Raw genomic sequence first — 57671 nt, forward strand, 5'->3', positions numbered from 1 at the left:
CCCTTCAATCTATCCAGAAGGCTTTCTGCCTGTCATCGGCGGTGATGTGCTCGACACCAGTCTTGGCGGCGGCGTCCGCGGCACCGTCAGCGGCTGGGACTATGATGTCAGCGGCGTCTACGGCTCGAACGAACTCGAATATTCGGTGAACAACTCGCTCAACGTGTCGCTTGGCCCGACGAGCCAGACCAGCTTCGACGCTGGCACGCTGTCGTTTGACCAGTTCACGTTGAACGCAGACATCGTCCGCACCTTCGACACCCTCCTGCCGGGCACCACGACGCTCGCCTTTGGGGCCGAATACCGCGACGAGAGCTATGAAATCGAAGCAGGCGAAGAAGCTTCCTACATCGCTGGGCCCTTCCCCGGTGCTGCAGGCAGCCAGGTCTTCCCCGGCTTCACACCCCAGTCCGAAGTCGATGAGAGCCGCGACGCGTCCAGCCTCTACGGTGAAATCGAATGGGAGCCGAATGACCGCACACTTCTCTCCGCTGCGATGCGCTACGAGAACTTCTCTGACTTTGGCGATACGGTAACAGGCAAAATAGCTGGCCGGTATGATTTCACCGACATGATCGCCGTTCGCGGCGCCATTTCAACCGGCTTCCGGGCGCCAAGCCTGCAGCAGCAATTCTTCACTACGACATCGACGAACTTCATTGATGGTGTTCCGTTTGAAGTCGGCACGTTCCCGGCAACCTCGGATGCCGCCATTGCCCTCGGCGGCGGACAACTCGATGCCGAAGAATCGATCAGCTATTCCCTGGGTACGGTGATCACACCGACGCCTGACTGGTTCGTAACGATCGACGCCTACCGCATCGATATCGACGACCAGATCTTCCTGTCGGAAAACCTCTCCGGGCCTGAAGTGGACGCTGTTCTGGCCGATGCAGGCGTCACCGGCGTTCAGCTGATCCGCTTCTTCCAGAACGGTATCGAGACTGAGACCACCGGTGTCGACATCGTCACCAAATATGACTTCGATCTCAATGAGATGGGTGATCTCAGCGTGTCCGCTGCGTTCAACTACTCCAAGACGGAAGTCACCAGTGTGCCGGAAAACAAGGTCATTCCGGGTCTGCTTCTCTTCGGTCGTGATCGGACCCTTACGCTTGAGGAAAGCGCGCCTGAGACCAAGCTGATCCTGGCGGCTGACTATGATTACAAGCTGGCCAATTTCAACGTCCGCGCCACGCGGTATGGTGACGTTCTGGTGCCGTCCAGCAATCCGGCTAATGACTACACGCTGGATGCAGAATGGATTCTTGATGCGTCTGTCGATGTGGACCTGACCGAGCGGGTCTCCGTGGGTATCGGGGCAGACAATTTGCTCGACCAGTATCCGACACAGACCCCGGATGCACTCAGCTTCAACGGGATCTTCCCTTATTCCAGCCGTAGCCCGTTTGGGTTTGCAGGACGGTTCCTGTACGCCCGCGCAAGCTACAACTGGTAGGCTGTAAAATAACGAACCGGGCATGCCGCTCCCTGCAAGGGGGGCGGCATGTTCATGTCCGGGCAGCCGTTTTGCGCCAGACATTCACTTTCGTGAGGAAGGCATTGGTGGATCGCTCCAGCCCAAAGCCGGCATCAATCATCGGCGGCTCAAAATCATAGCCGAGATATTCCTTGTAATAGGGCTCGTGAAAGCCTTCCGGGAAATATTCCAGAATGCCATCGAGGCCCGACTCATCGCCAAACTGAAGACTGTCGGCCACGATAAAAGCTCCACCCGGTTTCAACACGCGCGCAGCCTCTTTCATGACGGCCCGGCGGGTCTGTAGCGGCAATTCATGGAAGAGGTAGATCGACACGATGATGTCGCAGCTCTCATCCTCCAGCGGCATGACTTCGGCCTGCCCCTCTATGATCTCTACCTGCGGCCATGGCGCGACCTGTTTGCGGGCACGCTCAGCATAGTTCGGTGAAAGGTCCAGACCGCTCGCCTTGAGACGCGGGAAGGCCCGCATCGTCTCGCGCAGGAACCGCCCGGTGCCGCAGGCCAAGTCCAGCAGCTGGACCTCACGCTGGTCGCGGCCCTTCATCTCATGCGCGATCTCAGCTAGCGCGGCGCGCCGCATCGCATCGGCCGATCCGGTAAACAGAGCCTCGACCTGATGATCATAGAGCTTGGCACTTTCATCAGAGAGCCAGCCATCGGTCTGATAGTGGAAGTTCTGGCGGTAATAATCGGGATATCGGTTACTGCCCTCCAGCCTTTCGGCCACCTCGTCGCCGTCGCGCGCCACACGGCGGCGGTCCACTTCGGCAACATCTTTCAGAAAGTGCCGCGCGCGTTTGACCGCCTTCGGCAAATCCGACAGCCGCACATCCTCAGGCTTGGGGTAGAGACCCGCCTCGATATTCGCCCGGTCTTGCGCAAACAGCCGGAAGAAGGACGCTCGTAGCTGCTTGGTATCGACCGGATTGGACGGCACGAATTTCGGCTCGCCTGGCCGGTTGAACCCGGCAGACCGGCGCTTCGCAATCGCATATTGCGCACCATACCAGGCGGACCGAAGCCCTTGCGCTGCTGTGTACCGCGCCCGCGCGGCGGTTTTGCCCGTCTCATCAAGAATGCTCATGCCCAAAAGATGGTGCACAGCGGCTGTTCCGTCCAGTGGCACAATTAATGCACTGAAAACTATGAAAATTTCCCTTCAGCCTGCATTCAGGCTCGTTTGGTATAGTTGGAAGTGTAGAAACAGGGCGCTTATGTCCTGCGACCAAAGGAGATCACGCATGCCCAATATGAAGATGGCAATTATCGGCAGTACAGCAGCTCTCGCGCTCTGCCTGCCTGCGGGTGCCCAGTCATATGGGTATTCGACCTACAATAATGGTTACCAGTCCAGCTATGGTCACCAACAGCCTGCCTATAACCGCAATTGCGAGACGACCCGTCGCTCGAACCAGACCGCAGGCGGCCTTCTTGGCGCCGTGGCGGGTGGCCTGATTGGTGCGGCCATCGCAGACGACGATGACGACGATTACCGTCGCCGCGGCCACTCGCGTTACAATCGCGGCTATAACCGGGGTTACAATTACGGCTATCGCGGACGCGGTCACCGCAGCAATGGCAATGGCGACCAGGTTGCCGGTGCCGTCATCGGCGCGGTTGTCGGCGGCCTTGCCGGCAGTGCGATCGGCGGCAGCGCAACCAATTGCGACCGCACGGCCTACAACACCACGCACAACCCACGCTATGGCAACCAGACGGTCTACGCCCCTACCCGCCAGCCATACGACAATAATGGCTACAATCGCGGCTATAACAGCTATGATAGCTATGGCGGCACCACGACGACCTATGGCGGTCAGCCAACCTATAGCAGCAACTCCTACGAGTATCCGCAGGACAGCTATTACGGCAATGATCCGTACAATAGCGGCGACGAGCTCTACGGCAGCTCAAGCTATGGCAGCACCACCTATGACACGTCATATGGCGCCACCACCGGCGCGACGACGACTGGCTACAATGCCGGCTACTCCGCCCCGCGCGACACCGGCGAATGCCGCACCGTCTATCGCGGCAACCAGCCCGCCACCGCCTGTAACGTCGGCGGCGACCGCTGGGAATTCGTGAACTAGACGAAACCTCGCATCAAAATCAGACGGCCTCGCCCTTCGACAAGCTCAGGGTGAGGCCGTTTTGCATTGCGGCACGCACAGCTCATCGATAACCCGTCCTGAGCCCGCCCCAACCTCATCCTGATCCCGCCCAAACCTCATCCTGAGCCTGTCGAAGGATGAAGCCACCAAGCGCTAAAGTCTGGCCGCCTCCACAATCATCCGCGCACAGACCTCCGCAGTCTCCTCGTCCGTCCAGACCTCAAGATCATAGTCATGGCCCGCATGCACCCGCGAATACTGCCAGCGCGCCATACCAATGTCGCGGTCCCCCCGCGCGCGCTCGCGCTGTTCGGCTGTCTCGAGCGAACAGCGCACTGCAACGAAAGTCACTGAATGTTTGGCCAGCACTTCGCGATAGTGCGCCTGATCATCAGCCCCCAGCATGACATCATCAACCACCAGATCGAGCCCCTGATCGGCGAGCGCAGCAACTGAGGTTCGCATGCCCCGCATCAGGGCGGCGCCGTAGGACCCCGTCCCGATCTCGACTTCCGCAGGCTCAGCGCCCGGAACCAGCTGAAAACTGAATGCCTCGTCGTCATTGGCAAAACGCGGCGGCATCATCTCCAGAAAGTCATCCATGCTGACGCGCAGCACAGGGCCGCTCGCAAAGCGCTGGATCGCTCCGGCCAGTGTCGACTTGCCCGCACTGCTCGTCCCGTTGAGAATGACGATTTTCGCCATACCCGCCCTCTATCAGCCCGGCACAAGCGCCGCGATCAGCCTTGGCCCCGGCGTCTTCATCGCCTCTTCAAAGGCGGCATCGAACTCTTCAGCCGTCGTTGCTGCCGTCGATGGAACGCCAACCGATTCAGCAAGGCTCACCCAGTCGATATCCGGCTCACCAATGGCCAGCATATCCTTCGCCGTTGGCCCCGGATTGCCCGCACCGGTACGGTGAAGCTCAATGTTCAGGATGCGATAGGTGTGATTGACGAAGACGATGACCGTCACATCGCACCCTTCGCGCACCATGCTCCAGAGCGCCTGATTGGTGTACATGCCCGCGCCATCTCCGGTCAGCGCAATCACCTTCCGGTCCGGCGCCGCAACCGCTGCGCCGAGTGCCAGTGGCAGGCCCTGCCCGATGGCCCCGCCGGTCAGCATCATCCAGTCATGCGGCTCTGCGCCCTGCGTCCCCGCAAAGACCGGCAAGCTGTTGGACACGCCATCATCTGAAACAATTGCGTTCTCGGGCATGTGGCGCGCCACGCTTTTGCCAACTGCGGCAGCATTCAGCTCTCCGGTCGGCATATCCGGCTTGCGAAGCGATACCGGATCAGCTGGCGCGTTTGCGTCCAGCGCGTCGGCGAGCATCTTCAACGTCGCCGCGCTATCGGTATCATGCCCGCCAAGGCTCAATGTCTCGCAGCCTTCCGGCACGAGCAGGCTCGGCTTGCCCGGATAGGCAAAGAAGGCCGCTGGCAGCGAGGTGCCCGCAACCAGCATCAAATCCGTGCCCTCAAGATCGGCCATCGCGCCTTCTGCGAAATACTGCATGCGGTCGGGCGCAAAATGGCCCGCGCCGCGGCGTATCTTCCAGTAGAACGTGTCCGTCATCACGCGCAGACCCGCGCCCTTCAGACGGGCCGCCTGCTGAAGGCCCTCTTCGGTCAGCGCCGTGCCATTGATCAGGATCAGCGGCGATTTCGCCCGTGCGATCGCGCCCTTGGCCGCCTCGATCTTCGCCGCAGGCGTCTGGCGTAGCGGTGGCACTTTGGCCTCTCCGCCTTTTTCCCCGCCCTCTTCCCAGGCCGAATCCGCTGGTAGGATCAGCGATACCGGCCCGGGCTCTGGTCCAAAGCTTGCGGCATAGGCTTCAGAGGCGAGCTTCCCGGTCACCTTCACGCTGTCGGCCGACTTGATCCAGATCGAGTTTGGCCCCGCGAGCCCCATAATGTCAGAATTGAGCGGCGCATCATATTTGCGATGCGGCACAGCATGATCGCCGATCACATTGATCATCGGCGTGTAGGCCCGCTTGGCGTTATGGATATTCGCCCCGCCATTCAGATACCCGGCACCGAGATGCAGCAGCGTCATCGCCGGCTTGCCCGCGATCCGCGCATAGCCATCCGCAGCGCCTGTCGCGACGCCTTCAAACAGGCAAAGCACAGACTTGATCCGCGTCTCCCGGTCGAGCGCCGTCACAAGGTGCATCTCCGATGTCCCCGGATTGGCAAAACAGGCACCCACGCCATTATCTGCGAGGGTCGCAACCAGCGCATCTGCGCCCGTCATCGTCGTCGTCACTGTGTCAGCCATCTCAACTCCTCTGCATTAGGCATTTACCGCTCTTGTGGCGGATCATGTCCAGCTTGGAAAGGGCAGAGACCGCGCGAGGGCTGCCGCGCAGCCTTGTCAGTCTGACGCGATCAGCGTGGAAGCTTGTCTGGATTACGCATCGAATAGACCCAGGCAATGCGTCCTTGCGCATCTGGCGCGATGGTCAGCACCATATCGATAATATCGCCCACGCGCCGGACAATCGTCGGTGAGCCATTCGCCCGGCCTGCCTCCAGCGACCAGCTGATCTTCTGGCGCGTCTGCTTGTCCATGACGGCCCACATCACATGCATGATCTCATCAGGTCCGCAAAGCGGCCGCAGGGCGGCGCGCGCTTTCTTCCCGCCATCGGTGTAGGCGATGGCCGAGGGCGAAAAGAGCGACAGGACCGTTTCATGATCGCGCGCCATCGATGCGGCCAGAAAACGCTGCAACAGCGCGCTGACCTCCTCCGGGTCAGCATCGAAGCGCGGACCGGTCTCCTGCAAACGTTTATGGGCGCGGCTCACCAGTTGTCGGCAGGCCGCTTCGCTCTTGCCGGTCGCAGCCGATATCTCGTCATAGCCTGCATCGAACGCCTCGCGCAGGATGAAAGCGGCCCGCTCGGTCTCAGACAGACGTTCCATCGCCCAGAGCAGGGCAAGCTCGCACTCCTCAGCCAGTGCAAAGCTTTCCTCGACCGTGAGCCCCTCGGCGCTCACCAGCGGCTCTGGCAGCCAGGGTCCGGGATAAGTCTCTCGGCGCATGCGCGCTGAACGCAATGCATCGATTGCAATCCGCGTTGCCGTTCTGCGTAGCCAGGCGCCCGGATTCTCGATCTCGCTCCGGTCGGCCCTTTCCCAGCGTAGCCATGTATCCTGCACCGCATCCTCGGCCTCAGCCTTCTCACCCAGCATGCGATAGCAGAGCGCAATCAGCTGAGGTCGCTCAGCTTCAAACAGGGCGAGGTCCGCGGTCATGCGGCGAGCTTGGCAATATGGCCGGAAATGTCCAGCTTCTGGCACGCCTTGCCATGCCCGAGACCGCGCTTCATCACCGGATATACCCGGCCGGCAGCCGCCGCGAACGCGCAGGAAATGGCGGCCTTGCGCCCAAACGCCGTCTGGATTTCGCAGCGCAGCGTGTCGGTTTCCAGATCGTCGGCAATCGCCATTCCGGCAAACCTGAAGCCGAGACCGACAGGACCGGCTTCATGCGGCCGCCCTTCGACGCAAGCCAGGATGGGAGCGGGCTCGATGCCCTGCTCGAGCGCCATGTCGATCACAAGCTGTACGCAGGGCCCGCAATCGCCCTCCAGCGTCGAGGCCAGCAGGGCTCCGAACCAGACGGGCAGCCCTGCCTTCGACCCACGATACTTGTAAAAGCCCCGCAGTCGCTGGATCCCCATCGCCGCGCCCGGCGACACATCGATCACCTCATGCAGATAGGTCGTATCATAGGAATAACGCCGCGCTAAAGAGCGCGCGGCCCGGTGCAAGATTGAGCGGATCATGGCCGACCTTTCTCTGTTTGGAGTTTGATAGCTGCCGCGAGAGCCAGCCAGGCTGGCAGCTGGATGCCAAAGAGGTTCACCATCGCAATGTCATCCAGCGGCACGCCGCGGCCGATCCAGATGCTGATGTGAAACAGCCCATGCATACAAGGCCAGGCGGCGCCGGTAATGGCCACGCCGCTATTAAGTTTCCAGGCGCCATATATCAGCGCGCCCGCGCTCATCAGGAACGCCAGAGCAATGTCCCGGATGAAGTGCAGGTTGAACGGCCCCATCATCGCGACACCGGGCACGGTTTCGTACCAGGTGTGCGGCGTGAACCACATCGACGCCGCTATCGCCAGAAACAGTCCGGAAATTAAAAAAAGAGTTGTTCGCCACATCGCATGTCTCCTGCTTTCAGGGACATGACGAGGCAGCTCCGGGTTTTGTGACAGCCGGGCGAAAAAAAATGGTCAGACGTCTTCGCCGAGCAAAGATCAGACGCGGATGACATCCTCGTCCGGCTCGGCCGCATAAAGCCGCTCAACCTCACCGGTCCGCAGCGCCTGGACCTTACCCTGATTGATATAGCCCTTCTCGGTGATCTCACCGGCATCGGCCTTTGGGACGTCCGGTTGCAGCAGGATCCGCGATATCCGCGCGGCCGCATTGGGGTGCTTCTGGTTGTAACGCTTAAGCCCCTCGAGTACTGCCGTGCGCACGCCCTCATCAGCGGCAAGCTCTTCCAGCGGCACATTGCGTCCGGTCTCCCGGCGGCACCAGCTTTCATTGAGGAAGCCAAGAAGCGCAATGGCCTCCTGATTAAGGCCGCACACCACGACATCTGACAGCGGCCCGTCGACGGCTTCCACCACTTTCACGCGAACCGTCCCGGCCGACACCCAGGTGCCATTGGCGAGCTTGAACTCTTCTGCAATCCGGCCATCGAAGGCGAGGCCTTCATTCGGGTTATCCGGGTTCTTGAATTTCACCGCGTCGCCGAGGCAGTAGAAGCCTTCCTCATCAAACGCGTCTGCGCTTTTCTCAGGATTGCGATAATAGCCTTGCGTGATGCTTGGGCCGCGCACGCGAAGCTCCATCTTCTCGCCAACCGGCACCATCTTCATCTCGCAGCCCGGCAGCGGCAGGCCAAGAAGGCCCATCGTATCGCTCGGCCAATGCACATTCGAGATGGTCGGAGAAGTCTCGGTCGCGCCATATCCGGCCGACAGGCTGATCCGCTCACCGGTCACCTCAACGGCGACCTTCTGGATCCGCTCATAGATATCCTGCCCCATCGAAGCGCCGCCATAGGCCATCACCATGATGCGTGAGAAGAAGGTTTCCGCGAGATCCCGGTCCTGCTCCAGCTCGGTCGCAATCGCGCTCCAGGCTGCCGGCACTGTGGTATGCTGGGTCGGCGCAATTTCTTTCAGATTGCGCAGCATTTCCGGCAGGCGCGCAGGTGTCGGTGCGCCCCAGTCGATATACAGCGTGCCACCCCAGTCGGTCATCGAATGCAGGATGGAGTTGGCACCATAGGTGTGGCTCCACGGCAGGAAGCTGATCATGACCTGTGGGCCATCGGATATCGCTTCCAGGCGCTCCACATCCCAGATAGAGCGGATCATCTTCACCATGCAGGCAATGTTGCCATGCGTGTTGATGACAGCTTTCGGCTCTCCGGTGGACCCGGATGTCAGCATGTATTTGGCCACTGTGTCCTCAGACAGGCGGTCATAGGCAAGGTCCACTGCACTCGTCGGCGCTGTCGCAAACTCTTCCAGCGAAGACGTAGTGACACCCTCAGGCCGGTTCTTGCGATAGATGACCAGTCGCTCGCCCACATCCATGCCATCAAGACCGCGCTGATATTCCGCGCCGTCCTCGACATAGACCATCGCCGGACTGGTCAGACCATCGATATAGTTCAGACGCGCGAAATCCTGGCTGAGCGTCGCATAGGCGGGTGTCACCGGCACAACGGGGCTACCAGCCCACATCGCGGCATACATGACGAGTGCATTCTCAATCGCATTGCGCGACAGGATCATCACCGGGCTGTCCGGGCCAGCCCCAGCATCGAGGAAGCCTTGCGCCAGCGCGCGGATGTCTTTCAGCGCCTCGCCATAGGTGATGGTCTTCCAGCCGGGCCGCGAGGGATCGTCCGGGTCGCGCTGAGCGAGCCAGGTCCGCTCTGGCGCATTCGCCGCCCAGTAGACAATCGGCGCCAGCATATGCGGCGGATAGGGACGCATGGGCTGTCCGTTGCGCAGCACGATGCTGCCATCGCTGCGTCGCTCAACGTCAAGCTTTTGGGGCAAGTACGGGATGTCCCGAAACGGAATATCTGACGTCATCCAATACCTCTTGTTTCAATTCTCATGATGGACCCGCAATGCTTGCAGTGAACCGCGTCGCGGTCATGGCGCATCAGGCCGCACGTTTCGCATTCACAATCGACCTTGCTTTCCGGCTCCACGATGGCCTGCAGGAGCTGCAGAAAGAAAGACAATCCCAGCACCATCACAAGAATGGAGATAAACCGGCCAAGCTGCCCCTGAAGCAATACATCGCCATAGCCGGTTGTCGTCAGGCTGGTCACCGTGAAGTAAAGGGCGTCGATATAGGTGTGAATGTCCTCATTTCGGCCGACCTGGGTCGCATAGACAACAGCCGCCATGATGAACACGAAGACGACCAGATTCGTCACCTTGTCGATGACGCGCTCATGGCGATCGAAAAACGGGGTCAGCACTTTGACGCGGCGAATAAAGGTAAATGCCCGGACAGCACGAACCGCGCGGAGAATTCGCATGAACGCGAAATTGGAAACAAATAGCGGCGCGAACATCGTCAGCACGACAATCATGTCGGCCCAGTTGATCCACTTGGTGAAGAACCGGTGCTTGTGCTTGGTGATATAGAACCGCGCCAGCAGATCGAGAAGGATCAGCGCGCCGATCACATAATCGATGACATAATGGCCGCGCTCACGGGAATCGAATGGCGCCCAGAGAAAATAGCCGATCGTGACGAGGTCAAATACGAGGAGGCACCAGCGGAACACATAGGATGTGCCCCCTGTGCCTTCATACAGCCAGAAGAGCTGGCGATTGAGTCCGGTGCGATCACTCATTCGCGTTCATGTCACACGCGCTCGCGCCAAGATCAATATGCGCACGCCCAACGTTTCTGGCCCGGCGATGCGCGAAGCAGTTGGAAGCCTTGATTGTCAACTCCACCGGTTAATATCAAGCCGGCAACTAACCACGGCTTTCAAATATTAAAATTCTGTACTATTCCTTTGACTGACGATCTGGTCGGGGGACGTCAGGAAAAACAATACTTTCAAGGGGCGAATAGAATGTTTGACTTTGGGCTACCGGCCTTTTTCGAAATACTGGGCAAACCTCAACAGGACGTCCTCAAATCAATGGCTAGTCCGAAGTCCTATCGCGATGGCCAGTCGCTCCACGCCCATGGCGACCCTGTGCGCACGATGGGCTGGATTGAAACCGGCGGCGTCTTCTTTGGCAAATTCCTCAGAAATGACGGATTCCACAGCCTCGCACGGCTCGGCCCCGGCCACCATTTTGGTGAGTTTGCGGCGCTGCCCAATCCAACGGGTCACACCATCACACGACGTCTCGCGGCGATAGCCGACGGACCAACCGTCATCAATGAAATCCCTGTCGATGAGGTTATTCCGATCTTCAAGGAAGATCCGGAATATCTGCGCGCCTTTCATTTTGTCACGACCTCACGCCTGGCGCTGCTCCTTGAGATATATGATGACGCCCGCCGGCTTCCGGCGCGCCAGCGCATTATCAACTTCCTGGCCATCATCCAGCGTATGCAACCAGCCGGCAAAAACACGATCGATTGTACGCAGGCAGATATTTCCCGTCAGCTTGGCCTCTCCAAGGTCACCGTCAACCAGACGCTGCGAAAGCTGATGGAAATGGATATCCTGTCGCTTGGCTATGGGACGATCTCCTTCAAGGATCCGGAACGGCTGGAAGAACAGACAGATCGGGGCTGATCCGTTCAGTCCTCGGACGGCCCTCGCCGCCACAGCGGATTTGAAAAGCGCCGCGACGACGAAACATCGGCGCGGGCATCTCAATGATCAGGAGTGAAACCATCCGCCGTTCACGCCGCAAGGCTGAAAGCGACACCTGCCAAAACGTGTTGACCCAAAGGCTCCGCCGGGCCGTACTTCAGGTAGATCATACCCTTTGCTGAGGACTGGCCATGACTGCTCCCCAAACCCGACCGCTCGTTAAGACCTTGCTTGCATCAGCCGCGCTTGGCCTGGTGTCCGCTTGCGGCGGCGGCGGTGGTGGTGGCGGATCGCCAGCTGTGCCGCCCCCGCCTCCCCCACCTCCCGGCACGGGCGGGCCGACCTACACGCCGGGCGTCTACCCTGCAGCCAGCCAGTTCAAGGACCAGTGCGCAAACCCTCGCTCCGGCGTCGATATCGAGGGCAATCCGTTTCCGGACGATCGGGGCACGCTTGTCGAAGAGCTGTTCTGGCTTCGCTCCTGGACCAATGAGACCTATCTCTGGCCCGGTGAAGTACCGGACCTGAACCCCTATAATTATGACAATCGGGAGACCTATTTCGGCCTACTGAAAACCGACGAAACCACGGCCTCTGGTGAGGACAAGGACGATTTCCACTTCAGTCAGCCAACTGAGGATTATCTCGAACAGCGCAATTCGGCTGCAACGCCGGGATATGGTGCGAACCTCATCGCTTATTCGACAACCGTCCCTCGCGATTTCAGAGTCAGCTATGTCGAGCCGAACTCGCCCGCCGCAGCCATCGTCAATGGTCAGCAAAAACTCATTCGCGGCTCACGCATTCTCGAGATCGACGGCGTCGACCTGATCAATGCGAGCGGTCAAAGCGCGGTCGATACGCTGAATGATGGTCTTTATCCTGACACCGCCGGGGAATCCCACACCTTCAAGGTCCGCGACCCTGACGGCACCGAACGCACGGTGACCCTGTCGGCCGAGAACATCGTGCGCCAGCCGGTCAATCAGACAAACATACTGGACACCGCGAGCGGCAAGGTTGGCTATATCCACTTTACGACGTTCAGCCCGTTCTCCTCGGAGAAGCAGATAGCCGATGCCATGCGCGACATGCAGAACGCCGGCGTCAGCGATCTCGTCCTCGATCTTCGCTATAATGGCGGCGGGCTTCTCGCCGTGGCCAGCCAGCTGTCTTACATGGTCGCCGGCACCAGCCGCACCAATGGCAGGACGTTCGAGAAACTCCGGTTCAACGACAAGGCCGGAAACATAAATCCGGTCACCGGCAGCCCGAACAACCCGATCCCCTTCTATCGTACCGGTCAGGGTTTCTCGCTCGCAAACGGCGCTTCGCTGCCAGCCCTAAATCTTGACCGGGTCTATATCCTGTCGACCGAGCGCACCTGCAGTGCCAGCGAGGCGGTCATCAACGGCCTTCGCGGCGTGAATGTCGAAGTGGTGCTGATCGGCGATACAACCTGCGGCAAACCATTTGGCTTCTACCCGACCGATAATTGCGGCGAGACCTATTACACGATCCAGTTTCAGGGCGTGAACGATAAGGGCTTCGGCGATTATGCCGACGGCTTCGTGCCCCAGAACTCATCCTTCCAGTTCGGCGTTCGCGCGCCCGGCTGTACCGTCACCGATGAGCTGTCAGCCCCGCTTGGCAGCACATCCGATCCACTGCTGGCGGCCGCTTTGCAATACCGGGCCGATGGAAGCTGCCCGACCCCGCCATCCGCAAGCGCCAGCGCAGATAGCGATCCGTCATCGGCACCGCAATCGGCACCCGCAAGCGTCGGCCCTGCGGTTAAAGCTCCACCGCGCGACATCTTTGAGAACAACCGCGACCTCTCCATGCCCGGCGAGTATCGCGGCCGGACAAAGTAGATTAATTGAGCGGAGGGGGCGCACAGCCCCCCTAACGCTAGTCCGCCGTCTTGTCGCCCGCGAGCTCTTTCAGGATGATCGACCAGTGGTCGAGCCCGTCATAAAAGCTCTTGACCGGCAGGCGCTCATTCAGGCCGTGCGCGAACGTATCATTCTGCTTGGCAGCAGCCGCCGAGATCGCGACCGTGTCATAGCCGAGATTTCGGTAATGCATCCCGTCCGTACCGCCGGAAGACATGTGCGGCAGGATCGGCACATCGAGGCCGCGGTCCGCCAGCGAGACCTTGATCGCTTCGGTCACGTCTTCGCGCAGGATCGATTCCGGGCTCTCCACCAAGTCTGAGATCAGTTCGAACTTCACGTCCTCATTGCCGATCACCTCTTTGAGGGTCTCTTCGGTGGCATCGATGCCGACACCAGGGAAAATCCGGCAATTGACCGTCGCGGTGGCCGATTGCGGCAGCGCGTTCTCGGCATGGCCGCCGCGTAGCATGGTCGCCACGCAGGTTGTGCCGATGGTGCCGACCGTGGATGGATTTGCGCGCAGCACCTCGATCGCTTCCTCATTGGTCGGGTCGTCTGCAAAGTCCCGCATCGCCTTGCCAAGCCCGTCGAGACGCTGGCGCCCGCCGACCCGCATTGAGGCCCGCGTCAGCTCGCTCGACATCACCGGGAATTTATGGTCGCGGATCTTCAGCAGCGCTTCGGACAGCTCATAAATGGCATTGTCCTCGCGCGGCGTGGACGAGTGTCCGCCCGGATTGGTCACCGTCAGCTCGAAGGTCGCATAGGTCTTCTCGGCCCCCTGCACACCATAATAGAGCGGCTCACCGGCAGGGCCGAGCGAAAGACCGCCCGCATCCGCATTGAGGATGAAAGCCGGCTTGATATTCTCATCGACATATTCGGCCTGCCCACGCGTTGAGACCATGCCGGTCTCCTCGTCCCCCGACAGCACCATCACGATGTCGCGGTTCGGCTGCCAGCCTTCCTTTTTCAGGCGAATGAAAGTCTGCACCAGATTGGTGACGCCATATTTGTTGTCGGCCGTGCCGCGCCCGAAGAAATAGCCTTCTTCCTCGGTCAGCGTGAACGGGTCGCGCACCCAGTCCTCGGCCAGCGCATCGACGACATCCATATGCGCCAGCAGGACAATCGGCTCATGCTCGGGGTTTTCAGACCGGTACCAGACCATCAGGCCCTGCGTCGGCTCGCCCTTATTGTCGTAATCGGTGACTTCCATGTCGGCATCTGCAAAGCCGGCGTCCTTCAGCTCGCCCTTCAAATAGTCGACCACCTCATGCACCCTGCCCTGCCCGCGGGCGGACCGGATGGCGATCACATTGGAATAGATCTCTCGCGCCTTCAGCTCGTCAGGCGTGCGCTCCTGGGCCGCAGCGAATGGGGTGGCTGCCAGAAAGGCCGCGCCAGCCAGAAGGGAAAATCTGTAAGCCATGAAATGTCTCCGATTGTTTCGCGCGCAGTCGCAGCGCATCTGCCAACCATAGCCACTATGACGGTCGAGTCATCGAAGAAATTTAACGGCGCCGGTTGCGCTTTCCCCAAGGCCCGCGTCGGTCATTCACTTGGCTTGGGGCACGCTTGGGGATCATCGACGGCGCTCCAGCTCAGCTTCAATCACCTCCAGAGCCCGCTCAGCCGCCTCATTCTGGCTAACAAGGTCGGCAGGGGTCGCGGAGTGGAGGCCGGCCCATTCGGTGAGGAGGAGGGCAATATCGGGCGTATCGGCGATATTCTGGACGGCGCGCGCGGCAGCCGCGTCGCTGACACCTTTCGGGCAGTCGAGGTCATAGGTTTCCGCGCCATCGTCCAGAAAATAGCAATTATTCCAGTAGAATTCCTGCGCATCCAGCGGAATGAGCTGGCGCACGCGCGATCGATAGGCGGGCAGGATATTGGTGATCGCCAGGGTGGCGTTCTGGGCGAGATAGCGCTCAACGGAATTGATGACGTCCCGCGATCTCGGAAAACCCTGCCGTCTCATCTCGTCATAAGTTGACCGGTCGACCTCAATCGATTGCCACTGGGAGGCATGAAAGAAGTCGACCAGAACAGGCCAGCACTCGTCGCCGCAGCTTTCGCCCGCCTCAAGAAACGCAAGTGAGCGCTTGCCGGCGTTCACCACCTGCCTGATCGCATCGGTTTTCTGTTCCGTGAGGCGAATGGAGGTCTCGATTTCCTGATGAAGCGCCTGCAGAAGCTCCGTTTCCTGCGCTCTTTCAGATCGCGCATTGTTCCAGTTCCCAAGCTGGATACCGAGAAACACGCCAAGCACCACGATCAGCGTTTCGATGAGGACGGTGAACCAGTCCTGCTTGCGGATAGAGGTGGCGAGGCGCTGGAGGATCATCTGGCGTCGAGCCTCGCCTGTTCGTCCTGCAGGGCGTCCAGATAATCTCGTGTCCGGGTCTGGAAGCGCTTGAGGCGGAGTTTAGTGGACTCGACAAAGCCGGCGGTGACCGCGAACTCCCGTTGAAATTCAGCGTCCAGGCAAAGTACGGCGAGCGGCACCCGTAGCTTCAGCTCTGTAGACGTCTCCGGATCGTCGGGCGTAAACTCAGCCCCAATTGCGGGGTGCTTGATCACATGCTGATCCCAAAGCAGGACATTGTTCGAGGCGAGCGCTGATTTCTCCTCCGCCAGATGGCCCTGATATGTGTTCATCGCCTCGCGGAACTCATCTGACAGCCTGTCGAGATACTCATCCCGGCGGCCAAGCTCCGTCAGACTGAAATCGACAAGCTCGGGCGAGAGATCAGACATCATTTCCTCCATGGCGCTTTCGACACGTTGCTGCGCCTCCTCGCTGGCATCGCAGGATGAAATTGCGCGCATTGCGGCGATCCGGCCGTCTTCGAAATCATCGATAAGCTCGATAACGCCATCCGCGATTTTCAGATTGAGCTCGGCCTCTCCCTTCAGGCGCTCGACAGTGCTGAGCAGGCCCGACTGATCCTGTCGAGCCTCATTCCAGTTGCCGAGCTGAATACCCACGAAGACACCAAAAACCACAATCAGCGTTTCGATGAGGACCGTGAACCAGTCCTGCTTGCGGATGGAGGTGGCGAGGCGCTGGAGGATCATTCTGTCCCCTCATCAGCCGCATCTTCCAGAAAACTGCGGTCAATCTCCTCGCCCAAAAGGCGTTCGTAAAGCTTGATCATTGGCTCGTATTCGCCGGCCCGAAGACATTCTCCGTATATTTCACGCCCGGTGCTGATCATCTCCTGCACACCCAGGCTGGCCGCGTTGGCGTCAAATTCGAATTCAGACACCATTGCGTCTGTCTGAAAGTCTGCGAAGGACACGATCGCCTCGCGTGCTTCGCGAACCATGGTCGCCATAAGTGCTTCCTGCGAGGAGATATCCGCAAGCAAGGAGATGGCATCCCGGCGTTGAGCAGCGGTGATCTCACCACCAATCGCAAGATGAGACAGCTCCGCTCGCTTCTGCCGAAGGTCTTCAATTGAAAGATTCACAACTTCCGCAGACTCGAACACGAAATTCAAAAGTGAGTATTGTGCTCGATCCAGGGCAAATGATCCTTCGCTCGACGTCGCAGCTTGCCAGCTCGTAACCGGCCAAAATCTCAACGGCATTCGTAAGACGGACGGCACAGCCTGATCATCGAAACCGGTGTTCAGTGATGCTGACACCTCAGGTTCCCAGTATGGGTCGTCCCGCTGCAAGAGTGTGAGCAGGCTTTTTTCCTGCTCAAGCCTGCAGGGCTCCACAGCAAGGCGCTCGCTGGCGACTTGCACAATTGAAAGAAGGTCAGCCTCCACCCCTTTCATGATTTCCAGCATTTGTGCCTGGCGATTTAGTTGCGTGACATAGTGATTGGCCAGAAGCGCGATCACCACACCAAACACAACAATCATGACTTCAAAAATGAAGGTTTTCCATCCCGAGCGCGTGCCCGTCAAACGTCTTACAAACCGCATTTGCCCCCTCCATCGAGCCCCCGGGACAACGCTTAAAGCATCGTTACAGGATTGACCACGAGACCCTGGTCCTGATTGCGAAACGCATCAGCAGGGCGGCGAAGGATCATCGCCGTTGCCTTTCCAGTTCCTCGACAATCGTTTCGGTCGTTCTTTCTACATCCCCAATGTATTCCAGCAGGTGGATCTGAGTGGTCAACTGCGCCTGATAGAGCTCGCGCGCAGATTTCAGCGCTTCGAAGTCATATTCGGCAATCCGGTAGAGGCCGGTTTCATCATCAATCACGATGCGCAGGCCCCTCTGAGCGCCATTCGACAGGTCAGCCAGCATTCTCATCTGGTTGACGCTCAGTGTTCGCACCCCATCGATCTGGAAATGGTAATCGGTCAGAGCATTTCTCAGTGTTGGCGAGGAAAGCTCAGCCAGGTCACCGGTCGACATGATCACCGACACAATCGGCACCTCAAAAACCGGGCCAATCGACTGCAGCGCAAACAACAGCTCCTCGGCGAACGCTTCGGTGTCAGCTGGCGGTTCATCGCCATCGAGCACCTCCAGCACATGGCTCGTCGCATCCCTCAGCGAGACCGTGTAGGCATGGCCGTCCTTCACATTCTCCAGTTCGACCACAAACGCGGCGTGAAGCTGCGAGATAAGATTGGCTTCCCGGCTCGCGGCGTTCAGTCGTTCATTCCAGTTGTTCATCTGCAGACCGATGAACACCCCGAACACAACGATCAGCGTTTCCACCACCACCGTGAACCAGTCCTGCTTGCGGAATGAGGTGGCAAGGCGCTGGAGGATCATGGCGCGACTTCACTTTCGCGCGGCGAACCTGACGTGCCCAGTTCCTTCGTCAGTTCAGCATCCAGTACGGTCAGGACCGCGATCCGGTCTTCGTAGCGCTGGAGGTATGATTCCAACCTAGCAATGTTGTCGCTATACTCGCTGAGGAGCCCCTTATTCCCGCGTATCTGGTCGATGTCACAATTATATCGCCACACCAGGCCTTCGTCGTCAGGGGACACATTTGGACGAACGTAGTCTGCATCTTCTGCCCCCCCCACTTCGAGCCAGATGGCGTCCGGATACCGGGTGTGAAGCCGGAAAAGTTCGTTGACCGCTTCTGCCCGCGCAACCCGGGAACGTTCCTGCACAACAGCATAGTCGCGCAGGGCCGACTTCACGGAAGGGTTGGAAATCAGGTCAAACCGGCCGGATGAAATGAGGTCATCAAGGCTCGATAATTCTTCGGTGGGCGAGGGAATCCAGTGTGAAACGAGCAGAGCCCAGCACTCATCATCGGTGAGGGGCCGTGACGGCACGAGCGAAAACATGACGGAATTAGCGTCTGTGGCCAACCCCAGGCGAGGGCTATGTACGGCCAGCTCTTCTTTCTGTGTGTCCAGAAGGGAGCGGGTCTCCTCCTGCAGGCGCAAGAGCAGAACCTGCTCGCTGTTTCGCTCAACCCGCGCCTGATTCAGATTGCCGAGCTGGATACCGAGGAACACGCCGAGCACCACGATGAGCGTCTCGATCAGGACGGTGAACCAGTCCTGCTTGCGGATCGAGGTGGCGAGGCGCTGCAGGATCATTCGGCGGCCTCGCCTGTCTCATGCGTCGTTCCGGCCTCGGCCGCCAGCAGGGCGGCATAGGCTTCGAGCGTTGCCGACACTTCATCCATGTACCGCGTATAGATATGCTGCGTCGTCGCGGCATTTGAGGCAAAGGCAACCATTTCCGACTTGCCGCAGATGCCCTCCGGGGTCTGCAGGCGGTACTGGTCCACGCCTTCCCAGGTATCGCCTCCCGGTGTGAGCTGAAGCTTTTCATCGCGCACGAGACTGAGCCCGGCGGCGGTGTAGATCGCCAGTTCGCTATCCTGCTTGACCCGGATATAGCGCTGCCATTGCCGCTCGAGGAAGGTCATCTCATCGATGATCCGGCGCACCTCCTCACGGATGTCGCCCGAGCCGATGACCGCCAGATGGCCTGAGCCGATGGCCTCACTGGCCGTTGCCAGCGAAAAGCGCGGCGGCGGGAAGTCACCCACACCCAGCACTAGCTCCTTCGTGTCATCGTCCATGGCGAGGCAGCGTTCAACCTCGGTCAGGCGGATGGACAGTTGGATCGCCCGGTCCAGAATGCCTGCATGGATGGCTTGATAATCAGCCAGGTCTGTCTGCGTCTCTTGCGCCTCGATCAGCATGCGCGCCAGCAGGTCACCGGCTTCGGCCCGAGCGACCCGCGACGCGTTCCAGTTATTGACCTGCAGACCGATGAACACACCAAACACCACGATCAGCGTCTCGATCAGGACGGTGAACCAGTCCTGTTTGCGGATGGATTGGGAGAGGCGCTGGAGGATCATTCGTTGCGCCCAGCAATCGCTCGCAGCTTCGCCACCATAGGCGCATTGACCGTTTCAAGATCGGTGATCGCCGTCTCGACATCGGCGAAGCGGATCTGCAGCGCCTCAATGAGGTCCGGATCGGCCCGCAGCAGATCAGCGGCGCGCTTGATCTCGCCGAGCGGCAGCTCCAGCGAACAGGGATAGGAAAGCGACCCGACAATCGCCTCATAGTCGCCGTTTGGCACGAACCGGTCTCCGCATTGTCGCAACGCCGCCGCCTGGACAGCCGCCGGCACCTTGCGTCGAAAGATCGTCCGCACCGGCGCTGCGCGCCCCTCTTGTGCAATCACGTCAAACAGGTCTGTCGCAAACAGCGACACGGCTGTCGTGCGAAGCGTCTCATCTTCGATCAGCCCGATTTCACCCATGGAGATCAGCTCGTCATAGGTCGCCCGGCCGCGGTCATTATATTTGTACTGGGTCGCGCGGTAGGCATTGACCAGGAACTGCTCATCGGAAAGCGGCGCCTCCCCCGACAGGGCGTCCAGCGCTGCCCGCGCGCTCAGGCGAACATCGTTGTTATAGTCAATGAGGTACTCATAGGCCCACGCCTCATAGAAGAGGTCCTCGGTCAGCCGCTCACTGAACACCGCCGCCCGCTCCCGCGTCTCACGGTCCGCATTCCAGTTGCCGAGCTGAATACCAAGAAACACACCAAGCACAACAATCAGCGTCTCGATCACAACGGTGAACCAGTCCTGCTTGCGGATCGAGGTAGCAAGGCGCTGGAGGATCATCGAGCAAGCACCTCATCAATGGCCGCTTGAGCAGAGTCAGAGTTCCCAAGCGCGTCCGGCAACAGGACTTGCGCGACGACATTCTGGCCGATCCAGTATCGCAACTGATTTGCAAGGTCAGGCGAAGCGCGCATGTCTTCCAGCATTGCAGAAGTATCCATCGCCCTCAGGTCGTCGACGCAATCGCGCACCAGCTCTTCTAACACGTCATCGGGATACCTTATGCAATCGCGCCACAGCGCCTCGCTCACTTCGGGCGAGAAGTACCCGCGCACGGATTCCCGGTAGGCCGGCGGCGACAGGTTGACGAAATCCCAGCCGTCGAGAGAGCGGTACAGGTCCATCAGCGTCTGGCGCTTCTCCGCATCGCGCGGCAGGCCGAGCCGTTCCATTTCCTCGAAAATCGTCAGGGTGCGCGGCGCGCCCCAAACCTGGCTGGCATGGAAGAAATCGACCAGCAGGTCGGCGCAATCCGCTTCGCATTGCCGGTCGCTTTCAAGATAGACGAGCGCGCGCTTCCCGGATTCGACCACGGTATCGACATAGGCGATCTGGTACTCGGTTATCCGCCGGTTGAGTTCGACCTCGTCCTTCAGCTGGACGAGATAATTGCGCTCCAGCTGATCGAAGGCGCGGGCATCATTCCAGTTTGAAATCTGAAGACCGATGAAGACACCGAGCACGACGATAATGAAGTCGAGTGCGACGGCGAACCAGTTCTGGTCTTTGACGTGTTTGGAGAGGCGGCGGAGGATCATGGCTCGCGCGCCCAGTTTGGACCCGCCCCGGCGGCGTCTAGCCAGTCCTGCCTGCGCGGGGCGAAAAACTCGATCACGACGCTGTCTTCAGTGAACGTGTAACCGTGGGGCACGTTCGGCGGCAGGACGAGCATGTCGCCCGCCGTGAGTGCGATACGCTGGTCGCCGGATGTAACGTCAGCGGCTCCTGAGAGGAGGAGCGTGACCTGCTCGTTATAGTGGCCGTGCATCGGCACCACGCCGCCCGCGGCAACTTCCCATCGCGAGAACGTGCTTTCATCGCCGGTCACGTATTGGCGGACTATCCCTGGGGCTACCGCCTCTCGCGGCAGGTCGAGAAGGGTGAATTTCGATGCCGGTTTGTCGCCCGGATCAGATGTCTGCGGGGCTGCAGCGGTGGTCTTCAGGCTTTCATAATACTGCTGGAGAAAGGTCTCATCGACATTCCTGACAATCGGATCGGCGATCGGATAGAGATCAGATCCCTGCCAGCCGATTGCATTTTCCTTCCACCAGTTCTTGCCGAAGGCGAAACCGAAATAAAAGGGCGCATTGAGTTCGACATGCCAGGCGACACGTTGATCATCGACCAGGCCGCCGTCTCGCATAGTCATCAGATGTTCCAGGGTCATCATCGCGACGACCATGTTGGCATCCATCACGCGCAGCTCTGTCGGGGTCAGCGCCTCCGGCGTGTAAACAGCCTTCATCCACACTTCCGAGTTGGCCGGATCGGCCATGTGCATCTCATAGCGCGCCTGGGCCGCAGCGCGTTCGGCCTCAAGGCTGACCCGGGTAAGCGCCGCGTTCTGGCGCACCTCGATGATGAGGACGATCAGCCCCAGCAGCACGCCCAGATTAGCCGCAAGCGTCAGCCAGCGGTTGATCCGTTCCAGCCGCCGCCCATCCGCTTCGGCGGGCACATCTTCCAATGGTTTTTGTTCCCCGCCTGCGACTTCGCTCATCCCGTTCCCCCACCCTAGAGGAACCTTACCGCCAAATGCCACGATGCAAAGCTAAATCGCGCTTTCCCGTTCTTCAATCCGCCAAAGTCGAAAGTGACCGCTCGAGATTGCGGCGCGCTTGCGCGTCCCAGCGCATCCGGCCTTCTTCGGTGAAGTAGATGTCCGCCCGCTCGGCAAAGCCCTTCAGAATACGCGCACGCCCGGCCCGGAATGCCTCGTCCGGCACAAAAGCATATTCCTTGCGGACATTGGCCTCATACTCGTCGAAGACGGCCTCCGGGGCGCCAAGGATCGACAGGTCGATATCGAGGAACAGCGCCAGGTCGGCGCGGTCTTGTTCGCTCAACCCGTCCGGCACATCATGCTTCGCCGTCGCCCGGATGATCTCAGCCGCGAAAGCGAGATCGTCCTCGCTCAAGTGCCCACGCGCCTCCTCTTCCAGAAGCTGCGCGCTCAGCTCTTCATTGTCGGGGCGCGTCGGGTCATAGATCGCATCATGCCAGTAGAGCGCCCAGAGCACCGGTTCAGGCCGGCGCCAGCTCTCGGACAAGCTATCGAAGTGGCGCTTCAACGCCTCGATATGGTCCCAAGTATGATAGTGCCGCTGCGCCTCGCCATAGCGGACCTTGAGCCCTTCAGTCAGCTCGGCTGAAACGCTCAAATCTCCACAGGCTCCAGCGTCTCGTTGAACTTGACCGGCTTGCCGCCCCCCTTTTGCGTGATGTCGCCATCGCGCATCACGAATTGGCCGCGGATGATGGTCGCGACGGGCCAGCCGGTCGCCTCGAAACCATCATAGGGCGTCCAGCCGCATTTGGCCTTGGTCCAGTCCTCGGTGATCGTTTCCTTGCGCTTCAGGTCCACCACCGTGAAGTCGGCATCATAGCCTTCCACGATCCGGCCTTTATTGGCGATGCCGAAGACGCGCTGCGGACCGGCCGAGGTCAGCTCGACAAAGCGGCGCAGCGTCAGCTTCCCATTGTTCACATGGGTCAGCATGATCGGCACGAAGGTCTGCACCCCCGGCGTGCCCGATGGCGAGGCCGGATAGGGCCGCAGCTTTTCTTCGCGCGCATGCGGGGCGTGATCGGTCGCGACCACATCGACGATCCCGGCATTGAGCGCACGCCACAACGCATCCTGATGGCGCTGTTCACGGATCGGCGGGTTCTGCTGGGCAAAGCCTTTCAGGCGCTCATAGCAATCGGGGGCCGCTAGCGTCAGGTGGTTTGGAAGCACCTCTACGGACGCCACATCCTTGGCATCGCGCAGCAGCTCCATCTCTTCGGCGGTAGAGATATGCAGCACATGAATACGCTTGCCCGTCTTGCGCGCAAGCCGCAGCAGCCGCCGGGTGGAGCTGACAGCCGCCTCGACATCGCGCACGACGATATGGCTCTGCCAGTCGCCCTGCACGGCGAGGTCCCGGCGCGCTTCGAGCCGGTATTCATCCTCTGAGTGGAAGGCCGCTCGCCGCTTGATCGCGCGGAGCACCGCTTCGACACCTTCATCATCCTTGACCAGAAGGTCGCCGGTCGAGGCGCCCATGAAGACCTTCACCCCGCAGCAGCCCTGCATCTGCTCCATTTCAGCCAGAAGATGCGGATTGTCATTCGTCGCGCCGGCATAGAAAGCGTGGTCGACATCCATCCGGCCTTTGGCGCGGGCGAGTTTGTCGGTCATCATTTCCGGCGTCGTCGTCGATGGATTTGTGTTCGGCATCTCGAACACCGCCGTCACCCCGCCAAGCGCGGCAGAGCGCGCCTCGGTCTCAAGGTCGGCCTTGTATTCGAGGCCCGGTTCCCGGAAGTGAACCTGGCTGTCGATCACGCCGGGCAGAATGTGAAGGCCCGTCGCGTCATAGGTTTCGCCGGCCTGCGACGCGTCGAACTTGCCAATCGCGACAATCTTCTCGCCGCGCACAGCCACATCAACACGCTCTTCGCCGCCGGGCGAAACCACGGTGCCGTTCTTCAGGATCAAATCATAGGTCTGGGTCATGAGCGTGTTTATGCGCTTTCAAAGGGGTGGAGTCACTCGCCGGTTTCAGCCTGCAAAATGCGCGAGCGCCGCGATAAGCTGGTCGATCTGCATGCCCGTTTCCGACAAGCGCGAATAATAGGCACTATAGGTCTGCGGTGGCAGCGGGTTCAGCGAATAGGCCTGCACATAGGGCACGCAGGCATCCGGCTGATACACTTCAACCGCGCGTCTGAACGCGCCCTCAACGGCTTCATGCTCGGCGCGAAGGGCCAGTGTTCGCGCGAGCCACACGTCTGCCGCGCAGGTTTGCGTCAAATCCTTGCAGGCCTCCAGCGCCGCATTTGCCGCCTGCAGCTCAATATTGGCGGCATCAAGATGCGCTGACGAGGCAAGCGTTGTCGCCTTGATCCGCTCGACATCCTGCTGACAGGAGGCGCGGGACTTCTGCGTCTGGCAGCCCGCCGCCAGACAAAGAACAGCGCAGGCTGCTGCAAGGCTCAATCCTGATCGCATCGCTCGCGCACTCCTCATCCATGGGCTGTTCCGGCGAATCGGCCCGGCCACTGAGACGACCATAGACGCTATCCGCCGGAGGAGGAAAATTCGGGCCGGTCTTGACGCCGCTGCTGCGCCGCAGCACAGAGCGCGCAGAAAATATCAAGCGACAAAGAGCCTCCCGCCATGCAAACCGATACGATGACTGACCGCACCGCCCTTCTGCGCAACGCCGCCCTGTTTATTGCAGGGATCGGCGTGCTGACTGCGTCCTCATATGTTGCCGTTCCGATGTTTCCGGTGCCGGTCACGATGCAGACGCTGGCCATTCTGGTCGTCGGCGCAATTGCCGGGCCACGCGCAGGTCTCGCCATGATTGTGTCCTGGCTGGCGCTCGCCGCGCTTGGTGCCCCGGTCCTCGCTGGTGGCAAGTCCGGCATCGCCGCCTTTGTTGGCCCAACCGCTGGCTTCCTGCTTGCCTTCCCGGTCGCGGGCTACCTCGCAGGCGTCGCCGCCCGCACGTTTGCAAAAGGCCACGTTTCGCGCTTTGGCGCCTTCCTCGGCCTGCACGGCGTGATCCTCCTGGCTGGCTGGTCATGGCTTGCGACAATTGTCGGTGCAGAGGCCGCGTTCACCGCCGGGGTCGCCCCCTTCCTGATCGGCGCGGTTATCAAATCGGCGCTTGGGGCGGCAATCCTCGCCGCCTATGAGCAAGTCCGTAAATAGGCCGCCCACGACACTAAAAGCCGCCAAAAAAAACACCGCTACGACACCGTCTGAATGAGGGAAAAGCTGGCGCTTTGCGACGGACTACCTAAATCCGTCCTCATGACGCCAGCAATTCTCCCCAACCGCTCAGTCCTCGTCCTCGATGGCCCCGATACGCTCGCCCTGCTTGAGCGTCTGGTAACCAATAACACGCAGAACTGGAGCGTTGGAGAAGCCCGCTACGGCGCCCTCCTCGCCCCGCAGGGCAAGGTGATCGCCGATTTCATCGCCCTCCGCACCGAAACCGGCGCCCTCCTCGACGTCGCCACCAATGCCGTTGGCGATCTCTCGAAGCGCCTTCAGATGTTCCGTCTGCGCTCCAAGGTCGAGATCGCTGTCGATGGCAAACAGGCTGTCGCCATTACAGAAGACGGCACGCCGGACCCGCGCTCTGCCTCGCTGCCACCCCGCGCTTTTGTCGCCGATGGCAGCCTGCCGGTGATGCCTGAAGCAGACTGGGACGCCCTCGCCATCGCGGCCTGCGTGCCTGAATGGGGACGCGACTTTACCGGCGCCGAGGCCTTCCCATGGGAGATCAATATGGACCGGATGAACGGCGTTGATCTCAAAAAAGGGTGCTTTGTCGGCCAGGAAGTCGTCTCCCGCATCCATCGGCGCGGCAAGATCCGCAAGCGCACTGTGTTGATTGAAGGCGAAGATCTAGCTGCAGGACAAGACGTTAGCGGCGAAACACCCGTCGGCACGATCACTAGCGCGGCCGGCGGCAAGGCGCTCGCCCAGCTTCGTATTGATCGGCTCGCAAAGGCAGGCAGCACGCTCAGCGTTGGTGGAAACCCCGTCTCCATACTCGGCCCTGACTGGTTGCAAGGCGAACTCGACGCAATCGCATCATCAGAAGACGCCGACTAGTTATTTGCAGCCTTGGCAAGCGTGCGAGCGCCTGCCATCAATCGCGAATGGGTATGTACATCTCACCAGACGAAACGCTCCACTGCCGCTGGGCCCCGGCCGACGACGCGCTGTACCGCGCCTATCATGACGAAGAATGGGGCGTGCCGGAATATGACCCGCGTGCCTTGTGGGAAAAGCTGCAACTCGACGGCATGCAGGCCGGTCTTTCCTGGATCACCATCCTCAGGAAACGCGAGGCGATCCGTGAGGAATTTGACGGTTTCGTGCCCGAACGCATTGCGCGCTGGGATTATGAGCGCATCGAGAAAGCCCTTCAAAATCCGGGTATTATCCGCAGCCCAACCAAGATCAAGGCGACGATCGGGAATGCGCAGGCCTATCTCGACATGATGGAAGCCGGCGAAAACTTCTCCGACTGGCTCTGGGCGTTCACTGGCGGAAAACCCATCGTGAACCAGCTCTCCGATGTCAGTGACGTGGCCGCCAAAACGCCGCTTTCCGAAGAGCTCTCGAAGGCGCTGAAGAAAAAGGGCTTCAAGTTTTGCGGGCCGGTCATCGTCTACGCCTTCATGCAGGCGGTTGGCATGGTCAATGATCACGAAACCCGCTGCCCCCGGCACAAAGAAGTCCAGGCGCTCGCAAGATGAAGAAAAGGCTGACGACGCGGCAACCGCTTCCAAGGCTCGACGCCGCGCTTTCGCAGGTTTAACTTGTCGACAAAACAGGATTCTAGCGCCGCAAAACGTGCGCGGGAGGACAGACACGTGACACCAGTAATTTCCGCCACCGGGCTGTGGACACCGCCCCATTCGGTTTCGAATGCTGAGCTTGTTGAAAGCTATAATGCATGGGCCGAACAGTGGAACGAGGCCCATAAAACCGACATCGCCTCAGGCGCCGTCGAGGCCAAAACGCCGAGCTCTGTCGAGTTCATCGAAAAGGCTTCCGGCATCAAATCGCGCTATGTCGTCAACAAGACCGGCGTTGTTGATCCTAACATCATGCGCCCGATCATTGCTGAGCGGCCAAACGAAGACCTCTCCATCCTTGCGGAAATCGCCGTGACAGCAGCCCGCCACGCGCTCGAGACGGCGGGACGGGACCCGAAAGATATTGGCGCGGTGATCTGCGCCGCGTCCAACATGCAGCGCGCCTATCCGGCCATGGCGATTGAAGTCCAGGATGCGCTCGGCATTGACGGCTTTTCCTTCGACATGAATGTCGCCTGCTCTTCAGCCACATTCGGCATCCAGACCGCGGCAGACTTCGTGCGCGCGGGCAATGCCAAATCCGTCCTCATGGTGAACCCTGAAATCACCTCAGGTCACCTCAACTGGACCGATCGCGACAGCCACTTCATCTTTGGCGATGTCGCCACCGCCGTTCTGGTCGAGGCCGAAGACATCGCTCCGAAAGAGCACTGGAAGATCCTCGGCACCCAGCTGAAGACGAAGTTCTCCAACAATATCCGCAACAATTTCGGTTTCCTGAACCGCGCCGACCCAGACGGCATCGGAAAAGCCGACAAACTGTTCGTTCAGGAGGGCCGCAAGGTGTTCAAAGAAGTCGTGCCGATGGTGTCGGACATGATCCAGTCAGAGCTGGAACGGCTCTCAATTGCGCCAACGGACCTCCGCCGCATGTGGCTGCATCAGGCGAATGCCAACATGAACCGCCTGATCGCGGCAAAAGTGCTCGGCCATGAAGCCAGCGACGATGAAAGCCCGACCGTTCTGGACGAATACGCCAACACCTCATCGGCCGGCTCGATCATCGCCTTCCACAAACATTCGGCTGACTTCAAGCCGGGCGAAAAAGGCCTGATCTGTTCCTTCGGCGCAGGCTATTCGGCTGGCACCGTCTTTGTGGAAAAAGCTGGCTGACCTCCTATCTATGAAGGTATGACATCACGCACCTTCAAAGCCCGCCACGCGGCCTATCGCGACGATATCGCAGACCTTGTGACCCGCCGCCCCGTGCCCGGGCCGGGTCTACAGCAGGTCGACCCGTTCCTTTTCCTCAATCATCACGGACCGCAGACCTACAAGCCCGGCAATCATGGCCTGCCCTTTGGCCCGCACCCGCATCGCGGTTTCGAGACGGTGACGTTCATCCTCGAGGGCAGCCTCGCCCACAAGGATACGGGCGGACATGAGAGCATCATCCATGCCGGCGGCGTCCAGTGGATGACGGCCGGCTCAGGCTTGATCCATGCCGAGCTATCACCAGACGAGTTCAAGCGCGATGGCGGGCCGCTGGAGATCCTGCAGCTCTGGGTCAATCTGCCCGCGCGCCTGAAGATGACAGAGCCGCGCTATACCGGCCTGCAGGCGGACGACATTCCCACTCTGCCACTTGGTGAGACCGGCGCGACCATGCATCTGGTCTCAGGCGAGTATGAGGGCAGCACAGGTCCGTTTGATTCGCTGACAGGCATCTTCATGTCGACGGTGACCCTGCCCGCGGGCACCGAAATCACGCTTCCGGCACCGCGCGACCGCAGCGTCTTCTTCTATGTCGTGCGCGGCGAGGTCACCGCCTCAGGCGAACCCGCCAAGAGCTTTGACCTCGTCGAGTTCGCGCATGATGGCGATGAGATCACCGTGAAAGCCGAAACAGACAGCGTCCTCCTCTACGGCCATGGCGAGGTCATAAATGAACCGACCGTCGCGCATGGCCCCTTCGTGATGAACACGGCAGAAGAGATCAATCAGGCGATCAGGGATTATCAGGCCGGCAAGTTCAACCGCCAGCCGATCAATGCCTGATCGAAGAGCCTAGCCACCAAACTGCCAGCTCGCAGCGATCTTGTAATTGCGCGCAGGCTCATAGACGCTCTCGAAGACGCGCTCATAGCGCTCGTCGAAGATGTTATCCACGCCCGCATCGAAGCGAATGCCCGGCAGGCTGTCCGGCGACCAGCTCGCATAGAGATCGGCGACGGCGTATGAGTCGCGCGTCTCGGCCAGAGTGCGACCACCAGCGCCATCGCTCTCATAGCGGGAAAAATCGCTCGCATGCTGGATGCGCAGGCCGATGATTGCGTCCCATTCATAGGCCTTCAGCCCCATATCAACCGTAATCCGGTCTGGCGTCAGCGTGCCAAGATCCGATCCGGTGGACAGGTCCCGCCCCTCGATCGAGGCATAGCTCGCCCGAATATAGGAGCGGTCGCTATCATAGCGCAGCTCCGCCTCGACGCCCTCGATCTCCGCGCTCGCCACATTCGCCGAATTGGTCGTGCCGGCAGAGCATGGGAAGAAGGGCGGAGCAAAACAGGTCGGGCTATAGCTGAAATCGACCGAGAGATTGATCAGGTCTTCGACATCGCTCTCATAATAGGAAACCTTGGCCTGCATCCTGTCGCCGTTCGACACCAGATCGTGGAAATCGAGCCCCGCGCCAAACTCGACCGTCTCGGTCTTTTCGGGTTTGAGATCGGCATTTGGCACGAATTCATTGGTCACGAAGACGAAGGAACCAGCGCCCGGATCGAACAGGATGGGGTGCGGCACTTCGAAATGCGTGCCGTCGAGGTATAGCTCGTTGACCGACGGCGCACGGAAGCCTTCTGCATAGCTGGCAAAGACACGCAGCCACTCAACCGGCCCATAACTCGCCGCCAGTCGCGGCGAGACGGCACTGTCCTCGTTCTTGCCTGTTGCCGCGTCGGATTTGGACTTAAACTCATCATAGCGAATGCCGGGAATAACGATCAGCTCGCCCGGCAGGCCCAAAGGCCTCGAAGCTACAGCTTCGACCTGCGCAAAAATGCCGACAAATTCGGACTCCGCATCGGGCACACCGCTGCGGGTCGCGTCTGCCGTTTCGCTGTCAAATCCGGTCTGCTCGTCGCGGTACCAGTCACCGCCGACCGTGAACACGGTCTCAATCCCGCCGAGATCGAAGCGCGATGCATTGCGGGCGCTGAGGCCTGTCGTCTCGATCTCGCGTGAGATGTTGCGCGGCACCGTCGCGTCGAACTCATCGACACTGGTGACGGTCTGATAGACGGTCAGGCTGCTGTCCACCCAGTCGCTCGCCGGATCAAAGCCGAGGCCAAGCCGATAGGTATCTGAGGTAATCTCCTTCTCGACATTACGATCAAGCACGCCGTCGCCGGTCCCGAGTGTGCCCTGCCCATTGTTCGGCTCGAACGCCGAATTGTCGAAGCGCTGCCAGGAAGCCTCCAGCTTGACCGCATCGCTAAGGGCATAAGACCCTTTCACCAGTCCCGTCGTGATGTCGTCATCCGATGGCAGGGACGAGCCGTCGCCAAGCTCGATATCTCCAGACTGGCGAAGCCCGATTGAGGCAAGGCCGTCAAACTTGCCTGTATTGGTAAAGGCGGTGAAACTTGCGAGCGTTTCCTCATTGACGGACTGATAGCCCGCGCGCACCCGTGCGCCCCAGATCTGGCCCTCTTCCAGGAGGTCTGCAGCGTCAGCGCTTTCCAGCGCGAGGACGCCGCCAACCGCGCCGGACCCGTAAAGCGCAGAGGCAGGCCCCCGCACTACTTCGGCAGCGCCGAGCAGCGCTGGGTCTGCGAAGAAACGCCCATCATGGGCCGAGGTAAAGGACTGGCGGGCGCCATCGAGAAGGATCAGCACATTCTGTCCGCTGAAGCCCCGGATGCTCGGGACTTCGCCTGTCCGCCGCGGGCCGCCGGAAAATGCCATCCCTGGCACGTCTTTCAGAAGGTCCGACACTGATGAGGGCGTGCGCAGGTCGATGTCCTCCCGCGTCAGGACGCTGACCTGGCCTGGATAGTCGAAAACGGCGATTGGATTGGTCGTGCCATAGACGGTCACGATTTCCTGACGCTGCTCGCCTTCTTCCTGCCGTTCGGTCTCAGAAGCCTCCTGCGCCAGTGCGCCTGCGCTCAGGGCAATCGCGCTTACGCTCACCAATGCTGCACGTGCCAGCGTCCCGGCGCCGGTTTTCAAACTTGTGGTCATATCGTTGTAAGGTCCTTCAAATCCTGATACGCGAATAATTCTCATTCTCATTACATACCGGATTACGTATTGCAAATGATTCTCATTCTTATTACTGTTCCAATCATTCAGAACCAACCGTCAGAGGGAAAACCATGTTGAATTATGTCCGCCCCGCCGCCATTGCGGCACTCACCTGCGCCCTGTCAGCGCCCGTCGTTACTGCGCAGGATGCCATCGCCGACCCGTCCTTCGAGCTGGATCGCGACGCGATTCTCGCCATGGCAGGCAATTACGATGTAACCTTCGATTTCCGCGAGACGGTGGCACTGACAGACGGATACGAACTGAAGGAGCCGAAGCTTTCAGGCGGCTATGAGATCGTGCGGGTGATTGAGGACACGGGTGACTTCATCAGCCTTCAGCACATTCTCGTCGTCGGAGATGAGGGCGAGGAGTTTCCCATCAAGCACTGGCGTCAGGACTGGACGTATGAGCCAACAGAAGTGCTGAGCTTCATTGGCGGGAATGCCTGGGAAATGCGCCCCGTGCCAACCGGAGAAAGCGAAGGCCAATGGGCGCAGGAAGTCTATCAGGTCGACGATTCACCGCGTTATGGTGCCGTCGCCGCCTGGACGCATGACAATCACGTCTCCCAATGGACCCCTCCGGCTGAATGGCGGCCTCTGCCGCGCCGCGACATGACCGCACGTGAGGATTACGACACGGTTCTCGCGGTCAACCGGCACACGATCACGCCGTTTGGCTGGGTGCACGAACAGACAAATTCGAAACTCGTCCTAGATGAGGATCCGAACGTGCTGGTCCGCGAGATCGGCGTGAACACCTACCGCCACTTTGATGACTTCCCGGTCGCGGTCGGCGAAGATTACTTGGCTGCGACAAGCGACTATTGGGCAGGTGTGCGCGGCGCCTGGGAAGCGCTTGAAGATTCCGGCTCACCGTTCGGCCTGACCATGCAGGGGGAACCGGAAGCGCTCTACCAGCCGCTGCTTGAGCTGGCCGGAGAGGTCGAAGACGGCACGAAGAGCACGGATGAGGCCATTTCAGAGGCGTCTGACGTCATTGAGACCTACACCACCCATGAAATCGGCACGCTGGCCGATCGCGTAAGCGCAACCGGCGCCGACCCTGACGGCTCATACTAGACAGCAAAACGCCCCTCTCGATGAACGAGAGGGGCGTTTTGCCTGAATTTCGAATGGAGAGGGCTCGCCGCTAGTCTTCGAAATCCTCGCCCATATCCCCCCAGAGTGCAGGACAGTTAGACGAGACGGCCTCGATCATCACGATCAGCGCCGCCCCGGCCAATATGCACCATGCTGTCGCTGGATTTGCAGCGGCATCCATCACCAGTTCCACCATTGTTTTCACGCCTCGGGCTTGTTTGTTTATCGTTGAGGCGAGTATCGCCTCGACTCTTTAACGAGACCTGATCAAAACGTGACGGAGGCGAGGCAGTTTGTAAGCAAAATGACGCCTTTTCTTTACCCCGCTTTCCAAAGGATTAAAGACAGACGCCATGAGCCGACCTGCAACGACCCGTTCAAGAAAAGCCCCCGACAGGGTCTGGCAGCGCATGCTGTCCGGGCGCCGTCTTGACCTGCTTGACCCATCACCATTGGATATTGAGGTCGACGACATTGCGCACGGACTGGCCCGCGTGGCCCGCTGGAATGGGCAGACTCTCGGCGATCATGCCTTTTCCGTCGCCCAGCACAGCGTCATCGTGGAATTCATCTGCGGCGAACTCGAACCAGGCCTTAAACCTTTCGAACGCTTGATGGCGCTGCACCATGACGCGGCCGAATATGTCATTGGCGACATGATCTCACCGTTCAAGACCGTGCTCGGCGATGGCTATAAATCTGTGGAGAACAGGCTGACCGAAGCGGTTCACCTGCGCTTTGGCCTGCCGGCGCGTCTGCCCGCACCGCTTAAACGTCTTATCAAGCGGGCCGATCATATCTGTGCCTGGTTCGAAGCCACGCAACTTGCCGGATTTTCAACGGGGGAAGCGGACAAATTCTTCGGCACGCCGCCCGACGGTCTCGAGATCGAGCTGCAGCCCGAAGCCCCTACCCGTGCGCAGGCCGTCTTTATCAGCCGCCACGAAGCCTTGCTGGCGGCGATGGAGGGGCGCACCTGATGACGGCGACGCTGATCATTGGTCTCTCCGTCGTGATCGTCGCGATGAATGACGAAGACCCGGGCGTGCTGGTGGCCCGGCGCGGCAGTGATCTCGCTGCCCTGCCCTTCGGTACGTTCGATCCGGCAACGCATCGCACCTTTGAAATCGCCCTGAGGGGCTGGGTGCGGGAGCAGACCGGCTTTGATCTTGGCTATGTTGAACAGCTTTACACCTTTGGCGACCGGGACCGTGAAACGCCCGAAGCCACGCTCGCAGATGCGCCGGCCAATGCCCGCGTGGTATCTGTCGGTTATCTCGGCCTGACACCTGACCAGCAAGACCTGCCCAAGCAACTCAAAGCGCGTTGGCGCGGCTGGTATAGCCATTTCCCATGGGAAGATCATCGCACCAGCCGCCCGGCCATTATCGACGATGAAATCGCGCCGCGTCTGGCAACCTGGGCCGCAGGTAGCGATGCGCGGCAGGCGCGGGTGCACCTCGCTTTTGGCCTGAACGGGCATGACTGGAGCGAAGACCGTGTGCTGGAGCGCTATGAGCTGCTCTATGAAGCCGGGCTCGTCATTGAGTGTGCCCGCGATGCCGGCCTGCCTCTGCCGGATGTCAAACTTGGCGAACCGATGGCGTCCGACCACAGGCGGATTCTGGCCACCGCGATGGAGCGCCTGCGCGGCAAGATCCGCTATCGTCCTGTCGTCTTCGAACTAATGCCGAACCGGTTCACGCTGTCTGCCTTGCAGGCGACCTGCGAAGGTGTTCTCGGCCTGCCGCTTCACAAGCAGAACTTCCGGCGTTCGCTGGAGCGCACGGGGCTTGTCGAAGGCACCGGCGAGATGATGTCGGCAACAGGCGGGCGACCGGCTGAGCTTTACCGCTTCAAGCGTGAGAAAGTCCGCAAAAGCGCGGCGCTTGGCATCTCAGCGCCGACGGTGCGCCGCGAGCCTTAATGATGCAGCTGCCGGATGCGCGCCCAGACGCGTGGGTTGAATACGGCAAGCAAGAGCGGGAACAGCACAAAGCCGCCCGCAAGACCGCCAATATGCGCCGCCCAGGCTAGCCTGATCCCAACCGCGCCGGCCAGCAGCTCGCCGGTCACAGCAATCGCAATGTTGATCAAGAGCCAGGGCACCGACATGCGGATCGCCTGCTTATAACCGCCCATGATCCAGCCGACAGCCGGCAAGAAGCCCGAGAGGGCAGACGACGTACCGATCGCGAGTTCTGACTGTCCGGTAAGGTCACTCCATCCAATCTGGAACAGTGCGCCGGCAATGGCCGCCCCGACAAAGAAGATCAGGAAGCCGAGCGCGCCCTTAAGGTCTCGCCCAAACGCCATGGCAATCGGCGGCCCGAAAGCGACCATCGCGGTCATGTTCATTGCAAGGTGAAAGATACCGCCATGCAGGAAGACGTGAAGGACAAGCGGCGCGAACCAGCCAAGTGGCCGATAGACGCCCTGAAAATCGGGGCCGCCAGCGATTGCACCTGCCTCAAACATCCATTCGGAAATCGATCGCGGGAAGAGAATCGAATTCTCAGACATCAACTGCACCGTCGATGCGGCGACGATGGCCACCGTCAACAGGATGACGATCAGAGGCATGCCAAAACCAGCCGGAGAAGGCTGGCCCGGCGGCGAGTCAGGGGACGGGTTGTATCTCACGCCGGTCGATATGGGGAGATATAGCGTTGCCTTCCAGCATCAGCTGCGGCTGAATCGATGCCGTTGCGGAAAGAGGTCCGTTGCAATTTGGTCACATATCTTGACCTGACGACACGTTTATATGCAAATATTTTTCTTGCAGTTAAGTTTTTAAGGGTTTTTTTTCTAACTAACGCCCCTCAACCGAGAGTCTCATGCCTTTTAATCATGGTTGGCAACTATATTAAAGTAGCTTGACCACACGGGGTAATGCCCGCATTCCTTAGGCAAGGTTCCTATAAAGAGAACTTCACATTCGGTCTATCTAGGGAGGATACATGACCAACAGGCTGCTCTATACGAGCGCGCGCTCGGCTATTGTGCTGGCGCTCGCCACAGGTTTCGCTTCAGTTGCTACTGCACAGGAAGACGATGCCCCAGCTACAGTTCAACAACAGGCCGATGAGGGGGATCTTCGTCAGGAAAAAGTGACCGTCACCGGTTCTTTCATTGCCGGCACACCCGAAGATGCCGCGCTACCTGTCGACGTGTTCAGCGCTGAAGACCTCGAAGTTTCCGGCGTCAGCTCGCCTCTCGAATTCATCAAGTCGCTGCCTTCTGTGGGCTCGGTTCTTGGTGATTCGAACCAGTTCGCCGCAAGCGCCCAGGGCGCTCAAGGCCAAGGCTCAATCAACCTTCGCAACCTTGGTGCCACGCGCAACCTCGTGCTTCTCAACGGCAAGCGCACCATTGCCTCGCCGGGCGATGGCTACGCAAACACCCAGCTTATTCCGCTGTTTGCGCTTGAGCGTATTGAACTGCTCAAGGACGGCGCGGCGGCCACCTACGGCTCCGACGCCATTTCGGGCGTTGCTAACTTCATCACCAAGACCAATTTTGACGGTATTGAGCTGAAGGGCGACTTCAAGGCAATCGACGGCTCAGACGGCGATTATGAAGTCTCAGCCCTGTTCGGGAAGAATTTCGAGAACGGCAACTTCATGTTCGGTGTCGGTCAACAACACCGCTCAGAACTCAAAACGACCGAACGCGACTTCGTGAACCGCCCTTATAGCGTAAACCCTGCGCAGTGGTCGGTCCTCGGCAATCCAAGCACATATATCCCGAAGCTGGGCCCAATCAGCCAAGGTGCCGCTGGCACATCGCTAGGCCTTGTTGTTGACGGCCAGGCCATCAACACCTGTGAGGCCATGGGCGGCATTGTCGGCTCGACATCTGGTCTGCCGATCTGTCGCTTCTCCTATGTGCCATTCGACAATCTCGTTGAAGATTCCGACCGGCTTCAGGTGTTCACGAGCTTTGAGGCAGAACTCTCGCCCGAATTCCGGATGCACGGCGAAGCCCTGTACGCCAATTCGGAAACCACCAACAACCGCTACTCGCCTTCATTCCCGCCGACCCAAGGTCCAAAGGGTCCAGGCAGCACCTATGCGTTTGATGTGCCATCGACCAACCCGGGTTATGCCGCATTCATTGCGCAATCGGGCCTTTCAGGCGGCGTTGCCGACCCGTTCACACCCGGCACGCTCGCAAATACGTTTGGTAGCTATGCCTCGATCCTGCTCGGCCGGCCAATTGGCCTCGGCGGCAATGAGGAACTCTATGGCGGCACTGGCGGTCAGGTCGGTATCGCAGAAGATGACGCGTTCCGCGTTTCCGGTGGTTTTGAATGGGACGTCTGGGAAGACGCAACCTGGTCAAACGATCTGACCTTCTACAAGTCTGATCGTGTCTTCTACACGCCAGACATTGTCGGTCAGCGCCTTCAGGATGCGCTGGAAGGGTTCGGCGGACCAAATTGTGACCGTACATCCGGCACAGCCGGTGTTGGTGACTGTATGTTCTTCAACCCATTCATCAACGCACACGCAAGCAACCCGGCGCTCGGCCTGGACAACCCGGCCTACGTTCCCGGCAACGAGAATAGCCGCGAACTCCTGGATCATCTGTTCCTGCCTAGCGGTACAGACCAGAGCGAGGATTACTTCGTCTACGACACAGTGCTGACGGGCCTGTCAGGTATAAACCTGTCCGGTGGTGAGATCGCATATGCGGTCGGCGGCCAATTCCGCCACTCCAACTTCGCCACCGACCCGATCAACGACATGTCAAATGCGGCGATCAACCCGTGTGCGGTTGAAGGCGACAATAGCTGTCTGACCAATGGTGATCCGATTATCGGGCCATTCATCTTCCTCGGGCAGTACAACGAAGCCCGTCTTCAACAAAGCGTCTACGCCCTGTTCGGCGAAGTGAACTTCCCGATCCTCGACAATCTCGACGCAACCCTCGCGGTTCGGTATGAAGATTATGGGGGCGGTGTTGGTTCAACGACCGATCCAAAGATATCGCTACGCTATGAACCAGCCGATTGGCTCGTCCTGCGCGGCTCCGCCGGCACCACGTTCCGCGGCCCACTGCCTAGCAACATTATTAATGGGCGTCTGGCCACGAACCTCGCCGGCATTCAGGCCGCCAACAATAACTTCAAGTCGGTGGACAGCTACGGCAACCCAGACCTGAAGCCTGAAACGGCCTTTACCTACAATATCGGCGCCGTCTTCGACTTCCCGCACTTCCGGGGTTCTATCGACTATTGGAGCTATGACTTCGAGGACGAGATCACGACAACACCTGCGCAGGCTGTTGCAAATGCTGTCGGTAACGGCCCAGGCGACGGAACGCAGCTTGTGGATTGTAACCACCCGCTGGCCTACCTGCTCACCTTTAATGGCAACACCTGTACCCAAGGCGTGACCACCGGCAATGACATCCAGCGTGTCCGCGTTGATGTCGTCAACGGTCCCGGCATCAAAACGACGGGCCTCGACCTTGCCGCCAGCACCTATTTTGATGTTGGCCCGGGTGAAATGACCATTGGCGGCGCCGGCACCTACACGCTCGACTACGATGTCCGTGAATTCGAGCTTGGTGGCGTGACCTTCGCTGAAGGATACGATGCTGTTGGCTTCCTCAACTGGGATCGCAGCGCGCCTTCGATCTCGGAGTTCAAAGCCAATCTCTATGCCAATTATGCCCTGAAAAATATCAATCTGCGTTACCAGATGCAGTATATCAGCGGCGTAACTGACAATCGTGGCCCTGCAAACGGCAGCGACTTCGGTGTAAGCGCAGACGACTATGTCCAGTATGACATTCTCGGCGCATGGACGCTTCCAGTCAACTTTGCAGAGGTTCAGCTGACCGGTGCGATCGAGAACATCACCGACCAGGACCCTGCGGCAGCCCGCACGGAGCTTTCCTACAATCCGTTCGTCGGCAATGCGCTTGGCCGCACTTACTCGATCGGTCTTACCCTGCGCTACTAAGCGTAGGTAAGAAGATACTTTGAGAGAGCCCGCTGCCTCGTGCAGCGGGCTTTTTCTTTGCCGCCACGTCACGATTGATTTTCAGGCTGGTCGCGGCAGGATCGCCTCATGGCAAAAGCACGTGACATTACTTTCGACAGTCTGAGACCACCCGCTCCGTGGATGGACGAGACACATTCAATCTGGCGCAACTCGGTTCGCGGCTTCATCGACAAGGAGCTGGTCCCCAATATTGAAGCCTGGGAAACCGCCGGTGTCATCCCGCGCGAGGTCTATCCCAAAGCCGCCGAAGCCGGTCTCATCGGCATGGGCTATCCGGAAGAATATGGCGGCGCCGGCACCGATTTTGACAGGTTTCACGGCACGGTCACGTCCGAAGAGCTCGCGCGTATGGGCGCTGGCGGTGTCTCCTCAGCCCTGATGATCCATGGCATCGGCCTGCCGCCTGTCATGGCGCTTGGCAATGAGGACATGAAACGTGAAATCGCGCCGCAAGTCCTCTCCGGCAAAAAGCAGATCAGCCTTGGCATTACCGAACCCGGCGGCGGATCTGATGTCGCGCAGCTGAAAACCAGCGCCAAAAAGTCCGGTAATGGCTGGGTTGTGAACGGCTCCAAGACCTACATCACCGGCGGGTGCACCTCGAAATGGCTGACCACAGCCGTTCGCACGGGCGGCCCCGGCATGGGCGGCATCTCCCTCATGCTGATTGATCTGGAGGCCGAAGGCGTCTCCCGCACGAGCTTGCCAAAAATGGGCTGGTGGGCGTCTGACACCGCCACGATCCACTTTGATGACGTCTTCGTCCCGCCCGAAAACCTGATCGGCGAGTTGGACAAAGGCTTTTACGGCATCATGGCCAATTTCAATGGCGAACGTCTCGGCATGGCAGCCCAGGCCACCGCTTATGCGCGCGTCTGCATCGAGGAGGCGGCCGCCTGGGCGCAGCAAAGGGAGACCTTTGGCAAACGCCTCGCCGATCATCAGGTCATTCGTCACAAGATTGCCAGCATGGCGCAGCGCGTCTGGGCATCAACGGCGATGCTCGACCAGCTCACCTGGCGCGTCCAGAACGGAGAGCAACCTGTCGCAGAGCTTGCCATGCTGAAGGTTCAGGCCACCGAAACCATGGAATACTGCGCCCGCGAGGCGATGCAGATCCTTGGCGGCGCTGGCTTCATCCGCGGGCACCGCGTCGAACGCATCTACCGCGAGGTACGCGTCATGGCGATCGGGGGCGGCTCTGAAGAGATCATGCGGGACCTCGCCGCTCGTCAGATGGGCCTTTAGCAAAAAACCAGATACGGCCCACACGCCGCGCTTAGGCAAAAAAAGGGCCCTGCCATATATCGGCAAGGCCCAGAGGGGAGGTATTGAAAGGTGAAGGCCTGGGGCCCGCGTCCTAGAACCTGTAACCGAAGCCGAGACCGACGATCACAGGGTTGATTTCGACGTCAGCGTCGACCTTCACGCTTGAGACACCGAGGGACGGGCCGAGCGCGCTGGTGAAGTCGACCTTTACGTCAGGCTCAATCCAGACCTTCTTGACGTCGGCATTGAATGCCCAGCCGCCGGGCACGCCATCCAGGTCATAGTCAAAGCCAGCCTGGAGCGCGAAGCCGACAGATGGGTCATAGTCGATGCCATCTGCGATAGGGCCTTGGTCCTCGTTGAAGAAGAAGGTCGCATTCACACCGGCGCCAACATAAGGCTTGAGCGCTCCGTCCGTATTGAAGTGGTACTGAAGCGTCAGTGTTGGCGGCAGCAGCCAGACATCCCCAAGATCGATGGTCGCATCCGTCATGACACCCGGCACAGTGACGCCCGTGGCTTTAACATCGTGCGGGGTTACACCCAGGATCAGCTCTGCTGCGATGTGGTCAGTGAAGAAATAGGTGATGTCGAGTTCGGGCACATACTGGTCGCTAATGTCCACTGTGCCTGGCAGGCTCGTACCACCAACCGACAGGTCGGCGCTTTCGTCCGGCAGCACGCCGATCACGCGCCCGCGCACCATCCAGTTGCCGGTTTCGGCATAGGCTGGCGCTGTGCAGGCAAGGGTCGCTGCACCAGCGAGAGCAGCAAGATAAATCCGTTTCATCTGGAAACCTCCTCAAGAAATGATGAGACCAGCTAACCCCTTGTGATAATATCGAATATTGCCCTCTTTGCCGCGCGCCTGCTTGCCGCGCGGCAAAGACGCCCGACTACGCATCTGTCCGTATCGACACGGTGGCTCGCGGCGCTTTTTACTGGAAATTCCGGACAAAACACCCGACATTGCTGCCATGGCCCATGCTGAACCACACACGCACGTCCACGCCAACACACCCTGCAGTCCGCAGGATGTAGACTCCTTCCTTGAAGAAGCCGAGCTGCTTGCAGCTCGCCGCGGGCAACGCCTCACAAAGATTCGCCGCAAGGTGTTACGTCTTCTTCTGGAAAGCTCTGAGCCGTCAAAGGCTTATGACCTGCTCGCGAATCTCGATGGCGAAGGGTCTGCCAAGCCGCCGACCGTTTATCGGGCGCTTGATTTTCTCCAGGACGTTGGGCTCGCCCACAAGATCGAGAGCCTCAACGCCTATGTCGCGTGCGGGCATACAAGTCACAAGCACTCTGCCGTCTTCCTTATTTGCGAAGAATGCGGTGCGGCCGAAGAACTTCACGCCACAGCGACGACCGAGGCCCTGAAGAGCGAAACCAAGGCGGCCGGCTTCCAGATGCGCCATGCCGTTATTGAAGCGCGCGGCGTCTGCCGCGTGTGTGCGGCAGAGTGAGAGGGCTTGCTGCCGTCTTTATTGCCTGCTCAGTGTCGTTGGTCGCTCAGGCAGATCCGGCAGATTTCGAGGATGCGGTAAACATCGCGCATTGGTCAGGCTGCGTGTACGAAGAAGGACTTTCCCCTTATCCGATACGCCTTGCGGCGCAAGACAACGGCTTCCTCGTCGAATACCCGGGACTATGCACCGGCGCTCACAACGCCATGGACGGCACATCACCTTTTGATGCGATTGAAATCATATCGCTAGGCGCCGATCAGTGCGCGCAGAGCGTGCCGCTTACCTACACGATCAAGAAGCGCAAGCTGCGGATCGAGTATCATCTCAATGACCGTAGCGCCCAAGCCTTGCTCCGCCCTGCCTTGCCCGGTGCAGCTCTGCCGACATGCGACACAATAGGAGCCATCTCATGATCGACCTCTGGAAAGGCAGCGCGAATACATGGGATTGCGACGAGATGGGGCATATGAATGTCCGCTTCTACGTCCGCATGGCCTTCGAAGGCATCGGCGTGCTTGCAGGCCAGTGCCATCTGTCTCACGCCTTCAAACCGGAATCCCCGTCAACGCTGATCCCTCTGGAGCAGCACATCCGCTTCATGCGGGAAGTCCATCCCGGCCGCCCGCTCTCGATGAAGGGCTGCCTGCTGGATGTTAGCGAGACGGGCGCCACGCTGTACCAGGAACTGGTGCATGCAGACGGTGTCCCCGCGGCCTCGTTTCGCACGCGCCTCGCACATGTCGGGTCCGACTCACTGAAGCCCTTCGCCTGGAGTGACCGGTCCCGCGATGCCCTGACAACGCTGATCGGTGAGGCACCGGCGGCCACAGCCCCGCGCGGACTGGATATGTCGAAGGCAGCAGCCTCCAGCGAAAGCATCACCCGCGAACATGCCATCGATGAGGGCGTGCAGGTCATCGGGTTGGGCATGGTCCCGCCCGGCGATTGCGATGCTTTCGGGCGAATGCATCCTCACATGTTCATCGGGCGCGTCTCCGATTCCGTGCCGAATTTGCTCTATGACTGGCGTAAGAAAATCGCAGCCTCAGTGCCTGGCAGCGAGATGGGCGCGGCCGTGCTTGAAAACCGCATCATCTACCGCGCCTGGCCGACGGCAGGCGACCTGTTCGAGATCCGCACCGCCATGGCCAGCGCGCAGGAAAAGACCCACTCCCTGGTGCACTGGATGCTGGACCCTGTTTCGGGCAAACCATGGATGACGAGCGAAGTCGTTGCGGTGACGTTTGATCTTAAATCCCGCAAAGCCATGGCAACGCCGCCCGCCCTTCTCGACGAACTAGCAACGATCGCGCCGGGCAATCTCTACCTTTAAGCGCGCCGAATAGCGGCCTTAGTGATTGCCGTGCAGGCTGCGGCGCATCAAGCTGTCTTCAGATAGCGAATACCCATCCACCATGTGGGTGAGCGTGCGAGACAGCTCATCGCGCACCTCAAACGGCACTTCCATCGGATGGAAGTGCGTCGCATTCGGCCGCTCCTTCAATACGATTTGTGGATAGACTTTCAGCATCCGCTTTGTGACAGCATCGGTCAGGACAGCCCCGATCTGCGGTCTGAAGATGACCACTGGAATATTGTTGTCCCGAATTTTCCGCAGCGCCTTCCACGGCCGGTTACGCTGTCCAGCAAAGGTCGCCGCCTCCCAGGCGGGCTCACAGGTCAGGCGCCAGGTTTGTTTCTTGCTGCGCGGCGCATTCTCATCGATGCGGTGCAAGCCATCGCGCAGATAGTCTTCCAGGAAGGGCTCGCGCCATGTCTTGAACGCCCCTTTTCCTTTGTAAGCCTCAAATGCTTCTTTCGGCCCACCGAACTCGGCCCGGCGCTGACGTGCGCGGCGCGCCATGCGCGTATTTTGCGACACCAGCGACGTCAGCGGCATCGTGTGCATGTTGAAATAGAAGCGCTTGGAGAAGACAACCGGATCAACAAGGATCAGGGCGTTCACAAGGTCGGGCCGCTTGCCGGCGACCAGCATGGAGACACATCCCCCCAGCGAATGACCGCCCAGCACAACCGGTCTGGCGGCGCGCTTTTCAAGGAAGTCGATCACATCGTCGCGGTAGACTTTCCATGACTTCAGCGACTTGGGGTCAGCGGTTAGCGTTGTGCGCCCATGCCCCCGCATATCAAGTGCAGCCACCCGGCGGCGTTCTCCCAGCGGCGCCAGAAGAGACTGATAAGTCATCGCATTAAAACCGTTGGCGTGCAGCCAGACACCGGCGAGATCGAAATCCTTGTTGCCAAACTCAATGGCCGCCATGTCGCCATCAGATGCTTCAGTCATATACCGCCGCATCAAACTGCTCCGAAAACCTTGCGAAGCAACGCTGTTGTCCGGGCGACCGGATTCTCCCGGATTTTGGTCTCTTCCTCGGCGAGATAATCAAACAGGCCGTCGAGGCCGTACTGGACAGCATGATCAGTCAGCGACGACTTGTAGTCACCCGCCGCGGCCGCCAGCATCGGGACAGAAGACGTCGCCGAATCCAGAGACTGATAAGCCCCGGATGAGGAAAGCGCGGACTGGACGTAAGGCTTGAACGTCGTGCGGAGCGACCCTTCGGTTTTGCGACGCAGGAAATCGGTTGCCGCTGTATCGCCCCCGCGCAACAGGCTGACAGCATCCTCAATCGTGATCGATCGAACCGCGTCAATGATAATTTCCCTGCCCGCAGGCACCGCATCTTCCGCAGCCCGGTTCATGCGCAACTGCAAATCATCCAGCGGCGCAGACAGACCAATACGCTTAAGCTCCCGCTGCGCGTCGCCAAGCCGACCCGGTAGCGGAATACGGATGTGCGGATCAGACCAATAGCCATTACGGACGCCAAGCTCGCCCGCGACCCGGTCGGTTCCGATGATCAGCGCCTCGCGAAGCCCTGCATCGATTTCATATCCTGATAGGCCTGCCACACCAGCGCCCTGTCCATAGGCTCCGATCGCCTCGCCAAGCACATTTCCGAACCCGGCTCCAGCAGCACCTGACTCACAGCCAGCGGGCAGACAGCAGGCCAGCACAGCCCCGAACACAATACGACGCATGGGATTCTCCTTCGTCCGGAGAGACTGCACGCTGGGGTCTATTTTTGTAAAGAACTCTTAGAGCAGATCGCGCAGCGCCTGCACAATCTTTGCCGACTGTGTCGGTTTGCGCACAATCGTTACCTGCGGCCATAGCTTCCTGATCGACGAAAAATCTCCGCCGCCACTATAGAACATGAAAGGCACAGCCTGATCGGCGAGCGCCTTGGCAATGGGCAGCGAGTCGCCATCAGCCAGATTGTAGTCCAGCACGGCACCGTCGAGGTCTAGCTCCTGAACGGCGCGGAGCGCATCCCGGCATGAACCTGAGATGGCCGGCACGATCGCGCCTGCGTGTTCGAACGTGTATTTCAGATCGATCGCAACGATTGGCTCGTCTTCAACGATGAAGATACGTCGCCCTGCAAGCGGAGGCGCCTTGGTGATGATATCGCTTTGCGGCACGTCTCTACCTATTCGTCGCGGTGAATGCGGAAGATCGCAGTTGCTCGGGTGTGAAGACCAGCCTTTGAGCTCAACTCTGCACCGATGAACAGCAACGTGCGCGTCTGACGGTCAACGTCGGACTGAATTGCGCCCTTTCCGTCTCCAAGAGGCGTGCCGGTCACATCCATGCTGATTGACACAAGGTCCGCCTTACCATCAGCCGCCAGCGTATTCGCATGATGCGAAAGCGCCTGCACGAGAAGCGCTGACTGGATGCCCGGTCCCTCGCCATTGGCGTCAAAGGAAGACGTATTGTCCGTCTCGAAGGTCAGAGGTGGGAGGCCAGAAGTCGTCTCGGTCATGGTCATGCAGAGCTAGCTAGCTTTCATCTACACATTTGGAAAGGCCTGCCGCAGTGCAATTCCGCAGGCAAACCTCTTTTGTGACCAAATTCAAGAAAATTAACCTTGATTCAAGCGACAGCGGCTGTCTGAACCTGGTCCTCTTCGACGGCACCGGTTCCGAACAGATCTCCCAGATGGCCAAAATTGTAGATACCATAGCTGTGTTCGACATGATCGCGGACACAGCCGAGCAGGTCTGCAATCTGACCGTGCCCAAGCCTCAGTTTGTGAAGGCGTGAAAACATCGACATCGCCACGTGGCGGCGTCCGCCTGGCGTCTGTTCGATCAGGCGGGCAATCGGTCCAGTGGCAAGGCCGCTGGTTGATGCTGTCGCTGCAGCGAGCGTTCGTGCGCCCGCCATGCGCGAGAAGACTTTCTCGATTTGCGAGGTTCCTTGCCGCTCAATCGTGCTGAGCAGAATACCGATGGCCTGACGGGCATCTTCCGGGCTGATTTCGAGCTTTTCGGCGGACTGCTGCACCAGGTCTTTCAGCATGGGGTGATCTCCTCGTCACATCTGTGTGTGAGAGCAAGATACGCGTCCCCGGTTGCGCGAAAGTTACCGAAACGCCCCTGTCATGTTCATTTTTGGTACTGTTTTCTTAAAGCCCGTTAGGCCCGGGTAAACAGGACGCAGCGATCTGTTAACTTCGAGCCCGGTTTACATCCGTTCCGGAGCTTCGATCCCCAGAATGCCAAGCCCGGCTTCGAGCTGTTTCAGCACCGCTTCACAAAGCCCAAGCCGCGACGCCCGTACCTCCGCATCGCTTTCATTCGCGATCGGCGCATCGGCATAAAGCGCGCTGAAGGCCTGCGCGAGCGAGTAGACATGCTCACACAAGATGTGCGGCTGGCGCTTGGCATGGCTTTGGGCAAGCGCGTTCGCAAAGCCGTCCATGGCAAGGACAAGCGCGCGCTCAGTGTCGCGCTCAATCTTCACTTCGCCTGGCAGGTTGCCGGCGTCTTTCGCGCGGCGAAGCAGCGATTTGATCCGCACCGCCGCATAAAGGAGATAAGGGCCTGTCTTGCCCTCAAAGCTCGTGAACCGGTCAAGATCGAAGACATAGTTTGTGGTGCGCACATTCTGCAGGTCCGCAAAGCGCAGCGCGGCGCGCGCGACGAGTTGCGAAATCTTCAGGCGCTCTTTCTCGCCGATATCGCCCGAGAGGCCCGCTTCGCCGATCTTCCGTTCGGCTTCCTCGAGCGCCATGCGGTTGAGGTCAGCCAGACGCAGCACGCCGCCTTCGCGCGTCTTGAACGGCTTGCCATCGTCGCCGTTCACCGTGCCAAAGCCGATATGCTCCAGCCGGTCCTCGGAAATCAGGCCAGCCTTGTCAGCCGCCCGGAAAACCTGCTCGAAATGCAGGGCCTGGCGTTGGTCGACGACATAGAGCATCCGGTCTGGCCCGATCTCCGCGATACGGTCGACAATCGTCGCAAGGTCCGTGGCGTGATAGCCCGTCCCGCCGCGCGAATTGATCAGCATGAAGGGTGGCATCTCTTTCTTGTCGCTCTCGCGCGCGACATCGATGATCCACGCCCCATCATCGAGCTTGGCGAGGCCCTTCTCTTTCAGGTCTTCGACCATGCCGGGGATCAACCCATCGACATCGCTCTCACCCTTCCAGAGGTCGAACTCGACCCCGAGAAACGCATAATCCACCTTCAGCGCCTCAACGGACACGTTGATGAAGTGCTGCAGCAATGCGCGATAGCCGGGGTGTCCTGCCTGCATTTCGGCGACGGCCTGCTGGCTCGCTTCATTGCGTGCGGGATCAGCCTTCGCCTTGGCAGAGGCTTGCGGGTACAGTCGGCCAAGGTCTTCAATCGTAACCGGCGGCTCTTCTGGGTAAGGCCCGGCGAAATCAGGATCGAAATAGACCAGATCCGGCTGCTCGGCGAAGAGTTCTGTGATGAGGTGCCCCATTTGCAGGCCCCAGTCGCCAAGATGCGCGTCGCCGGTGACATCATCGCCGAGATACCGGAACAGCCGGCAGAGCGTGTCGCCAATCACAGCTGAGCGCAGATGTCCGACATGCATGGGTTTGGCCACGTTCGGGCCGCCAAAGTCGATAACGACCTTTTCGGTCTTCTCAAGCGAGCCGCCGCCCGCCTTTTCATCCTTGCGAATGTGTTCGGCTTGCTGAGACAGCGCGGCACTTGAAACAGTGATGTTCAGAAAGCCGGGGCCTGCCACATCAACGCGCTCAATCGCGTCTTCGCCAGAAATGCGCTCGGCAATCTTCGCGGCGAGATCACGCGGCACCAGGCCTTGTGACTTTGCTGCGCCCATGCAGCCATTGCACTGATAATCGGCGAGCTCCGGCCGGTCAGAGCGGCGCACGGCGCCCCAGCGGGCTTCGAAACCTTCAGCTTCAAAGGCTGCCGCGCACGCGGCGGACAACTGCGTGACGAGATCGCTCATGGCTGTCTCCGAATTTTCTGGTTTAACGGCCTGCGTCGAGACGGAAGCGGCGGCCTTCGCGGTTGAACGCGAGCTGCTCATCAGTGAGGTCAAAGCCGACGATCACTTCAAAGTTGGCACCGGAAATTGTCTCATCCGCCCGTGGGATGATGATGTCCTGAATGATTTCCCGGCGGCCATCGACAATGCCTTTAGAGAAGTCGGCATCCACGGTGAAATACTGTTTGGCCAGCACTTTCGAGTTGCGGCGCGTGACGGCGACCCAGTACTGATAGGTGTGGCTATTGGCCGTCGCCATGGGCCCTTTGCCAAAGGCGAAATCGACCTCCACCTCGGCGCGCAGCGGCTGATCGTCGATATAACGGCAAACCATGTTCACGCCCGTGATCTCACCGGTATAGGCAATCTTGTCATAGGTGATGCCCTCAGCGCCCATTTCGACAATGCGTGAGGCATCATAGAGCGCGGCGACAGGCGGACATGGCCCGGCGTTTTGTCGGGTATCGAGAGCACGGCTAAGAGGGTTGCTCCCGCAGGCTGCAAGCATCAGTCCGGCCGCCAGTACAGCAATTACACGCATAATCATGCCTTGTCGCTCTTGGCCTCGCGGTCGAGGCCGTCCATGTATGGGGTGCAGTGTTACCGGGCACCAGCAGATGGCGCAACGCCCCATCTGCGTGACGTGCAGGAGGAGTTTAATGGACCGCCGCAAACTTCAGATCAGACTTGCAGCACCCCGCGGTTTTTGCGCCGGGGTCGATCGCGCTATCCAGATCGTCGAAGAGGCGCTCGGCAAATGGGGCGCCCCTGTCTATGTGCGCCATGAAATCGTCCACAATCAACACGTTGTCTCCCGCCTCGAAAAGCTGGGCGCTGTCTTTGTAGAAGAGCTGGACGAGTGCCCGCCAGACCGGCCCGTCGTCTTTTCCGCGCATGGGGTACCGAAAGCAGTGCCCGCCGAAGCTGAGCGCCGCAATATGATCTATGTCGATGCGACCTGCCCGCTTGTCTCAAAGGTGCATGTCGAGGCTGAACGCCACCACCAGGCTGACCGCGAAATCGTCCTTATCGGCCATGCCGGCCACCCCGAGGTCGTCGGTACGATGGGCCAGCTGCCAGATGGCGCCATCACGCTGATCGAGACAGATGATGACGCTCGCGCTTACCAGCCAAAGGACGCGGCAAACGTCGCCTTCGTGACGCAGACCACACTGTCTGTTGATGACACGGCCGACATTGTCACAATCCTTCAGCAGCGTTTCCCGGACATCTCGACCCCGCATAAGGAAGACATCTGCTATGCCACGACCAACCGCCAGGAAGCGGTGAAGGCTATGGCGGAGGGCTGCGATCTCTTCCTCACCATCGGGGCCGAAACCTCCTCCAATTCCAAACGCCTCGTAGAAGTCGCCAAACGCGCCGGCGCAAAGGACTCCCGCCTTGTCGCCAGCGCATCGGATGTTAACTGGAGCTGGTTCGAAGGCGTCGAAACCCTGGGCCTCACCGCTGGTGCCTCTGCCCCTGAAGACCTTGTCCAGGGCCTCATCGCCGCCTGCCGCGCCCGCTTCGACATAGAGGTGGAGCCCTTCACCACCGCCCGCGAAACGGTGACGTTTAAACTTCCTCGCGTGCTCGCTGCCGAAGTCTAGGGCTTGCGCCTCCGGCATGCGGGTTTAGAACGCCCGCCAAGAACGGAGATGCCCCATGATTCCACGTTATGCCCGCCCTGAGATGACCGCTATCTGGTCGCCGGAAGAGAAATACGGCATCTGGCTGGAGATTGAGACGCTGGCCGCCGAAGCGATGGAAGAGCTCGGCCAGATCCCCGAGGGCACCTCCAAGGCCGTCCGCGAAAAGGCGCAATTCGAAGTCGCCCGCATCGACGAGATCGAGGCCGAGGTGAAGCATGACGTGATCGCCTTCCTCACCAATGTCGCCGAACATGTCGGAGAACCTGCCCGCTTCCTGCACAAGGGTATGACCTCTTCTGACGTGCTGGACACCTGCCTCAACGTGCAGCTGGTGCGCGCCTCAGACCTGCTGCTCGTCGGCATGGACCGCGTGCTCGCCGCCCTGAAAAAGCGCGCCGAAGAGCACAAATACACGCCAAAGATCGGCCGCAGCCACGGCATCCATGCCGAGCCGACGACCTTCGGCGTCACGCTTGCCACTTTCTATGCCGAGTTCGCCCGTGGCCGTGACCGCCTCGTCGCTGCCCGCAAGGAAGTCGCGACCTGCGCCATCTCGGGCGCCGTCGGCACCTTCGCGAATATCGACCCGCGCGTTGAAGAACACGTCGCAGAGAAACTCGGGCTGGAAGCTGAGCCGGTCTCCATGCAGGTCATCCCGCGTGATCGCCACGCCATGTTCTTTGCAACGCTCGGCGTGATTGCCTCTTCAGTTGAGCGGCTGGCGACGGAAGTTCGCCACCTGCAGCGCACCGAAGTTCTGGAAGCCGAGGAGTTCTTCTCCAAGGGCCAGAAGGGCTCGTCGGCCATGCCGCACAAGCGCAATCCAGTGCTGACCGAGAATCTAACCGGTCTTGCCCGTCTCGTGCGCTCGGCTGTGACGCCTGCACTGGAAAACGTCGCCCTCTGGCATGAGCGGGACATCTCCCACTCATCGGTTGAGCGCGGCATCGGCCCCGACGCGACCATCCACCTTGATTTCGCCCTACACCGTATGGCGGGCGTCATCGAGAATTTGCTCATCTACCCAGACCGGATGATGTCCAACATGATGCGCCTTGGCGGGCTGCATAACTCCCAGCGCGTCCTGCTGGCCCTGGTTGAAGCCGGCGTCAGCCGCGAGGATTCCTACCGCCTGGTCCAACGCAATGCGATGCGCACCTGGGCGGGCGAAGGCGCCTTCCTCGACTTCCTGAAAGCGGACGAAGAAGTGTCCTCAAAACTGAGTGATGACGAGCTCGAAGCCCTGTTTGACCTCGACTATCACTTCAAGCGTGTCGACGTGATTTTCAGCCGCGTTTTCAAATAGCGACCGTCACGCGCCATGCAAAAATGACGATATTGTCATTAATGCGGACCTGCTTCATGATAGTGGAGTCTATTTAACCGTCCCCGGCTACAGCGAGACGCCTTAAGGCGCATGGCAAATGCCCGCTTTCGAAGGGGATTGCCTGGGAGGTCCTCATGAAAATATCACTCGCTTACAAACTCGCTGCCGGTGCCGCTTTGTCGGTTCTGGCTGTGGCCTGCTCGCCTGCGGCCGATAAGGAAGCGGCAAATCATCATCCTGCTGGGCATGATGCATCCGACAAAGCGGAAGCGACCAGCAAGGTTGAAACCGCCGACTATGTCGACAACTTTTCGCTGATCGACCACAAAGGCCAAGCGCACGAACTTTTCTACCATGCCGACCAGCCAGCCATCGTCATCATGACGCACGGCAATGGCTGCCCGATCGTTCGCGGCGCGATGCCTGACTTTGAAAAGATCGCCGCCGAGTATAGCGACAAGGGCGTCGAATTCCTCCTGCTGAACTCCAACCTTCAGGACACACGCGACAGCGTCGCGGCCGAAGCGGCAGAATACAATTATAGCCTTCCGATCATGATCGACGAGCAACAGCTTGTCGGCGAGAGCCTCGGCGTGCACCGCACCGCCGAAGTGTTCGTCATTGATCCAGCCCAGGGCTTCAAGGTCGTCTATCACGGCCCGATTGATGACCGTCAGTCCTATGAGCGCCAGAAGGCCGAAGCCGAAAATCACTTCCTGACCGACACGCTCGACCAGATGATCGCGGGCGAAGACGTGACCGTCGAAGGCCCACCGCTCAGCCCCGGCTGCCTCGTCAACTTCCCTGAGCGTGACCGCCGCGACGAGCATATCAACATCTCCTACGCCGAAGACGTTGCGCCGATCCTGCTTGGCAAATGCGCTGACTGTCACCAGCCGGGCGGCATCGGCCCGTGGGCGATGACAAGCCATGACGTCGTTCAGGGCTGGTCACCAATGATGCGCGAAGTCATCCGCACAGACCGGATGCCACCATGGCATGCAGACCCGCATGTCGGCACGTTCCAGGACGACCGCAGCCTCAGCAGCGACGAGATCAAGACGCTGGTCCACTGGATCGAAGCTGGCGCCCCGCGCGGTGACGGCCCGGACCCTCTGGCAGATGCAAACTTGCATGCCCCCGAATGGCCACTGGGTGAGCCTGATCTCATTCTCACCCTTCCAGCCTATGATGTGCCCGCAAACGGCATCATCGACTATGACTATCCTGTCGTCGCGAACCCGCTGACCGAAGACAAGTGGATCCGCGCGACCAGCGTGAAGGCTGGCTCACGTGAGACGGTGCACCATGTTCTCTCCGGCTATATGTCCGAAATCCCTGAAGATGGCCGCGGCTCCACCGGGCTCTGGGAGTTCTCCACAGGGGGATATGCCGTCGGCGCAGAGACCACCGAAGCGCGCGCAAATCACGGCACACCGATGCCCGCTGGCGGCGCGATTGGCTTCCAGATGCATTATACGCCGATTGGCAAGCCGGTGACCGACATCACGCAGATCGGTTTCTACTTCCACGATGAAGTGCCGAAATATGTGAACCGCACGTCCGTGGTGCTCGATGCCTCCATCGAAATTCCGGCAGGTGATCCTCGCCATGAGGAAACCGCCTATCTGGAGTTCCCCGAAGATGCGATCCTGATGAGCGTCTTCCCGCACGCCCATTATCGCGGCTATGCCTCGGACCTTCGCATCCGCTATCCGGACGGCAAGGAAGAGATGCTGGTGTCGCTGCCGAAATATGACTTCAACTGGCAGCGCAGCTATGTCTTCGAAGAGCCGGTCGACGTCCCGGCCGGATCGAAGCTGATCGCGAACTATATTTACGACAATTCCGAAAACAATTTCGCCAACCCGGATCCGAATGTGGACGTCACCTGGGGCGAGCAGACCCATGAGGAAATGCTCTACACCTCGCTCAGCTATCGCTGGAAGGATGAGACATCCGACAACCGCAAGGACGACTATCAGGCACGGCTTGAAGCCGGTCGCCTGTTTGGCTCGATGGATGACAATATCGACGGCCAGATCACCGCTGACGAGATGACAGGGATGCTGGGCGCCCGCATGAAGCCTGCCTTCCCGCTGCTCGACAAGGACGGATCATCGGGCCTCAGCCCAGAGGAATTCGCCAAGGTCTTCGAAGTGATGAACCGCAGAAGCTCCGGTCAGCCATAGGGCCGACTTAACGCTCACAGCATATAAAAAGGCCGGTCTCCGTATGGATGACCGGCCTTTTCTTTTGCGTTCAGCTAACAGCGAAAGCGGCGGAGCGTTCGGCTCACGCGCCTCTTACGTATTCGCAGGCCCGTCCGGCCGCTCATCCAGCTGCCAGGCTGCCTTGTCGATCTCAAGGTCAGAGAACTTCTCCGGATCAAAGATCGGGATCGTCACGCCGGCTTTTCGCTGGCCGTCAAAGTCCCGCATGACGCGCAGACCAATCGGGAAGAGCAGCGCCACAGCGAAGAGGTTCACGATCGCCAGCAGCCCCATTGTCAGGTCACTGAAGCTCAGCACATCGGCGAGCTGGATCGTCGCGCCAAGCAGCACGAAGCCGACCACGATGACCCGGTAAATGTTCACCGCCATCTTGTTGTCAGGGATATAATAATCGACCGCGTTCTCACCGAGATAATAGGAATACATGATCGATGAAAAGGCGAAGAGGAACAGCGCGAAGGCGATGAAGTATTCCGCCCAGCCGCCGATATGATCAGCCAGCGCGAGCTGCGTCAGCACGCCCTGCACTTCATCATCGACGCCGATATAATTCTGCGTCGACAGGATGATGATCAGCGCCGTTACCGTGCACATAATGATCGTGTCGATGAACACAGACAGCGACTGTACCATGCCCTGCTGGGCAGGATGCTCGACATAGGCGGCCGCCGCAACGTTCGGGGCTGAGCCAAGGCCCGCCTCATTGGAGAACAGGCCGCGATTGACGCCCATCATAATCGCCGCGCCCATGCCGCCTGCGACAGCCTCGTTCAGTCCGAAGGCACTCGTCACAATCGTCGAAAGCGCGCCCGGTATCTGCGGCAGATGCGTGACCAGCACATAGAGGCCGAGCAGCGCATAGAAGACCGCCATGATCGGCACGATCACTTCAGCGACATTTGCGATCCGGCGAACACCACCAAAGATCACGAAGCTGACCAGCACCGCAAGCGCGATACCAGACCACATGCGCGGCGCCCCAAAGGCGGAGTCGATCGAACTGGTCGTCGCAAAGCTCTGGAAACAGATGAACGCGAAGCCGAACGTCACCAGAAGCAGCAATGAATAGACAAAGCCGAGTACCGGCGCGCCCTTGCCGAGCTTCTTTCCGAGGCCATGCTTGATGTAATAGGCCGGCCCGCCGCGGAAGTCGCCATTCGGCTCTTTCTGCTTGTAGAGTTGGGCGATCGTACATTCGAAATAGCTGGTCGCCATGCCAACAAGGCCGACAATCCACATCCAGAAAATCGCGCCAGGTCCGCCGAGCGCCAAGGCCGCTGCGACCCCTGCGATGTTACCGCCGCCGACACGTCCGGCGACCGATAGAGCAAGGGCCTGAAAGGAGGATGGCTGGTCGGTTTCATGCTGGAATCCCTGCCCCAGCACAGAGAACATTGAGCCGAAGAGCCTGAACTGAACCCCTCTGGACCAGATCGTGAAAATCAGACCGATGGGGATCAATGCGGCAATAAGGATTTTGCCATTGATAAGATTGCTCAGGGCGTCCAGAAATTCGGGCATGTCATCCTTATCTTGTTTGTTACAGTCTGGTCATAGACAGCTGCGTCGACTGAGTAAAACTTCAAGCTCAGCGCTTGTCGCGCTCATTGTGATGACCGTGTCAGTTGTTCCCGCATCTGCACAGGCACCGGTCAAACTTGTCAATTTTACAGCGGACTGGTGCACCTCGTGTAAGGTGTTCAAACCCGTACTGGCCGTGGCGCTGGAAGATTTCACCAATAAAGACGTGGAGCTTATCACTGTAGACCTGACGCATTTGCGCTCCGGTCCAGACAGCAAGCAGGCCACAATCGAGGCCTCAAAAGCGCTGCTTCGCTTCCACAAGGCCGAATACCTCTGGGACTGGTATGGTGGATTTACCGGCATGGCCGTGATGATCGCGGCAGATACCGGCGAACCAATGAGCTGCGTTGACCGGCGCTACAGCGCAAAGCAGATCACAGACACTCTGGTGCTCTCAGGCATACTTGCGCGCAAGGCCGCGCCCGGTCGGCGGCGTCCCGATGGCCCCGATTGCCCCAAGCCGCTGCGTTGATTTGGCAACGCTCTGGCCCGATGACGCGTTGTGCGGTTCATAGAGCCTTCACCCTGCCTCATTTAGAGGCAATATGCTCGCGCACGCATTGATAGAATTTCCCGGGAAGGACTATTTTGGTCGGCCAGAACAATTTCGGATCGCCAGATGATCGACCCCCGACCTATGACGGCCGGGACCAGAGACCTGAGCGCAGGGGCTTCGGCTTTCTCGCCGGCAGGCCGATTGTCAAATATTCGCTTGTCGCGATCCTTCTGCTCGGTGTCATCGCAGCTGCTGGCGGCTGGCTCTACCTGCAAAGCCTTTATCGCGGCATCCCCGCGCTGCCGACGAATGAACAGCTTTGGGCGAAGGGCCGTGAGCAGGCCATCGAATTTGTCGACACTGAAGGTGTAACTATTGCCATTCGCGGCCCACGCTATGGCCGCGCGGTGAATATGGAAACGCTGCCGCCCCATGTGGCACAAGCCTTCATCGCCGCAGAGGATAAACGCTTCTATGAGCACAATGGCGCCGATACACGGGCAATCATTCGGGCTTTCTGGGCAAATTTGACGTCTGGCGAGACCGTGTCCGGCGCCTCGACGATTACCCAGCAGCTGATCAAGAATCTGGTCCTGACCCCGGAACAGACCCTCAAGCGCAAGGCGCAGGAAGTCCGCCTCGCGCGCGAACTTGAAAAGCGTCTCTCAAAGGATGAGATCCTCGAGCTTTATCTGAACCGGGTTTATTTCGGCGCGGGCTTCTATGGCCTTGGCGCAGCATCCCGCTTCTATTTTGGCAAAACGCCAGAGGAGCTGACGATCGGTGAGGCCTCCCTGCTGGCCACGCTGCCTCAAGCGCCATCTCGCCTCGCGCTGACCAATAATATGAGCGACGCAAAGGCCCGCCAGGCCTATGTCCTGCGAGAGATGGTCGATGCGGGCTTTATCACCCGCCAGCAATCTGAAACCGCTGCGGCAGAACAGGTCGAACTCGCTGAAGCGCCAGAACGGGATCCGCAATTTGGCTATGCGCTCGATGCCGCCACCCAGCGCATCAACCAGATCCTGCCGACGCTCCCCGGAGACCTGGTCGTCACGCTGACCATCGATTCCGAAATACAGGAAAAAATCGACGACGCCTTCGCCACACGTATGGCCGAAGAAGGCAGCAAGCAGAAAGCCACCCAGGCCGCCGGCATGCTGATGGACAAGCAGGGCCGCATCCTCGCCATGTATGGCGGCGTCGATTACAATGAAAACCAGTTCAACCGCGCAACGCAAGCGCGCCGCCAGCCGGGCTCATCCTTCAAACCCTTCGTCTACGCCACTGCCATCCGCCAGGGCCTGACCCCCTATGATGTGCGCAATGACCGCCGCACGACGATTGATGGCTGGTCGCCGCAGAACTATTCGCGCGTCTATTCCGGCCCGATGACCCTGTCGGAGGCCCTGAAGGATTCCATCAACACCGTCGCCGCACAGCTCGGCGAGGAAGTTGGGCAGGAAAACATCATCTCGCTGATTAAATCTTTCGGTGTCAGCGGCGACTTTGAACCCTTTCCGTCCATCGCGCTCGGCAGCCAGGGCATGAGCCTTCAGGACATGGTACGCGCCTATGGCGTCTTCATGACCGGCGGCACCCGGCTCGACCCCTACATTATCGAGCGGATTTCAAACTCACGCGGCGACGTCCTTTATGAGCGCCCCCAATATGAACCGGCCCGCGTCTATGACCGGCGCGATGCCGAGACAATGGTCGCCATGATGGAGCGCGTCGTGACGGACGGCACCGGCAAGCGCGCCAGGCTGGACGGCTGGGATGTCGCCGGCAAGACGGGCACCAGCCAGAGCTTCCGTGATGCGTGGTTCGTTGGCTTTACGTCCCAGCTCGTCGGCGGTGTCTGGGTTGGTAATGACGACGATACGGCCATGTCCCGCGTCACGGGCGGCGGCCTACCTGCCTCGCTTTGGCATGACATGATGGAAATCGCGCACGAGGACCGTGAGCCGACCCCTCTTGCGGGGGCTGGCACGCTCGTCACCCTGTCACCGGCCACGCAGCGCCGGATTTCCTTCTACCGCGATGTCGGTACCGCCTTTGCAGGCGTCGCCGGAGACTAGTCTCTAGCGAGCCGGCGCAAAGGAGTCGGCCTGCGCCATCTCCCATTCACGCCCCAGCGGCGTGTCCTGCGGTGCGTGCAACAGAGCGTTCGGCTCCAGCAGCTTGTAGGCGCGGTGTCCGGGCTCTGCGATATCTTCGGTAACGCGATGCATGATGTGGCGCGGCGTCAGCTGCGATGGGTGCTCACACCCCGCAGCGCCGACCACTTCCATCAGAGCGTGGATCGTATTGCGTTGGAAATTATAGACGCGCTCAGCCTTGTCGGGGACAACAAGCCCCCGCTGACGGCCCGGATCCATCGTGGTGATGCCCGTCGGGCAGGTATTGTCATGGCAATGCCTGGCCTGAATACAGCCGAGCGAGAACATGAAACCGCGCGCCGAGTTCACCCAGTCAGCGCCGAGCGCCATCGACGCTGCGATCTGGAAAGCGGAGACCTGCTTGCCCGATGCGGCGAGCTTGATGCGATCGCGCAGACCAGTGCCGACCAGCGCATTGCGCGTAAAGACCAGTCCTTGACGCAGCGGGGTCCCGATATGGTCCTGAAACTCAACAGGTGCGGCGCCGGTGCCACCCTCTGCGCCATCCACCACCATGAAGTCTGGCGCAATACCGGTCTGCATTGCCGCCTTGCAAACAGCCAGCACTTCCCAGCGATTGCCGACACAGAACTTGATACCAACCGGCTTGCCACCTGACATCTCACGCAGCTGCGCGATAAACTCGATCATCTCGAGCGGCGTTGAGAAAGCCGAGTGCGAA

At 59.7% G+C, this 57671-nt stretch carries 56 protein-coding genes (2 of these 56 only partly in view); 22 read left to right on the top strand and 34 right to left on the bottom strand.

The window, feature by feature from the left end:
- A protein-coding gene (locus B8783_RS10215; RefSeq protein WP_084420028.1) for a TonB-dependent receptor plug domain-containing protein crosses the window boundary here: on the top strand, positions 1-1459 show its 3' portion. 956 nt of this gene lie to the left of the window's left edge; only the last 1459 of its 2415 coding nucleotides appear in the window; the start codon falls outside the window, past its left edge; it ends in the stop codon at positions 1457-1459.
- Between the two features lie 52 nt (positions 1460-1511).
- Here B8783_RS10215 and B8783_RS10220 read toward each other — a convergent pair whose 3' ends face one another.
- Positions 1512-2588, bottom strand: coding sequence for a class I SAM-dependent methyltransferase (locus B8783_RS10220; protein ID WP_084420029.1), 1077 nt, complete (start codon positions 2586-2588; stop codon positions 1512-1514).
- Between the two features lie 157 nt (positions 2589-2745).
- On the opposite strand from B8783_RS10220, the gene B8783_RS10225 reads away from it, so the two are divergent.
- On the top strand, positions 2746-3597 hold the full coding sequence (locus tag B8783_RS10225; RefSeq protein WP_084420030.1) for a hypothetical protein: 852 nt from the start codon (positions 2746-2748) through the stop codon (positions 3595-3597).
- A gap of 174 nt (positions 3598-3771) precedes the next feature.
- On the opposite strand, the gene B8783_RS10230 is transcribed toward B8783_RS10225, so the two are convergent.
- From B8783_RS10230 to B8783_RS10260, 7 genes are all read right to left on the bottom strand, one after another.
- Entirely contained in the window at positions 3772-4323 is a 552-nt protein-coding gene (locus B8783_RS10230) for a chloramphenicol phosphotransferase CPT family protein (protein WP_084420031.1), read from the bottom strand.
- A gap of 12 nt (positions 4324-4335) precedes the next feature.
- A complete protein-coding gene (locus B8783_RS10235; protein WP_084422050.1) occupies positions 4336-5880 on the bottom strand; it encodes an acetolactate synthase large subunit in 1545 nt (514 codons plus the stop codon).
- 134 nt (positions 5881-6014) lie between these two features.
- Positions 6015-6884 carry an RNA polymerase sigma factor SigJ gene (sigJ, locus tag B8783_RS10240; RefSeq protein WP_084420032.1) on the bottom strand — a complete coding sequence of 290 codons (870 nt, stop codon included), beginning with the start codon at positions 6882-6884 and terminating at the stop codon, positions 6015-6017.
- Complete coding sequence (locus tag B8783_RS10245) at positions 6881-7417, bottom strand: hypothetical protein (protein WP_233355744.1); 537 nt, start codon at positions 7415-7417, stop codon at positions 6881-6883. Before B8783_RS10245 ends, sigJ begins: the two co-directional genes overlap by 4 nt.
- Positions 7414-7800 (bottom strand): hypothetical protein, encoded by a 387-nt coding sequence (locus B8783_RS10250; RefSeq protein WP_084420033.1) that lies wholly within the window; start codon positions 7798-7800, stop codon positions 7414-7416. Before B8783_RS10250 ends, B8783_RS10245 begins: the two co-directional genes overlap by 4 nt.
- 96 nt (positions 7801-7896) lie before the next feature.
- Positions 7897-9759, bottom strand: a complete 1863-nt coding sequence (locus B8783_RS10255; RefSeq protein ID WP_084420034.1) for a feruloyl-CoA synthase — start codon at positions 9757-9759, stop codon at positions 7897-7899.
- A complete protein-coding gene (locus B8783_RS10260; protein ID WP_084420035.1) occupies positions 9756-10538 on the bottom strand; it encodes an ion transporter in 783 nt (260 codons plus the stop codon). Before B8783_RS10260 ends, B8783_RS10255 begins: the two co-directional genes overlap by 4 nt.
- 297 nt (positions 10539-10835) lie before the next feature.
- Here B8783_RS10260 and B8783_RS10265 point away from each other — a divergent pair, with 297 nt between their 5' ends.
- Together B8783_RS10265 and B8783_RS10270 are read left to right on the top strand one after the other, a co-directional pair.
- The gene (locus tag B8783_RS10265) at positions 10836-11444 is read left to right on the top strand and encodes a Crp/Fnr family transcriptional regulator (RefSeq protein WP_169711772.1); all 609 of its coding nucleotides are present in this window, start codon (positions 10836-10838) and stop codon (positions 11442-11444) included.
- Between the two features lie 212 nt (positions 11445-11656).
- A complete protein-coding gene (locus B8783_RS10270) occupies positions 11657-13339 on the top strand; it encodes a S41 family peptidase (protein ID WP_084420037.1) in 1683 nt (560 codons plus the stop codon).
- Positions 13340-13376: 37 nt separating this feature from the next.
- Here the strand turns inward: B8783_RS10270 and B8783_RS10275 are convergent, their stop codons facing one another.
- The 13 genes from B8783_RS10275 to B8783_RS10335 form a co-directional block, all read right to left on the bottom strand.
- Positions 13377-14795: a M20/M25/M40 family metallo-hydrolase gene (locus tag B8783_RS10275; protein WP_084420038.1), complete on the bottom strand. Its 1419-nt coding sequence runs from the start codon at positions 14793-14795 to the stop codon at positions 13377-13379.
- Positions 14796-14948: 153 nt separating this feature from the next.
- A complete protein-coding gene (locus B8783_RS10280; RefSeq protein ID WP_084420039.1) occupies positions 14949-15710 on the bottom strand; it encodes a hypothetical protein in 762 nt (253 codons plus the stop codon).
- Positions 15707-16444 carry a hypothetical protein gene (locus tag B8783_RS10285; protein WP_084420040.1) on the bottom strand — a complete coding sequence of 246 codons (738 nt, stop codon included), beginning with the start codon at positions 16442-16444 and terminating at the stop codon, positions 15707-15709. Before B8783_RS10285 ends, B8783_RS10280 begins: the two co-directional genes overlap by 4 nt.
- Positions 16441-17223 carry a hypothetical protein gene (locus tag B8783_RS10290; protein WP_139792326.1) on the bottom strand — a complete coding sequence of 261 codons (783 nt, stop codon included), beginning with the start codon at positions 17221-17223 and terminating at the stop codon, positions 16441-16443. The genes B8783_RS10285 and B8783_RS10290 overlap by 4 nt, the downstream gene beginning before the upstream one ends.
- Positions 17224-17410: 187 nt before the next feature.
- Positions 17411-18112 carry a hypothetical protein gene (locus tag B8783_RS10295; RefSeq protein ID WP_084420042.1) on the bottom strand — a complete coding sequence of 234 codons (702 nt, stop codon included), beginning with the start codon at positions 18110-18112 and terminating at the stop codon, positions 17411-17413.
- On the bottom strand, positions 18109-18900 hold the full coding sequence (locus B8783_RS10300) for a hypothetical protein (RefSeq protein WP_084420043.1): 792 nt from the start codon (positions 18898-18900) through the stop codon (positions 18109-18111). Before B8783_RS10300 ends, B8783_RS10295 begins: the two co-directional genes overlap by 4 nt.
- Entirely contained in the window at positions 18897-19676 is a 780-nt protein-coding gene (locus tag B8783_RS10305; RefSeq protein WP_084420044.1) for a hypothetical protein, read from the bottom strand. Before B8783_RS10305 ends, B8783_RS10300 begins: the two co-directional genes overlap by 4 nt.
- Positions 19673-20455 (bottom strand): hypothetical protein, encoded by a 783-nt coding sequence (locus B8783_RS10310; RefSeq protein ID WP_084420045.1) that lies wholly within the window; start codon positions 20453-20455, stop codon positions 19673-19675. The genes B8783_RS10305 and B8783_RS10310 overlap by 4 nt, the downstream gene beginning before the upstream one ends.
- On the bottom strand, positions 20452-21213 hold the full coding sequence (locus B8783_RS10315; protein ID WP_084420046.1) for a hypothetical protein: 762 nt from the start codon (positions 21211-21213) through the stop codon (positions 20452-20454). The genes B8783_RS10310 and B8783_RS10315 overlap by 4 nt, the downstream gene beginning before the upstream one ends.
- Positions 21210-22178 (bottom strand): cupin domain-containing protein, encoded by a 969-nt coding sequence (locus tag B8783_RS10320; RefSeq protein ID WP_084420047.1) that lies wholly within the window; start codon positions 22176-22178, stop codon positions 21210-21212. The genes B8783_RS10315 and B8783_RS10320 overlap by 4 nt, the downstream gene beginning before the upstream one ends.
- A 73-nt stretch (positions 22179-22251) precedes the next feature.
- Positions 22252-22839, bottom strand: a complete 588-nt coding sequence (locus tag B8783_RS10325; RefSeq protein ID WP_084420048.1) for an HD domain-containing protein — start codon at positions 22837-22839, stop codon at positions 22252-22254.
- Positions 22836-24179, bottom strand: coding sequence for a dihydroorotase (locus B8783_RS10330; RefSeq protein ID WP_084420049.1), 1344 nt, complete (start codon positions 24177-24179; stop codon positions 22836-22838). The genes B8783_RS10325 and B8783_RS10330 overlap by 4 nt, the downstream gene beginning before the upstream one ends.
- 45 nt (positions 24180-24224) lie before the next feature.
- On the bottom strand, positions 24225-24674 hold the full coding sequence (locus B8783_RS10335; protein ID WP_084420050.1) for a hypothetical protein: 450 nt from the start codon (positions 24672-24674) through the stop codon (positions 24225-24227).
- A 168-nt stretch (positions 24675-24842) separates the two neighbouring features.
- Here B8783_RS10335 and B8783_RS10340 point away from each other — a divergent pair, with 168 nt between their 5' ends.
- The 5 genes from B8783_RS10340 (at position 24843) to B8783_RS10360 (ending at position 29065) form a co-directional block, all read left to right on the top strand.
- A complete protein-coding gene (locus B8783_RS10340) occupies positions 24843-25382 on the top strand; it encodes a biotin transporter BioY (RefSeq protein ID WP_233355745.1) in 540 nt (179 codons plus the stop codon).
- 102 nt (positions 25383-25484) lie between these two features.
- Positions 25485-26294, top strand: coding sequence for a CAF17-like 4Fe-4S cluster assembly/insertion protein YgfZ (ygfZ, locus tag B8783_RS10345; RefSeq protein ID WP_169711773.1), 810 nt, complete (start codon positions 25485-25487; stop codon positions 26292-26294).
- 47 nt (positions 26295-26341) lie between these two features.
- Positions 26342-26944 (top strand): DNA-3-methyladenine glycosylase I, encoded by a 603-nt coding sequence (locus B8783_RS10350; protein WP_084420052.1) that lies wholly within the window; start codon positions 26342-26344, stop codon positions 26942-26944.
- A gap of 117 nt (positions 26945-27061) precedes the next feature.
- Entirely contained in the window at positions 27062-28180 is a 1119-nt protein-coding gene (locus B8783_RS10355; protein ID WP_139792327.1) for a beta-ketoacyl-ACP synthase III, read from the top strand.
- A gap of 18 nt (positions 28181-28198) precedes the next feature.
- Complete coding sequence (locus tag B8783_RS10360; protein ID WP_084420054.1) at positions 28199-29065, top strand: pirin family protein; 867 nt, start codon at positions 28199-28201, stop codon at positions 29063-29065.
- Positions 29066-29074: 9 nt separating this feature from the next.
- Here B8783_RS10360 and B8783_RS10365 read toward each other — a convergent pair whose 3' ends face one another.
- On the bottom strand, positions 29075-31255 hold the full coding sequence (locus B8783_RS10365; protein WP_084422054.1) for a TonB-dependent hemoglobin/transferrin/lactoferrin family receptor: 2181 nt from the start codon (positions 31253-31255) through the stop codon (positions 29075-29077).
- A 134-nt stretch (positions 31256-31389) separates the two neighbouring features.
- On the opposite strand from B8783_RS10365, the gene B8783_RS10370 reads away from it, so the two are divergent.
- Entirely contained in the window at positions 31390-32403 is a 1014-nt protein-coding gene (locus tag B8783_RS10370) for a DUF6607 family protein (protein WP_084420055.1), read from the top strand.
- Positions 32404-32473: 70 nt separating this feature from the next.
- Here the strand turns inward: B8783_RS10370 and B8783_RS18505 are convergent, their stop codons facing one another.
- Positions 32474-32620, bottom strand: a complete 147-nt coding sequence (locus B8783_RS18505; RefSeq protein ID WP_169711774.1) for a hypothetical protein — start codon at positions 32618-32620, stop codon at positions 32474-32476.
- A 157-nt stretch (positions 32621-32777) separates the two neighbouring features.
- Here B8783_RS18505 and B8783_RS10375 point away from each other — a divergent pair, with 157 nt between their 5' ends.
- Together B8783_RS10375 and B8783_RS10380 are read left to right on the top strand one after the other, a co-directional pair.
- Entirely contained in the window at positions 32778-33404 is a 627-nt protein-coding gene (locus B8783_RS10375; protein ID WP_233355747.1) for an HD family hydrolase, read from the top strand.
- Entirely contained in the window at positions 33404-34351 is a 948-nt protein-coding gene (locus B8783_RS10380; RefSeq protein WP_084420057.1) for an NUDIX hydrolase, read from the top strand. Before B8783_RS10375 ends, B8783_RS10380 begins: the two co-directional genes overlap by 1 nt.
- Here B8783_RS10380 and B8783_RS10385 read toward each other — a convergent pair.
- On the bottom strand, positions 34348-35007 hold the full coding sequence (locus tag B8783_RS10385) for a rhomboid family intramembrane serine protease (protein WP_084420058.1): 660 nt from the start codon (positions 35005-35007) through the stop codon (positions 34348-34350). The genes B8783_RS10380 and B8783_RS10385 overlap by 4 nt on opposite strands.
- 377 nt (positions 35008-35384) lie before the next feature.
- On the opposite strand from B8783_RS10385, the gene B8783_RS10390 reads away from it, so the two are divergent.
- Positions 35385-38396 carry a TonB-dependent receptor domain-containing protein gene (locus B8783_RS10390; RefSeq protein ID WP_084420059.1) on the top strand — a complete coding sequence of 1004 codons (3012 nt, stop codon included), beginning with the start codon at positions 35385-35387 and terminating at the stop codon, positions 38394-38396.
- Between the two features lie 108 nt (positions 38397-38504).
- Entirely contained in the window at positions 38505-39686 is a 1182-nt protein-coding gene (locus B8783_RS10395; protein ID WP_084420060.1) for an acyl-CoA dehydrogenase family protein, read from the top strand.
- 112 nt (positions 39687-39798) lie between these two features.
- Here the strand turns inward: B8783_RS10395 and B8783_RS10400 are convergent, their stop codons facing one another.
- Complete coding sequence (locus B8783_RS10400; RefSeq protein ID WP_084420061.1) at positions 39799-40497, bottom strand: OmpW/AlkL family protein; 699 nt, start codon at positions 40495-40497, stop codon at positions 39799-39801.
- A 187-nt stretch (positions 40498-40684) separates the two neighbouring features.
- Between B8783_RS10400 and B8783_RS10405 the strand changes: the two genes are divergently transcribed.
- Genes B8783_RS10405 through B8783_RS10415 form a run of 3 tightly spaced genes read left to right on the top strand, consistent with a single transcriptional unit; the run spans position 40685 to position 42509 of the window.
- Complete coding sequence (locus B8783_RS10405; RefSeq protein ID WP_084420062.1) at positions 40685-41173, top strand: transcriptional repressor; 489 nt, start codon at positions 40685-40687, stop codon at positions 41171-41173.
- Positions 41170-41589: a hypothetical protein gene (locus B8783_RS10410; protein ID WP_084420063.1), complete on the top strand. Its 420-nt coding sequence runs from the start codon at positions 41170-41172 to the stop codon at positions 41587-41589. The genes B8783_RS10405 and B8783_RS10410 overlap by 4 nt, the downstream gene beginning before the upstream one ends.
- The gene (locus B8783_RS10415) at positions 41586-42509 is read left to right on the top strand and encodes a thioesterase family protein (protein WP_084420064.1); all 924 of its coding nucleotides are present in this window, start codon (positions 41586-41588) and stop codon (positions 42507-42509) included. Before B8783_RS10410 ends, B8783_RS10415 begins: the two co-directional genes overlap by 4 nt.
- A gap of 18 nt (positions 42510-42527) precedes the next feature.
- Here B8783_RS10415 and B8783_RS10420 read toward each other — a convergent pair whose 3' ends face one another.
- The 7 genes from B8783_RS10420 to B8783_RS10450 all read right to left on the bottom strand — a co-directional run bounded on the left by B8783_RS10420 (position 42528) and on the right by B8783_RS10450 (position 48081).
- Positions 42528-43481, bottom strand: a complete 954-nt coding sequence (locus tag B8783_RS10420) for an alpha/beta fold hydrolase (protein ID WP_324612777.1) — start codon at positions 43479-43481, stop codon at positions 42528-42530.
- An 11-nt stretch (positions 43482-43492) separates the two neighbouring features.
- Complete coding sequence (locus B8783_RS10425) at positions 43493-44239, bottom strand: DUF4197 domain-containing protein (protein ID WP_084420065.1); 747 nt, start codon at positions 44237-44239, stop codon at positions 43493-43495.
- A 57-nt stretch (positions 44240-44296) separates the two neighbouring features.
- The gene (locus B8783_RS10430) at positions 44297-44683 is read right to left on the bottom strand and encodes a response regulator (RefSeq protein ID WP_169711775.1); all 387 of its coding nucleotides are present in this window, start codon (positions 44681-44683) and stop codon (positions 44297-44299) included.
- A gap of 8 nt (positions 44684-44691) precedes the next feature.
- A complete protein-coding gene (locus B8783_RS10435) occupies positions 44692-45027 on the bottom strand; it encodes a hypothetical protein (RefSeq protein WP_139792328.1) in 336 nt (111 codons plus the stop codon).
- Between the two features lie 110 nt (positions 45028-45137).
- Complete coding sequence (locus tag B8783_RS10440; RefSeq protein ID WP_084420068.1) at positions 45138-45566, bottom strand: hypothetical protein; 429 nt, start codon at positions 45564-45566, stop codon at positions 45138-45140.
- Positions 45567-45731: 165 nt separating this feature from the next.
- On the bottom strand, positions 45732-47495 hold the full coding sequence (gene argS, locus B8783_RS10445) for an arginine--tRNA ligase (RefSeq protein ID WP_084420069.1): 1764 nt from the start codon (positions 47493-47495) through the stop codon (positions 45732-45734).
- A gap of 22 nt (positions 47496-47517) precedes the next feature.
- Positions 47518-48081 carry a hypothetical protein gene (locus tag B8783_RS10450; RefSeq protein ID WP_233355748.1) on the bottom strand — a complete coding sequence of 188 codons (564 nt, stop codon included), beginning with the start codon at positions 48079-48081 and terminating at the stop codon, positions 47518-47520.
- Between the two features lie 112 nt (positions 48082-48193).
- Here B8783_RS10450 and ispH point away from each other — a divergent pair, with 112 nt between their 5' ends.
- From ispH to B8783_RS10465, 3 genes are all read left to right on the top strand, one after another.
- On the top strand, positions 48194-49144 hold the full coding sequence (gene ispH, locus B8783_RS10455; protein ID WP_084420070.1) for a 4-hydroxy-3-methylbut-2-enyl diphosphate reductase: 951 nt from the start codon (positions 48194-48196) through the stop codon (positions 49142-49144).
- Between the two features lie 55 nt (positions 49145-49199).
- Positions 49200-50492 carry an adenylosuccinate lyase gene (gene purB, locus B8783_RS10460; protein WP_084420071.1) on the top strand — a complete coding sequence of 431 codons (1293 nt, stop codon included), beginning with the start codon at positions 49200-49202 and terminating at the stop codon, positions 50490-50492.
- Positions 50493-50647: 155 nt separating this feature from the next.
- Positions 50648-52705, top strand: coding sequence for a redoxin family protein (locus tag B8783_RS10465; protein WP_084420072.1), 2058 nt, complete (start codon positions 50648-50650; stop codon positions 52703-52705).
- 114 nt (positions 52706-52819) lie between these two features.
- On the opposite strand, the gene B8783_RS10470 is transcribed toward B8783_RS10465, so the two are convergent.
- Entirely contained in the window at positions 52820-54268 is a 1449-nt protein-coding gene (locus tag B8783_RS10470) for an alanine/glycine:cation symporter family protein (protein ID WP_084420073.1), read from the bottom strand.
- Positions 54269-54365: 97 nt separating this feature from the next.
- On the opposite strand from B8783_RS10470, the gene B8783_RS10475 reads away from it, so the two are divergent.
- Together B8783_RS10475 and B8783_RS10480 are read left to right on the top strand one after the other, a co-directional pair.
- Entirely contained in the window at positions 54366-54803 is a 438-nt protein-coding gene (locus tag B8783_RS10475) for a thioredoxin domain-containing protein (RefSeq protein ID WP_169711776.1), read from the top strand.
- A 116-nt stretch (positions 54804-54919) separates the two neighbouring features.
- Positions 54920-56908 (top strand): transglycosylase domain-containing protein, encoded by a 1989-nt coding sequence (locus B8783_RS10480; RefSeq protein ID WP_084420075.1) that lies wholly within the window; start codon positions 54920-54922, stop codon positions 56906-56908.
- Positions 56909-56911: 3 nt separating this feature from the next.
- Here the strand turns inward: B8783_RS10480 and B8783_RS10485 are convergent, their stop codons facing one another.
- Positions 56912-57671: the final stretch of an FMN-binding glutamate synthase family protein gene (locus B8783_RS10485; protein WP_084422057.1), read on the bottom strand. Its footprint extends 830 nt past the window's final position; only the last 760 of its 1590 coding nucleotides appear in the window; the start codon falls outside the window, past its right edge — the gene reads right to left on this strand; its stop codon occupies positions 56912-56914.

It is taken from the genome of Henriciella litoralis (assembly GCF_002088935.1).
Classification (GTDB): Bacteria; Pseudomonadota; Alphaproteobacteria; order Caulobacterales; family Hyphomonadaceae; genus Henriciella; species Henriciella litoralis.

Coding starts and splice junctions, on each gene's coding strand:
- B8783_RS10335 (WP_084420050.1), bottom strand. CDS start 24,674: ATGCGATCAGGATTGAGCCTTGCAGCAGCCTGCGCTGTTCTTTGTCTG.
- B8783_RS10260 (WP_084420035.1), bottom strand. CDS start 10,538: ATGAGTGATCGCACCGGACTCAATCGCCAGCTCTTCTGGCTGTATGAA.
- ygfZ (WP_169711773.1), top strand. CDS start 25,485: ATGACGCCAGCAATTCTCCCCAACCGCTCAGTCCTCGTCCTCGATGGC.
- B8783_RS10385 (WP_084420058.1), bottom strand. CDS start 35,007: ATGCCTCTGATCGTCATCCTGTTGACGGTGGCCATCGTCGCCGCATCG.
- argS (WP_084420069.1), bottom strand. CDS start 47,495: ATGAGCGATCTCGTCACGCAGTTGTCCGCCGCGTGCGCGGCAGCCTTT.
- B8783_RS10415 (WP_084420064.1), top strand. CDS start 41,586: ATGATCGACCTCTGGAAAGGCAGCGCGAATACATGGGATTGCGACGAG.
- B8783_RS10465 (WP_084420072.1), top strand. CDS start 50,648: ATGAAAATATCACTCGCTTACAAACTCGCTGCCGGTGCCGCTTTGTCG.
- B8783_RS10450 (WP_233355748.1), bottom strand. CDS start 48,081: ATGATTATGCGTGTAATTGCTGTACTGGCGGCCGGACTGATGCTTGCA.
- sigJ (WP_084420032.1), bottom strand. CDS start 6,884: ATGACCGCGGACCTCGCCCTGTTTGAAGCTGAGCGACCTCAGCTGATT.
- B8783_RS10220 (WP_084420029.1), bottom strand. CDS start 2,588: ATGAGCATTCTTGATGAGACGGGCAAAACCGCCGCGCGGGCGCGGTAC.
- purB (WP_084420071.1), top strand. CDS start 49,200: ATGATTCCACGTTATGCCCGCCCTGAGATGACCGCTATCTGGTCGCCG.
- B8783_RS10295 (WP_084420042.1), bottom strand. CDS start 18,112: ATGATCCTCCAGCGCCTTGCCACCTCATTCCGCAAGCAGGACTGGTTC.
- B8783_RS10470 (WP_084420073.1), bottom strand. CDS start 54,268: ATGCCCGAATTTCTGGACGCCCTGAGCAATCTTATCAATGGCAAAATC.
- B8783_RS10275 (WP_084420038.1), bottom strand. CDS start 14,795: ATGGCTTACAGATTTTCCCTTCTGGCTGGCGCGGCCTTTCTGGCAGCC.
- B8783_RS10440 (WP_084420068.1), bottom strand. CDS start 45,566: ATGCTGAAAGACCTGGTGCAGCAGTCCGCCGAAAAGCTCGAAATCAGC.
- B8783_RS10360 (WP_084420054.1), top strand. CDS start 28,199: ATGACATCACGCACCTTCAAAGCCCGCCACGCGGCCTATCGCGACGAT.
- B8783_RS10305 (WP_084420044.1), bottom strand. CDS start 19,676: ATGATCCTCCAGCGCCTCTCCCAATCCATCCGCAAACAGGACTGGTTC.
- B8783_RS10270 (WP_084420037.1), top strand. CDS start 11,657: ATGACTGCTCCCCAAACCCGACCGCTCGTTAAGACCTTGCTTGCATCA.
- B8783_RS10330 (WP_084420049.1), bottom strand. CDS start 24,179: ATGACCCAGACCTATGATTTGATCCTGAAGAACGGCACCGTGGTTTCG.
- B8783_RS10425 (WP_084420065.1), bottom strand. CDS start 44,239: ATGCGTCGTATTGTGTTCGGGGCTGTGCTGGCCTGCTGTCTGCCCGCT.
- B8783_RS10375 (WP_233355747.1), top strand. CDS start 32,778: ATGAGCCGACCTGCAACGACCCGTTCAAGAAAAGCCCCCGACAGGGTC.
- B8783_RS10285 (WP_084420040.1), bottom strand. CDS start 16,444: ATGATCCTCCAGCGCCTCGCCACCTCCATCCGCAAGCAGGACTGGTTC.
- B8783_RS10435 (WP_139792328.1), bottom strand. CDS start 45,027: ATGACCGAGACGACTTCTGGCCTCCCACCTCTGACCTTCGAGACGGAC.
- B8783_RS10225 (WP_084420030.1), top strand. CDS start 2,746: ATGCCCAATATGAAGATGGCAATTATCGGCAGTACAGCAGCTCTCGCG.
- B8783_RS10380 (WP_084420057.1), top strand. CDS start 33,404: ATGACGGCGACGCTGATCATTGGTCTCTCCGTCGTGATCGTCGCGATG.
- B8783_RS10310 (WP_084420045.1), bottom strand. CDS start 20,455: ATGATCCTCCAGCGCCTTGCTACCTCGATCCGCAAGCAGGACTGGTTC.
- B8783_RS10400 (WP_084420061.1), bottom strand. CDS start 40,497: ATGAAACGGATTTATCTTGCTGCTCTCGCTGGTGCAGCGACCCTTGCC.
- B8783_RS10315 (WP_084420046.1), bottom strand. CDS start 21,213: ATGATCCTCCGCCGCCTCTCCAAACACGTCAAAGACCAGAACTGGTTC.
- B8783_RS10300 (WP_084420043.1), bottom strand. CDS start 18,900: ATGATCCTGCAGCGCCTCGCCACCTCGATCCGCAAGCAGGACTGGTTC.
- B8783_RS10245 (WP_233355744.1), bottom strand. CDS start 7,417: ATGATCCGCTCAATCTTGCACCGGGCCGCGCGCTCTTTAGCGCGGCGT.
- B8783_RS10395 (WP_084420060.1), top strand. CDS start 38,505: ATGGCAAAAGCACGTGACATTACTTTCGACAGTCTGAGACCACCCGCT.
- B8783_RS10370 (WP_084420055.1), top strand. CDS start 31,390: ATGTTGAATTATGTCCGCCCCGCCGCCATTGCGGCACTCACCTGCGCC.
- B8783_RS10420 (WP_324612777.1), bottom strand. CDS start 43,481: ATGACTGAAGCATCTGATGGCGACATGGCGGCCATTGAGTTTGGCAAC.
- B8783_RS10405 (WP_084420062.1), top strand. CDS start 40,685: ATGGCCCATGCTGAACCACACACGCACGTCCACGCCAACACACCCTGC.
- B8783_RS10350 (WP_084420052.1), top strand. CDS start 26,342: ATGGGTATGTACATCTCACCAGACGAAACGCTCCACTGCCGCTGGGCC.
- B8783_RS10250 (WP_084420033.1), bottom strand. CDS start 7,800: ATGTGGCGAACAACTCTTTTTTTAATTTCCGGACTGTTTCTGGCGATA.
- B8783_RS10340 (WP_233355745.1), top strand. CDS start 24,843: ATGCAAACCGATACGATGACTGACCGCACCGCCCTTCTGCGCAACGCC.
- B8783_RS10390 (WP_084420059.1), top strand. CDS start 35,385: ATGACCAACAGGCTGCTCTATACGAGCGCGCGCTCGGCTATTGTGCTG.
- B8783_RS10265 (WP_169711772.1), top strand. CDS start 10,836: ATGGCTAGTCCGAAGTCCTATCGCGATGGCCAGTCGCTCCACGCCCAT.
- ispH (WP_084420070.1), top strand. CDS start 48,194: ATGGACCGCCGCAAACTTCAGATCAGACTTGCAGCACCCCGCGGTTTT.
- B8783_RS10230 (WP_084420031.1), bottom strand. CDS start 4,323: ATGGCGAAAATCGTCATTCTCAACGGGACGAGCAGTGCGGGCAAGTCG.
- B8783_RS18505 (WP_169711774.1), bottom strand. CDS start 32,620: ATGGTGGAACTGGTGATGGATGCCGCTGCAAATCCAGCGACAGCATGG.
- B8783_RS10255 (WP_084420034.1), bottom strand. CDS start 9,759: ATGACGTCAGATATTCCGTTTCGGGACATCCCGTACTTGCCCCAAAAG.
- B8783_RS10365 (WP_084422054.1), bottom strand. CDS start 31,255: ATGACCACAAGTTTGAAAACCGGCGCCGGGACGCTGGCACGTGCAGCA.
- B8783_RS10235 (WP_084422050.1), bottom strand. CDS start 5,880: ATGACGGGCGCAGATGCGCTGGTTGCGACCCTCGCAGATAATGGCGTG.
- B8783_RS10280 (WP_084420039.1), bottom strand. CDS start 15,710: ATGATCCTCCAGCGCCTCGCCACCTCTATCCGCAAGCAGGACTGGTTC.
- B8783_RS10320 (WP_084420047.1), bottom strand. CDS start 22,178: ATGAGCGAAGTCGCAGGCGGGGAACAAAAACCATTGGAAGATGTGCCC.